Genomic DNA, 55479 nt, shown 5'->3' with positions numbered 1-55479 from the left:
CCGTTGAGCATCGCCGCGTAGGTCTCCACGACGACCGGGCGGACGCCGGTGCGTCCGGTCGCGAGGGTCTGCAGGCGCAGCAGGTGCAGCGCCCGGACCACCTCGCGCTCGACCTCGGGGCCGGTGCCCGCCGCGTGCGAACGGATGAGGCTCGCCTGCAGCTGGCGGCGCCGATCGGGCGCGATGAACGTCGTCGCGAGCGCGCCGAATCCGGTCGAGATGCCGTAGTGCGGCTGGGGGTCGTCGGCCAGCCGTTCGATGAGCGCCCTGGTCTCGGCGGTGCGTGTGAGCGCCGCGTCCGAGACCACGACGTGCGCGTCGTGGCGGGCGACGGCGACGACCTGGGCGGGGGTGAGCGGGGTGTCGCCGAGGGTGACGGTCGAGAGAGCGGGCATAGGTCGATTCCAGCGCCCGGCGAGGGAGCACGGGAGGCGGTCGTGGCATCCTGTGTCTGTGATTCCAGACAAGCCGCAGGCGCCGATTCCAGACGAGCCGCAGGCGCCGATTCCAGACGAGCCGCAGGCGCCGATTCCAGACAAGCCGCGGGCGCCGATCCCAGACAGGCCAGGCAAGCCGAAAGTGCCCGCGGCCGATCAGACCCTCCGCATCCTCAGCTTTCTGGCGCACCAGCGCGGGCCCGTCGCCGCGCAGACGATCGCGACGCACCTCGAGCTGCCTCGCTCGACGGTCTATCACCTGCTGGCGGCGATGGCGGCTCACGGATTCGTCGTGCACCTCGACGGCGACCGCCGCTGGGGGCTAGGCACCGCAGCCTTCGAGCTCGCCGGCGGCTATGCGCGGCAGGAACCCCTCGCCCGCCTCGGCCGTCCCATCGTCGCGCAGCTCGCCGATCGCACGGGCGAGAGTGCGCACCTCGCGGTCATGACCGGTCGCGACGTGCTCTACATCGTCGAGGAACGTGCGCCGAGGCGTCCCGCGCTCATCACGGACGTCGGCGTGCGCCTGCCCGCGCACCTGACGGCGACCGGGCGCGCGATGCTCGCCGCCCTCCCCCGCGAACAGATCCGGGCATTGTTCCCCGACGCGGCATCCCTCTCGACCCAGCGCACCGGCCGCGGCCCCGGGCGCCCGACGGAGCTCCGAGAACTCCTCCGTCAGGTGCGCGCCGACGGTCACGCCACCGAGGACGGCGAGGTCACGCTCGGTTTCCGCTCCGTCGGGGTCGCCGTCCGAGACCACGCCGACTGGCCGGCCGCCGCGATCGCCGTCACCTGGCCCGAGGACGCGTCCGCCGACCCGGAACACCTTGCCTCGCTTGCGGCAGACGCTGCCGCCGACCTGTCCCGCCGCATCGGACGGCGCTGACCGCGACGGGTGCGGGGCCGTCGCGCCGAGATCCGAGGGACTGCGACGGGCCGTGTCGGCCCCAACCGCGGAGATCCGATCGGTCGCGGCGCGACCCGGCTGGTTTCGCGCTCCGCGCAGCCGATTCTCCGCGGGTGTTGCCGCAGCAGCCGTGAGCAGCCGCCAGCCGAGCAGGAACCGACCGCTTCGCCCCTCTCAGCGCACGACGAGGCGCGGCTGCACCAGCACGTGTCCCTCGCCGTCGCCGGCGGCGCGGCGCTCGATCCGGGTCCCGCCCGCCATGAGCAGGTCCAGGGCGCCGGCGGCGACGAGCTCGGGCAGCTGCTCGACGCTGGCGAGCCCGAGGGCCTCGGCCGCCGGCGTGTTGTCAAAGCCGATGATCGCGAGGTCCGCGCGCTGGGCCGCCACCGCCGCGACGTGGGCGCCGACGGCGAGGGTGTCGCTCGCGCAGACGACCGCGTCGACTTCGGTCGCCGCCAGCAATTCCGCAACACGCTCGCGCGCATCGGCGACCCGCTCCTCCGCCGACAGTCGCAGGTCTGGACGGGCACCGGCATCCGTCATGGCCTCGCGCCACCCGCGTTCGCGGTCGTCTCCCGTGGGGGATCCCGCAGGCCAGCCGAGGAACGCGACGCGCGGACCGACGGTGAGCGCGTGCGCGGTCGCGGCGCGCGTGCCCGATGCACCGTCGACGTCGACCCACAGGTGTGCGGATTCGTCGGGCGAGGCGGCATCCCACGGGCGCCCGAACGAGACGAAGGGCACACCGCGCTCGGTGAGCCAGGCGATCCGCCGGTCGTCGTAGCGGGTGCCCGTCACGACGACGGCTTCGACGTCGCCGGCGTGGACGAGGTCCGACATCCGCCGGATCTCCTCGTCCTGATCGGATGCCGCGTACACGAGCACGCGCAGGCCCCGGTCGCCGGCACTCTCGGTCAGCGCATGCACGAACCGGTCGAGGACGACGCCCGAGATCCCGCCCGCGTAAGGATCGAGGTGGATGCCGAGGGTCGCGCTCCGCTGCGTGCGAAGGCGCCGGGCGGAGGCGTGCGGCGAGTACCCGAGGCGGGCGATGGCCTCTTGAACCCTCTCACGCGTCGCGGTCTTGACGATCGACGGCGCGTTCAGCACGTTGCTGACGGTCTGACGCGAGACGCCGGCCGCCGTCGCCACGTCCTCGATCGTTATCGACTTCTCACTCATCGACGCATCCCGCCCCCTTGACAGTGATGGGACCACCATCTTACCTTGGTCAGCATTCCACAATTTGATCGTTCAAAGTCGACCGAGATCAGCACGGTCGGAACGATCGCAGCACCGGGATCGAAGGAGATACGGACATGCGACACAGCAGACGACTCATGGCGCTGGGCGGCGTCGGCCTCGCGACGACCCTCGCGCTCGCAGGATGCGGCGGCTCGGGCTTCGACGACGGCCCCGCCGCCTCGGGGTCCGCGGACGGCGGCGGCCTGACGTCGTCCGACGACGCCCTCACGATCATGATCGGATCTTCGGGCGACGCCGAGACGGCGGCCGTCAAAGAGGCCGTCGCGGCCTGGTCGAAGGACTCGGGTGTCGACGCCGAGGTCATCGCCGCCACCGACCTCACGCAGCAACTCTCGCAGGGCTTCGCCGGCGGCAACCCGCCCGACCTCTTCTACCTCGCCACCGAGCTGCTGGCCGGTTACGCCGACAACGGCTCGGTGATCGCCTACGGCGACCAGCTCGAGAACAAAGGCGACTTCTACCCGTCGCTCGTCACGAACTTCACCTACGACGACAAGTTCTACTGCGCGCCGAAGGACTTCTCGACGCTGCAGCTGATCATCAACAAGAACCTGTGGGACAAGGCGGGCCTCACGGATGCCGACATCCCGACCGACTGGGAGTCGCTGGCCGCAGCGGCGAAGAAGCTGACCTCGGGCAACACGACCGGTCTCGTCTTCAGCGGCGAGTACCAGCGGGTAGGCGCGTTCATGGCCGAAGCCGGCGGCCGACTCGTGTCGGAGGACGGCACCACAGCCGTCGCCGACAGTCAGGAGAACACCGAGGCCCTCGCCTACGTCAAGGAGCACCTCGCCGACGGCACGTTCGCCTACGCCGCCGACGTCGGCGCGGGATGGGGCGGAGAGGCCCTCGGCAAGCAGCTGGGCGCCATGACGATCGAGGGCAACTGGATCACCGGCGCGCTCGGCGACTACCCCGACGTCGACCCCCTCGTGGTAGAACTCCCCGCCGGTCCGGCCGGGAAGGGCACGCTGCAGTTCACCAACTGCTGGGGCATGGCCGCGGACAGCCCCAACCAGGAGGCCGCTCTCAGCCTCGTCGAGTACCTGACGACGGCCGAGCAGCAGCTCGCATTCTCGAAGGCGTTCGGCCCGATGCCGTCGGTGCAGTCGGCCGCCGAGCAGTGGACGACCGACAACCCCGACCTCGAGGCGTTCCTGTCGGGTGCGGATTACGCGCAGGGTGTGCCGACGAACGACGGCGTGTCGGACGTCTTCACCGACTTCAACGCGCAACTGGCGACGCTCAAGGACGGCGACCCCGCCACGATCCTGAAGAGCGTCCAATCCAACCTCGAGGCGATCGTCGGCTGACATGGCCTCGCCCGTCACCACGGAGCGGGCACCCGAGAAGACCCCCCGCCGCGACCACCGCTCACGCGGTCTGCGTCGCGGCGAGGGTGTCGCCGGGTGGCTGTTCGTCTCCCCCGTCGTCGTGATCCTCGGGGTGTTCCTCTTCCTCCCCGTCCTCATGGCGCTGTGGGTGAGCGTCTCGGACTGGGGCGGCCGCGGCAGTCCGCTCTCACCGAACGTCAACTTCGTGGGGCTCGACAACTACGGCGAGCTGACCTCGGGGCAGGGACTCCGCAGTCGTGACTTCGGGACCGCCCTGCGCAACAACGCCTGGTACGTCTTCCTCGTCGTGCCGCTGCAGACCGCGCTCTCGCTCTTCCTCGCAATCCTCGTCAGCCGCCGGATGATGAAGGCGCGCGGCTTCTTCCGCACCGCCTTCTACTTCCCGTCGGTGACGAGTTCGGTCGCGATCACGGTGCTGTGGATCTTCCTGTTCAGCGCCGCCGGCCCCGTCAACGCTCTCATCGCAGCCGTGACCGGGGGCGAAGGACCGAACTGGTTCAACGACCCCCGCGGCATCGTCCACCTGCTCTTCGGTGCGTTCGGGGTGGATGCCGCGCCCGCCGCGATCTCCGGGCCCGGCTTTCTGGGCCTCTCGGGATGGGACTGGATCGCGGGGCCGTCCGTCGCGATGAGCGCCTTCATCCTCATGGCCGTCTTCACGACGAGCGGCACGTTCATGCTCCTGTTCATCGCGGCTCTTCAGAACGTCGGCTACGAGCTGACCGAGGCGGGCATGATGGACGGCGCGAACGCGTGGCAGCGCTTCTGGCGTATCACGCTCCCCCAGCTGCGGCCGACGCTGTTCACCGTCATCACGCTCGGCCTCATCGGGTGCTGGCAGGTCTTCGATCAGATCTACACCGGGACCAAGGGTCAGCCGGGCAAGACCACCATCACCCCCGCGTACCTGTCGTACACGTCGGCGTTCAGCAATCAAGACTGGGGAATCGGAGCGGCGATCGCCTTCATCCTGTTCCTCATCATCATCGCGTTCACGCTCTTCCAGCGGTGGCTCCTGCGCGAGCGTCCCGTCTCGAAGCGGCGCATCCGCGCATACACGCCGAAGGGGGCACGGTCGTGACCGACAGCAGAACCCTCGCTCGCACGAAGACGCTCACCGACGGGCCGATCGACCGCGCACCTCGGCGGCGGGGCCGGCTCACCCCGGCATCCCGACTCGGACAGGTCGCGCTCTACGGGATCCTCGCCCTGCTCGCCCTCATCTACATCTACCCGTTCCTCGTGCAGGTGGCGACCTCGTTCAAGAGCGAGCAGGAGGCGGCATCCAGCCCCATCTCGCTCATCCCGCAGACGTTCACGACGGCGGCTTACGAGCGCTTGTTCCTGAACAGCGACTTCCCGCTGTGGTTCGCGAACTCGGCGGTCGTGACGGTCCTCGTGACCCTGGGACGCGTGTTCTTCGTCTCGCTCGCCGGCTACGCGCTCGCTCGCCTGACCTTCCGCGGCAGAGGCGTCATCTTCGCGCTGGTGGTGGCGGTCATGGCGGTTCCCGCGGTCGTGCTCCTCATCCCGCGCTTCCTCGTCCTCAACCAGCTCGGGATGTACGACTCGTATGCGGGGATGATCCTGCCGCTGCTCGTCGACGCGGCGGGCGTGTTCATCATGAAGAACTTCTTCGAGTCGATCCCACCTTCGGTGGAGGAGCAGGCGCGCATCGACGGCGCGGGAACCTTCCGCGTCTACTGGTCGGTCGTCCTCCCGATGGCGCGGCCGGCGCTCATCACGATCGTGATCCTCTCGTTCCAGGGATCGTGGAACGAGCTGACCCACTTCATCGTGTCGGTCCAGGATCCGAACCTGTTCACCCTCACGCGCGGCGTGGCGAGCCTGTCGTCGGGTCAACTGAGTCAGGGCACGCAGTACCCGCTGAAGCTCGCCGCCGCGGCGCTCATGACGATTCCCGTCGCCGTCGTCTTCTTCATCTTCCAGAAACGCATCATGAACACCTCCGAAGGAGCAGTCAAGGGATGACCGCAGGCCTCCAGCCCTTCCTGTCCGACGCCGTCGCCGTCCTCCGCGCGCCCACCCAGGTGTGGTCCCGTCCAGACGGCGAGATCGGTGCCGGCGCGATCGACGGCGTCTTCCACGGCGACACGCGCTTCGTCCGCGCGACCCGCGTCCGCTACGGGACGGATGCCGCGACACACCACGCACCGGAATGGATCTCGCGCTCGATGGACTCGGCATCCGACGCGCGGTTCGAGGCCCTCCTGCGACGACTCGACGACCGCACGCCGGATCCGAAGATCCGACTCACCCGTCGCCGCCTCGTCGCGGACGGACGGATGACGGAGGAGTTCACCCTCGTCTCGCACCTGGAGGAACGGGTCGACCTGACGCTCGAGGTCACCGTCACCCCGGACGCCACGCCGATGCAGCTGGTCAAATCCGGCGCCGACGGCGACGCCTCGATCGAGCGGACGCTCTCGGGCGACGCCGTGGAGCTGACGGCGGGAGAGGCGTCGATGCGACTGCTCGCATCCGGCGCCGAGGTGACCGAGGCCGGCGACGACCTCATCCTGACCTGGCGTGTGACCTGTCCGCCGCGGTCGTCAGTCACGGTGTCGTGGCGCGTCGACCTCGACGACCCGTCGCTCGTCGTCCGGGGGACGACGCGTCAGGTCGACTGGGCACTCGAGCCGGTCGAGGGGATCGACCCGCGGTTGTTCCGCTGGCTCCGCCAGGCGCTCGACGACCTCGACGCCCTGCGGCTGACGTTGCCGGGCAATCCCGACGAGTTCTTCGCCGCCGGAGCTCCGTGGTTCTTCACGCTCTTCGGGCGCGACTCGCTGTGGGCGGCGAGACTGTTCCTCTCCGTCGATCCGGGCATGGCGGCATCCACCCTGCGCGTCCTCGGCAGGCTGCAGGGCTCCAACGCCGACCCCGCGACCGCTGAGCAGCCCGGCAAGATCGCCCACGAGCTGCGCGCGGGCACCCTCACGATGCCCGGTGAGGGCATCTCGCTGCCGCCGCTGTACTACGGCACGGTCGACGCGACCCCGCTGTGGATCACATTGCTCGCCGAAGCACACGGGGCCGGGATGCCGGAGGCCGAGGTGCGAGACCTGCTTCCGACGATGCACGACGCCCTCGACTGGGTGATCGCGTCGGCGAACGCGGACGGCTTCCTCGACTACGTCGACGAGACGGGGCACGGACTGTCCAACCAGGGCTGGAAGGACTCGGGCGACTCGATCCAGTGGCGCGACGGGACGCTTGCGAACGGCCCGATCGCGCTCTCGGAAGTGCAGGGCTACGCCTACGAGGCCGCGGTCCGCGCCGCCGATCTGCTGGATGCGCTCGGAGAGGACGGCGCCGAGCGTCTGCGCTCCTGGGCGGCCGATCTCCGCGACCGCTTCCGCGAGCGTTTCTGGGTCGAGACACCGGAAGGCCGCTACCCGGCGATCGCCCTCGACCGCGACGGCCGGCCGGTCGACACCCTGACCTCGAACGCGGGGCACCTGCTGGGCACCGGCATCCTCGATCGCGACGAGGAGCGCGCCGTCGCCGACCTGCTCGTCGGCCCCTCGATGTCATCGGGCTTCGGCCTGCGCACGATGTCGACCGACGCCGGCGGGTACTGGCCGCTCAGCTACCACGGCGGCAGCGTCTGGGCGCACGACACGGCCATCGTCGCGCGCGGGATGGCGCGCGCCGGCCTCGCACACCAGTCGCGCGTCCTCGTCGGCGGAATGCTCGCCGCCGCCGGGGCGTTCGCGTATCGCATGCCGGAGCTCCATGCCGGTGACGCCGCGAGCGACGTCTCCGTGCCGGCCCCCTACCCCGCGGCCTGCAGGCCGCAGGCATGGTCGGCCGCGGCCGCCGTCGTCTGTCACGAGATCCTCACCGCTCCCCGCTGACAGAACCCCGGCCGGGGGTGGAGACTGGCATCCGACTCGACCCTCCCGGAGGATGCATGCCGCGCAAACTCGCTTCGATCGCGGATCACGTGGGCAGAATGGGCCGCACCCGGACGGGTGCACTGCTCCTGCTGATCGCCACCGCCGCCGCCATCGTGTGGGCGAACATCTCCTCGCAGACCTACAACGGGTTCTGGGACACCCATCTGATGATCGGGCTGGGCGACATCCACCTCGACTTCACGCTGCACGCGCTCGTCAACGACGCGCTGATGGCGATCTTCTTCTTCACCGTCGGTCTCGAGGTGAGGCGGGAGTTCGCGATCGGCGAGCTGACCAGCTGGTCCCGCGCGGTCGTGCCGGTCGTCGCGGCCGTCGCGGGGCTCGCCCTGCCCGCCCTCCTCTTCGTCCTCATCGCTGGCCCGACGGGGAACGCGGATGCCTGGGGCGTGGTCATCTCCACCGACACGGCCTTCCTCGTGGGAGCCCTCGCGCTCATCGGTCCGCGCGGCTCAGGACGCCTGCGCGTGTTCCTCCTCGCCCTCGCCGTCGTCGACGACATCGGAGCCCTCAGCATCATCGCGCTCGTCTACACCGAGACCTTCACACCGATGCCGCTCGTCATCGCCGCGGTCGGACTCGTCGGCATCTACCTCGTCCGCTATCTCCGCGCGGGGCGCGGCCCGATCTACGCGACGCTCGCCATCGTCGTCTGGCTCGCCTTCCTCGCGTCGGGCGTGCACCCCACGCTGGCCGGTGTCGCCATCGCCCTGCTCGTCCCGGTGTACCGGCCCGACCGTCGCGACGTCGAGCATGCGCTCGAGCTCGCCCGCACGTTCCGCCAGTCGCCGAGCACCGAGTACGCGCGGGCCGCGGCGAACAGCCTCCGCGAATCGATCTCCATCAACGAGCGCCTGCAGACCGCCTACGCCCCGTATGTGGCCTACGTGATCCTGCCGCTGTTCGCCCTCGCGAACGCGGGCGTCTCCCTCAGCCCCGAGATCCTCGCCGCCGCCGTGACCTCGCCCCTGACGTGGGGCGTCGTCGTGGGTCTGGTCGTCGGCAAGCTCGCGGGCATCTGGGGGTCGACCGCCGTCCTCAAAGCCCTGAAGATCGGCGACTTCGGCCCCGGGCTCTCGCTCGACCGGATCGGCGGCGGCGCGGCCCTGGCCGGCATCGGCTTCACGATCTCGCTCTTCATCATCGACCTCGCGATCGAAGACCCGGACGCGCAGAACCAGGCGCGGGTGGGGGTGCTCGCGGCATCCGTCATCGCCCTCGCGCTCGGGACCGTCCTGTTCCGCATCGCGGACGCGCGCAGTCCCGAGGAGGAGGTCGGCCAGACGCTCGTCCGCCCCGTCGACCCACGCCGCGACCACATCTTCGGGTCCGCCGACGCGCCCTACGAGATCGTCGAGTACGGCGACTTCCAGTGCGGGTTCTGCCTGAAGGCCTCGGGATCGATCCAGGAGGTCATGTCCGAGCTCGGGCCCGACCTCCGCTACGTCTGGCGGCACGCACCCCTCACCGAGCAGCATCCCAACGCTCTCGCGGGTGCGGAGGCCTCGGAGGCGGCGGCGAAGCAGGGCAAGTTCTTCGAGTTCGAACGCGGCCTGTTCGCCGACCAGGACAATCAGCTGCCCTCCGACATCGTGCGCCTCGCGGCCCGCCTCGGGCTCGACGTGCCGACCTTCGAGCGGGATCTCACGGCACCCGATGTGGCGAGCAGAGTGCGTGACGACATGTTCGACGCCGAAGCGATGAACATCCACTCGGTCCCGACGTTCTTCGTCAACGGCCGCCGACACACCGGGCCGTACGACGCGCAGTCCCTCATCCGGGCGGTGCAGTCCGGATCCGACGCCCCCGTCTCCCCCGCGGGTCGGTAGGTTGGGCGCCATGGCGCACGAGAACGCTCCCATGTCGATGGACGCGATGATGTCGCCCGACCTCTCCGACGTGCACTGGCGGCGACTCATCGCCGCCGCGGTCCCGCAGGACGTCGAGGTCGGCGACTACGTCTTCCGCACGGGCGATGCCGGATACGACCTGATCTTCATCGAGACGGGCGAGGTCGAGATCGTCCGTGACGCGTTGCGCTGGATCGGCGAGGCGGTCATCACGACGGTGGGACCCGGCCGGTTCGCCGGCGAGCTCGGCATCCTCAACGGCCAGAGCGCGTTCCTGTCGGCCCGGGTGACGAAGGCGGGCCGGGTGCACCGCCTCTCCCGGGCGGCGCTCCGCGAGATCATGAGCGAGGACGACGAGCTCTGCGACCTCATCCTGCACGCGCTGTGGGCGCGCCGCGAGTCGCTTCGCACGGGTCCGGCCGCGATGACGCTCAAGTTCGTCGGGACGACGACCTCGAGCGACTTCCTGTCGCTGCGGCGGTTCGCGGAGCGGCTCGACCTCGTCCACAAGGCCGTCGCGCTCGCTCCCGACGATCTCGACACGCTCGAGGTGCACGAGGTCGCGGCCGAGGACCTGCCCGTCGCCTACGTGCAGGGCGAGCCGATCCCCCGTGCCACGCCGGGACTCGTCGCCGACCGCCTGGGACTCAGCTACCAGGCCGAGTCCGACGAGGTCGTCGATCTCGTGGTCGTCGGCGGCGGTCCCGCGGGACTCGCGGCGGCGATCTACGGCGCGTCCGAAGGGCTGAGCACCGTCCTGCTCGACGCCGTCGCCCCGGGCGGGCAGGCGGCATCCACCTCGCGCATCGAGAACTTCCTCGGGTTCCCCTTCGGCGTGAGCGGCGGCGACCTCATCGGTCAGGCGGTCCTGCAGGCGCTGAAGTTCGGCGTCCGCGTCTACGCGCCGTGCGAGGCGGTCGCGCTCGCCCAGGTGGGCGCCGACCTGCTGGATGTCACCCTCTCCGACGGCCGCGTCATCCGCGCCCGCAGCGCGATCGTCACCTCCGGTGCCGCGTATCGCCGCCTCGCCCTGGACCGCTGGGAGGATTTCGAGCGTTCCGGCGTCTACTACGCCGCGACCCCGCTGGAGCTCCGCCAGGTGCAGAACAAGCCGGTCGTCGTCGTCGGCGGGGCGAACTCCGCCGGCCAGGCGGCCCTGTACCTCGCCGCGCACGGCTCGCCCGTGCACCTGGTGATCCGCGGCACGGACCTGCGCGCCCGGATGTCGAGCTACCTCGCCGACCGGCTCGCCGACGATCCGCGCGTGCGGGTGCACACGGCATCCCATGTCACCGCGCTCGACGGGGACGGGACTCTCGAGTCCGTCACGATCGACTCCGCCGGCGCCGTCGACGCGCGGGGGCTCTTCTGCTTCATCGGGGCGGACCCGGCGACATCATGGGTGCCCGCCATCGACCGGGACAGGGACGGCTTCATCCGCACCGGCGCCGACGTGGCCGTGCAGTCCATCGCGCAGTGGCGGGACCTCGGGCGGGAGCCGTTCCCGTTCGAGACCTCCGCTCCGCGAGTGTTCGCCGCCGGTGACGTGCGGCGCGGATCGATGAAGCGCGTCGCCGCCGCCGTCGGCGAAGGATCGAGCGCTGTCGCCTCGGTGCACCGCGCCCTCGCCTACTGACCCCGAAGGGACCCCATGGACTCCGACATCGACACCAACGTCGCCCCCTCGGGCGCGGGCTGCGCCGAGTGCGATCGGCAGGCAGGATTCTGGGTCCACCTGCGCCGCTGCGCGGCGTGCGGTCACGTCGGGTGCTGCGACACGTCGCCGGGGCAGCACGCGACGGCGCACTTCCGCGAGACCGGACATCGCCTCGTGCAGAGTTTCGAGCCCGGCGAGGACTGGTTCTGGGACTACGTCGACGAGACCATGTTCACCGGTCCGGAACTCGCCGACCCCACCAGCCACCCGGCCGATCAGCCCTCCCCGGGCCCGCGGGGCCGCGTTCCCCTCAACTGGCGGGAACTCATCCACACCTGAGCGGGCGTCACACCACCGAGACGACGCTCCCGCCGGTGAGCCGGACGAGTTCGTCGAAGGTCATCGGGAAGACGGTGTGCGGCGTGCCGCCGGCCGCCCAGATCCGCGGGTGGTGGGCGAGATCCTCGTCGACGAGCGTCTCGAGGGGCGACGGGTGGCCGACGGGCGCGACGCCGCCGATGGCCTGACCCGTGGCCTCGCGCACCTGCTCCGGGGTCGCGCGGATGATCCTCCCTCTCCCGATCCGCGCAGAGAGGGCTGCCGTGTCGACCCGGTGGGCGCCGCTGGTCATGACCAGCAGCGGCCGCCCGTCGCACTGGAACACGAGGCTGTTCGCGATCGCGCCCACCTCGACGCCCAGGGCCTCGGCGGCGAGCACGGCGGTCGACGCCGCGTCGGGCAGGACGACGATCTCGCCCGGAATGCCGGCTGCGTGCAGGGCGTCGCGGACGAGACGGCTGCGGGCGCTGAGGTTCTCGTGCATGGGCCACAGCCTAGGCGGCGGGCGATAAGGGAGGCAGAATGATGATGGATGCCGCAGATCGGCGGCATCCGCACCGCAGCGCCCACAAGGCCCGTCGACAAGGATCGCGATGACGCATTCTCTGCCCCTGCCCGATTTCACCCACGAGCGCGTGGAGGTGATCACGGGCCGGCGGAGCGGCCTGGTCGTCACCGTCGCCCTTCACTCGTCGACGCTCGGCCCCGCCCTCGGCGGCGCGCGCCTGTGGCGTTACCCGCACTGGTCCGACGCGATGGGCGACGCGCTGCGCCTGTCGGCGGCGATGACGCTGAAGAACGCCACCGCGGGATTGGATGCCGGGGGCGGCAAGTCCGTCATCGCGCTGAGCGAGGCGGACACCCTCGACGCCGATCGTCGCCGGGCGGCGTTCCTGGACCTCGGCGACGCAGTCGAGTCCTTCGAGGGCCAGTACCGGACGGCCGAGGACGTGGGCTCGACGACCGACGACATGCTCGTCGTCAGCGAGCGGACGGCGCACGTCGTGGGCCTTCCCGACTCCGTGGGCGGCTCGGGCGAGCCCGCCGGCCCCACGAGCCGCGGCGTCTATGCGGCGCTCCGCGCGACCCTCGAGCGCGTCGCGGGCTCGCCCGAGGTCGCCGGCCGCCGCGTCACGATCTCGGGGCTCGGCCAGGTGGGCAGCCGTCTCGCCGTCCGGCTGTCGGGTGAGGGCGCGATCCTCACCGTCACCGACGTGAACCCCGCGAAGATGTCGCTCGCCGCCGAGCTCGGAGCGACGTGGGTCGAGCCCGGCACCGAGCACCTCGTGCCCGCCGACGTGTTCGTCCCGGCCGGCATCGGCGGGGTGCTCACCGACGAGGTCATCGACGTCCTCGCCGCGAAGGCCGTCTGCGGCCCCGCGAACAATCCGCTCGCAGAGCGCTCCGGCGCGGTGCGCCTGGCGGAGCGCGGCATCCTCTACGCCCCCGACTTCGTCGCGAACGCGGGCGGCGTGATCTACCTCGACGTCGAAGCGCGCACGCCCGGCCACCGCGAGGAGATCGCGACGCGCATCGACGGCATCGGCGACACGCTGCGACGCCTCTTCGATGATGCGGCCGGCCGCGGAGTCACCCCGCTCGACGCCGCCGAAGCCTACGCGGCCGAGCGCCTGTCGACCGGCGTGCGCATTCCCGCGAGCGTCTGACGCTCGGACCCGGGGCCCGTCGCGACGGGTCCCGGGTCCGCTCAGGCCGGGACGGCGGGAACCGGCATCCGTCGCCGCATCTCCGCGGCGCAGCCGATGAGGGCGACGGCGGCGACGGCCGTCAGGAGATGCACGACGGCGGCGATGACGCCGACGAAGGGCGCGATGACGGCCCCGCCGATGACGCCGAGGATCGCCGATGCCCAAGCCGGCAGACCGGCACGGTGAAGCAGACGACACCCCGGCGCGACGAGGAAGACGGCGAGCGCCACGATGCCGACGGCAGCGAGGGCGGGCACATCGCCGCGTGCAGCGGGCGATCCGTTCTCGCTGCCCTGGAAGGACTCCCGCAGCGCAATGGCCGCGAGACCTCCGAACGCTCCTGCCACGACGGCGGCGACGACGAGGACCCCGGCTCCACGAGCCCCCATCAGCCGGCTGACGCGGGCGATCGCTGCCAGCGCGACGCCCACGGCCGCGGGGGCGATCCCCCCGGCGACGAACAGCGATGCGTCCGGCGCCTCGGGAAGGATCGCACCGACGCCCCCGACGATCGCCGCCACCACGGCGAGGGATGCCGCGACGATCGCCGCCGTCGCCCACGCTCGTCCCGGCTGGTCCATCTACGCGACCTGGCCCGCAGCGGGAGCGGAGGTGCCGCCGGACGCCCGCCGCCACGGCAGGACGAGCACGACGAGTGCGACCACCGGGGTCGTGAACGCGAGCATCGGCGTGAGAGCGAGGCCGAGTACGAGGGCGTAGGCGAGCACGATGCCGAGACCGACGCCGATCCGCATGCCGATTCCGTTGCCGCCGGCGCCGCTCAGGGGCATCCGCGCGACGATCCACCACGCGAGCGCCACACCGATGGCCACGGCCCCACCGACCCACCCGACGGTGAGGTCACCGCGGCCGTCCGAGATCGCGTAGTCCGCAGCGATCGCGGCGAAACCGGTCGACGCGGCGATCACCGGGATCCAGACGTCACGAGCCGCCGTCCGGCGGGAGCGGCTCAACACGATCCCCAGAGCGGTCAGTGCCGGGATCATGCTGAGGGCGAGGACGACGATCCCTTCGCGCATCGCCTGGGTCTCATCCCCTCTCGCTGCCGTCGACCACGCCGCCCCGGCGAAGGCCCAGGCCATCCCCGTCGCGCCTCCGATCAAAGCGATCCCGGCGAGGACGCGACGGAGCAGTGCCCCGCTCGCGGCCTCCTCCGACGCGGGTGCGAGAGGCACCGTTCGGAGTGGCGTCGACGGAGCGCGGGAGCCCTCGCTCCGTCGCGCGTCCCGCACCCGAGGGAGCGCGGCCACGACGAGGATCGCGATGGCCGCGACCGCGGTGGTTCCGGGCGAGAAGAAGACGAGTCCTCCCGCGACCGGCGCGGCGATGGCAGAGACGACGACCGCCAGGAGCGACCCTGCCGACCCGACCCCTGTGCGCCGCAGCGGAGGAGTGAGCAGCAGGATGAACGCGATCAGCGTGAGCAGGGTGCCGGCGCCGGCCAGCGGCACGGTGAGTGCGGCCAGACCTGTCTGGGGCAGGCCTGCATCTGCCGCATCGAATCCCTGGCTCCACCCGATCCCCGCCGAGCCGCTGCACACACCCGCGAGCGCGAGGAAGGCCGCGGCGCTCAGCGCCGCGCCGTCCCCGAGCAGCCCGGCTGCACGCATCAGCGCGACGAGGGCGATCCCCGTCGCCGCGGGCGCGACGCCCGTCATCGCGAACAGCAACGGCTCGTGCAGGGCCTGGCCGCCACCGGTGAGGAACAGGATGCCGACCTGCCCCGCAGCGATCGCGAGGATCGCGAAGGATGCCGCGACGATCGCCGTCATCGCCCCCAGCCGAGCCCCCAGGCCGTGGACGACCGCGGCGCGATTCTCGGCGCTGGTGGGTCGCGCCCGTCCCGTGCGCTCCGCCTCGTCGAGCATCATGGCGACCAGCACCTCGCCGTGATCACGGCGCCACGAGCGGGGGTACCAGGCCAGCAGGCGACGGAACCGTCGCTCGTCGACCCCGTTCACGCGAGGGCCGCCCGGCCGAAGCCCGGTTGCATCGCGGGACGCCCCGCCGCGCGCAGCCTCTCGCGAGCCACACGAGCCTGATGCTCGAGCGCCGCGATCTCGGCTTCGAGCGCCGCGCCCCCGGCGTCCTCGATCGCGAAGTACCGCCGGGCACGGCCGCCGACGACCTCCTCGCCGTCGGCGCGGATGAGGCCCTCGCGCTCGAGGCGTTCGAGGGCGGCGTAGAGGGTCGTAACCTTCATCGCCGCGCGCCCCGACGAGGCGGCATCCACCTCGCGCAGGATGTTGTAGCCGTGACGTCGCCCACCGGCGAGAGCCGTGAGGATCCAGAAGCCCGTCGGGCCGAGAGTCGATGCCATGCGTCATTCATACTCCATCGACGGGCATATTCCCATGATTGATTCTTTACGACCCCGCAGGACGTGGTCATACTGAGTCACCAATCGGACTTGTTCAGCCGTACAACTTCTCAGGAGGGCTCATGACAGGTGCCGTCGTCATCACGGGAGCGAGCTCGGGTATCGGCGCCGGCTTCGCCCGCCGCTTCGCCGCCCGCGGTCATGACGTGGTCCTGATCGCCCGCCGCGCCGAGCGCCTCGAATCGCTCGCCGAGGAGGTGCGCGGACTGCACCGCGTCGAGGCCAGCGTGCTCGCGGCCGACCTCGCCGACCCCGCCGCGCCCGGGGCGATCGCGCGGGAGCTGGCACTGCGCGGCATCCGCCTCGCCGGTCTCGTCAACAGCGCCGGCTTCGGGACCGCGTCCGCGTTCGCCGACGAGGATGCCGCCCGCGTCGCCGCGGAGGTGCAGGTCAACGTCGCGGCACTCACTCTGCTCACGCGGGAGCTCCTCCCCGAGCTCATCGCCGCGCGCGGTGTGCTCGTCAACGTGTCGAGCAACGCCGGCCATCAGCCGCTGCCGGGTCTCGCGGTCTACGCCGCGACGAAGGCGTACGTGACGTCCCTCACCGAGGCGATCTGGCAGGAGACCCGCGGCACAGGCCTCCGGGTCCTCGCCCTGTGCCCCGGCCCCACCGAGACGGAGTTCTTCGCCGCAGCCGGCTCCGAGACCTTCAAGGTCGGCACCACCAAGACGGTCGACGACGTGCTCGACGAGGCCTTCGACGCACTCGACTCGTCGCGTCCCTCTCCCGTCCGCACGGTCGGCGCCGCCAACCGCATCCAGGGCTGGGTCGCTCGGGTCTCCCCGCGGCGCCTGCGCCTGCAGGTCGCCGCGCGCGCGGTCGGAGGCTCCTGATGCGCCGGATGGCGCCCGAAGAACGCCGGGACGAGCTCATCGCCGCCGCCATCCGCGTCATCGCCCGGCGCGGCGTGGCGGCCGCGACCACCCGCGCGATCACCGCCGAGGCCGGCATGCCCCTCGGGGCCTTCACCTACATCTTCGGGACGCAGGACGAGCTCATGACCGCCGTCATCGACAGGGTGATCGCTCAGGAGCGCTTCGCCGCGGAGTCGCGGGCGATCGATCCGACCTCGCTGACAGCGGCGATCCGCTCGGGACTCGAGGGGTACATCGACATGCTCGAGCACCATCCCGCCGACGAGATCGCGCTGCTGGAGCTCGCTCTCGTGGCACGTCGGCGCGACCCGCAGGGCCAGATGCGGACGCAGTGGCTGACCTACTACGAGGCGGCCGCGCAGGTCCTGTCGTACGCCGCCGAGATCACCGGGAACCGCTGGACCGAGCCCCTCGACGACCTCGCCCGCCACCTGGTCGTCGTCGTCGACGGCATCACGACGACCTGGCTCGCGGACGGGGATTCGGATGCCGCGCGTCGCACGGCGTCGTTCGCCGCCGTCGCCCTCGCCGCGGCATCCGCCCCGCTGGAGGCACCGACCGAAGGGAGTCCCCGTGCTGACGGAGATCGATGAGCGCGTCCTCGCGGCCGTGAACCTGCACGCCGTGCTCGGCGCCCTGCCGAAGCTGTCCGAGGTCGCACCCGACGCCTCGCGACTGCTCGGAGAGCTCGCGCAGCCCGTGCGACTGACCGCCCGGGTGATGGGCGGCGAGTCTACGAGCCTCGTGTTCGCACGGGACGGCATCCGTCTCGCGGACGGCGACTCCGGCGCGACGACGCGGGCGACGCTGGCGTTCCGCTCCCCCGCGCACCTGAACGCCGTCCTCGACGGCACGGGGTCGCCGCTGCCCATCGCAGGTCCCGCCGGCATCCGTTTTCTCACGCAGGTCTTCACACCGATCAGCGACCTGCTCGGCCGATACCTGCGCCCGAGCGACGCGGAGCTCGCAGACCCCGCGTTCACCGATGCGCACCGCATCCTGCTGCTCGAGGTCGCCGTCGGGGCGATCGCGATCGTCGCCAACCGCGACCGCTCCGGCCGATTCAGTGCGGACCAGATGAGCGACGGCGACCTCGACATCGCTGTCGGCGACGCGCTCCGCCACCGCCTGCGGGTGCGGGAGCACCGCCTGTCCCGCGTGCCGGTGACGGATGCCGCGCCCCGCGCGGTCTTCCGGTTCGCCGACCTGCAGACCGTCGGCGACGTCCTCGCGGGCCGCGAGAGCGCGCTCGCGTGCGTCGGCGACGGACGCATCGCCATCCGCGGCTACATCCCCCTCGTCGACAACACGAGCCGCATCCTCGACCGCGTCGGCCACTACCTCGGAAAGTGAGCTCCTCCGTGTACAGCTTCGAGAAGAGCCTCGCCGCCTTCCGCCGTGCCCAGCAGGTGATCCCCGGCGGCATCCCCGGTCACCTCGGTCCCACCGAGGGACTTCACCTGCCGAACGAGGGGTTCCCGAAGTTCGCCACCCGAGCCGAGGGCACGCGGTTCTGGGACCTCGACGGCAACGAGTTCATCGATTGGATGTGCGCGTACGGGCCGAACGTCCTCGGCTACAACGACCCCGACGTGGTCGCCGCCGCGCAGGCGCAGGCGAAGAAGGAGGACGTCGTCTCGCTGCCCTCCACGGTCATGATCGACTTCGCCGAGCTGCTGGTCGACCAGGTCGCCAGCGCCGACTGGGCGATGTTCGCCAAGAACGGCGGTGACACGACGACGCTCGCCATCATGACCGCCCGCGCGGCGACGCTTCGCAAGAAGGTGATCTTCGTGAAGGGCTTCTATCACGGGGTCGCACCGTGGACGCAGAAGCTCGATTACCCCGGTGTCCTCGAGGAGGACGTCGCCAACAACCTCTACGTGCCGTGGAACGATCTCGACGCGCTCCGGACCCTCCTGTCCGAGCACCGCGGCCAGGTCGCCGCCCTCATCTCGACGCCCTACATGCACGGCAACTTCGTCGACAACCAGCTCCCCGCCGACGGGTACTGGCAGGCGGTGCGGAAGCTGTGCGACGAGCACGGCGTCGTCCTCATCATCGACGACGTCCGGGCGGGCTTCCGCCTCGACCTCGCCGGCAGCGATCACCACTTCGGGTTCGAAGCGGACCTCATCTGCTTCTGCAAGGCGCTCGCGAACGGGTACAACGTGTCGGCGCTCCTCGGCCGCGAGTCGCTGAAAGAGGCCGTCAGCTCGATCACCTACACCGGCAGCTACTGGATGAGCGCCGTGCCGTTCGCCGCCGGCATCGCGACGCAGCAGAAGCTCCGCGAACTCGACGCTCCCACCCTCTTCGACCGGCTGGGGCGGCGATTGACCGACGGTCTCGTCGAGGTGGCAGCCGACGCGGGCTACGAGCTCGTCGCCTCGGGAGCTCCCGCCCTCTTCTACCTGCGGGTCGCCGATCCGGCGGACTCGCTCATGCTGCACCAGGACTGGATCGCAGAGTGCGTGCGCCGGGGTGCCTACCTCACCTCGCACCACAACCACTTCCTCAACGCGGCGGTCACCGAGGCCGATGTCGACCGGACGGTCGAGATCGCCGCGGACGCCTTCGCCGCCCTTCGGACGCGCCACCCCGCGGCGGTCTGAGGTGACCGGCACGACGGCACCGGCCACGACGACCTCCCGCACCGTCGTCGCGACGGCGGCCGTCTACGGCCTGCAGGGGCTCGGCTACGCCGTCATCGTGACGGCGCTCCCCGCATTCCAGGAGCGCACGGGACTCGACTCGACCGGGATCGCCGCGATCCTCCTGGGCGTCTGCGTCACTGCGGCGCTCGGGTCACTCGCCGCCGACGCGATCGCGCGACGCGCGAGCAGCCGCCACGGCGTCATCGCGGGCCTGTCGCTGCAGGCGGCGGGACTGCTCGCGACGGCGTTCTCGCCGGGAACGGCCGTGCTCGCGGCATCGGTCCTGCTCTACGGGCTGGGGCTCGGGCTGATCGACGCATCGTCGAACATGCAGGGCGTCCTCGCGCAGCGCGGGCGCCCGACGCCGCTGCTCGGCCGGTTCTTCGCGACGTTGACGGCGGGCTCCATCGTCGGCGCCCTGGGCATGGCGGGCGTCTTGGCCGCCGGTGCCCCCGCATTCACTGCACTCGTCGCCGCCGCAGTCCTTCAGATCGTCTTCGTCCTGAGCGGCGCGCGTCTGCTGAGCCGCGAGAGGGCGGCGCGGAACGCCGAGTGGAGCGGGCCGCGGGGTCCGCGGCTCGACGGGCGCGCGATCACGGTCGTCGGGTTGGTGATCCTCGCCGCCTACACCGTGGACTCGGCGGTCAGCTCGTGGGGCTCGATCCACCTCGAGTCGATCGGCGCGGCCGTCGCGCTCGCCCCCGTCGGGCTGGCCGCCTACCAGGGCGGCGTGCTCGTCGCGAGGATGGTGACGGATGCCGTCGTCCGCCGCATCGGCAGGGCGCGACTGCTCGCGATCGGCCTCGTCCTCGGCGTCGCAGGTGCGCTCGTCGTGGCGGCGGTGCCGTCCCCGGTCGTCACGATCGGCGCTTTCGCGGTGAGCGGCCTCGCCGTCGGCGCGCTGGTGCCCATCGCGTTCGGGCTCGCCGGCTCGATCGACCCGACGCGCAGCGACGAGGTCATCGCGCGGGTCAACCTCTTCAACTACGCCGGCGCGGTCCTCGGAGCGGTCGGCGTCGGTGTGCTCACCGACGTGACAGGATCGGGGCTCGCGTTCCTCCTGCCCGCGCTGCTCCTCGTCGCGGCCGTGCCCGCGTGGCGACGGACGGCGGACTGACCCCTCACGCTCCCAGCGAGGCGCGCAGCGCGCGCTCGAGTTCGGCCAGGAGGTGGGCGCGCTCCGGCTCGGGCGACGCGAACGCATCGTGCAGGACGGCGTCCGCCGATGCGAACGCGACGCGGGCCACGGCGGTGCCGCGCTCATCGTCCATGCCGTCGAGGACGCCCGCCTCGCGCATCAGGGTGTGGACCCGCTCCGCCATCGCGCGCTTGTGACGGCGACGCGCGGCATCCGCTTCGGCAGAGATCGCCACGGTGCCGAGCGACCGTGCCGACTGCTCGTCCTGGTAGACGGCGGCGACGGCGCGAAGGACGCTCCCCACGGGATCCTCGCCTCGCGGGTGCGTGCGCAGGCGCTCGATCGCGTCGTCGAGCAGTCGTTCGAGTCGCGCGTGGTAACGCGCCACGATGGCTGCGAGGATCGCCTCGCGGTCGGGCAGGTACTGGTAGAGCGCCCCGACGCTGACGCCCGCCTCCGACGCGACGCGCGGCAGCGTGATGACGTCGACGCCCTCGCGCACGACGAGGTCCTCGGCTGCGGCGATCGCCTGCGCGAGCTTCTGCCGCGACCGCTGCTGCGTCGGGGTGCGGCGCAGGCCGAGTGCGGTCCAGTCCTGGAGGGCGTCGTCGGTGTCCATGAAATCAAACTTGACTTTGGTTGGGGGTGGCGGCAACGTTAGCAGCATGACGACGACGTCGCACCATCACGAGCTCCGGGCGTCTGTGGCCGCGGCATCCCGCACTCTCGCCGGTCACGGTCTGCTCATCGGCACCGCCGGAAATGTCAGCGCCCGTGCAGGCGATGTCGTGGCGGTGACGGCGACGGGCGTCGTGCTGGGCGAGGCGACCGCCGACGACGTGACCGTGGTCGGCCTCGACGGCGCCGTGATCGAGGGCGATCTCGCTCCGACGTCCGAACTGGCGTTGCACCTCGGGGTGCTGCGCTCCGCGCCGCCTGAGAAGGTCTCGGCGGTGGTCCACACGCATGCACCGAACGCGACCGCGCTCTCCCTGGTCCTCGACGAGCTCCCGGTCGTCCACTACCAGCAGCTCGTGCTGGGCGGATCGCTCCGTGTGGCGACGTTCCACGCCTTCGGGACGCCCGAGCTCGCCGCCGCCGTCGGCGACGCCCTCGAGGGCCGACTCGCCGCACTCATGGCCAACCACGGCACGGTCGCGCTCGGGCCCGATCTGCAGACGGCCGTCGAGCATGCGCTGCTGGTCGAATGGCTCGCCGAGCTCTATCTGCGGGCCGCGAGCGTCAGGACCCCGCGGGCGCTCGACCCGGCCCAGCAGCAGGACGTGGTCGCGCACGCCATGCGCCTCGGGTACGGGGCGACGAAGCCGGTGTCGGCGTGACCGCGATCGGCGAGCTCGTCGCACACGGTCGCTCTGCTGACGTCCACTCGCTGACGACGGCGACGGTCGTCAAGGTCTTCCACGACGACTGGCCGGACGAGGCGATCGACCGCGAGGTCGAGGACGCGACCGCCGCCTTCGATCTCGGTCTCACCCCGATTCGCTGCCACGGGCGGACGGATGCCGACGGCCACCGCGCCGTGATCTTCGACCGGATCGACGGGGTCGCACTGACGACGGTGGCCGAGAAGAATCCGCTGCGCATGGGGCGCGTGGCCCGGGCGCTGGCGCAGGAGCATGCACGCGTGCATCGCGTCCCGAGCGACCGCTTCCCCGACGTGCGCGACGTCGCCGCCGACCTCGTCGGGACCGCGCCGTTCGCCGCGCTCACCTCCCGTGAGCGCGGAGCGCTGCTCGATCACCTGGCGTCGCTCCCCGGCGGCGACAGCGTGCTGCACCTCGACTTCCACCCGATGAACGTGTTCCGCCATGGCGGCGGCATCGCGACGATCGACTGGCAGTCGACGGCATGCGGTGACCCGGCCGCCGACGTGGCGATGACACGGCTGCTGTTCACCGAGGCCGAGCTGTTCCCGGGCGCGACGAAGGCGCAGCTGCTCGTCTACGGGGCGGCGCGCGGCGCGATGGGCCGCAGGTATCTGACGGAGTATCTGCGGGTGACCGGCGTGACGCCGGCGCGGCTCGACCAATGGGCGACAGCGGCGCGGGTGCTGCGGCTCGGGATGCTCGACATCCCCAGCGAGCGCGAGCGGCTGATCCGCGGCATCCGATCGGGGCTCGTCCGATGACCACGACCGTCCGGCGATCCCTGCCCGCCGACGGCGAGACCGTCGACGTCCTCGTCGTCGGCGGCGGCATCACGGGCGCCGCGATCGCGTACGAGGCGGCGAGCCGGGGGTTGTCGGTCGCGCTCATCGAGAAGGGCGACTTCGGCGCGGCGACCTCGGCCGCGACCGGCAAGCTGATCCACGGCGGTCTGAGGTACCTCAAGAACCTCGAGGTCGGTCTCGTCCGAGAGTCTCTCGCCGAGCGGCGGACCCTGTCGCGCATCGCACCGGGACTCGTCTCCCCCATCGCAATGGTGCTGCCCGACCCCGGACTCATCGAGCATGTGGGGCTCACGGCGTACGACGTGCTGTCGTTCGACCGCAACCGCGTACCGGCGAGCCACCGTATCCCCCGGCATCGGAATCTCAGCCGCGAGGAGCTGCGGCTGCGCGGGCTCGGGCACCTTCAGCGGGGCATCCTCTTCCACGACGCGATGATGCTCTCGCCCGAACGGTTGACGTTCGCCTTCGTCCGATCCGCCGTCGCGCACGGCGCCCGGGTGGCGAACCACGTCCGGGCCGACGGGCTGATGTCCGCCGCGGGCAGGGTTCGCGGCGCGCGCCTGACCGACCTCGTCGCAGGCACCGAACACGAGATCCGAGCACGCGTCACCGTCAACGCGAGCGGGCCGTGGGCGTACGACGTGCTCGCGGCCGGAGGGTCGTTCCACCGCGCCGCCGGTCCTCGCCCAGCGGTCAGGTCCGAGGGCATCTACCTGATCACGAAGCCGATCACCGAGACGATGGTGCTCACGGTGTCGTCCGGTGGTCACTTCAGCTTCGCCCCGTGGCGCGGTCGGACGCTGATCGGTCCCACCGAGACGCCCTACACGGGCGAGGTCTCGGACTGGCGGCTGACTCGGGAGTCGATCGAACGCTTCCTCGACGAGATCAACGCCGCGGGGCGCCTGCCGATGGACCTGGCCATGTCGGACGTCGTCGCGGCGTACGGAGGCCTGCGTCCCCTGACCGAGACGAGCGGCACCGACACCTACCGGGCGTCGCGCGCATCGGAGCTCGTCGACCACGCGAAGGACGGAGTCCCCGGCATCGTCACCGCGACCGGAGGCAAGTACACGACCGCACGGGCGTTCGCCGAGAGGATCGTCCCCGCGCTCGCCCGTTCCATCGGCCGTAGCGCCGCGCCGAGCCGCACCGCCGACGTGCCCCTCGACGGCGCCGACCTCGCCGACACGGCGACGACCGATCTGATCGAGCGCCTGTACGGATCGGATGCCGCTGCCCTCCGCGCCGTGGCGTCAGAGTCCGAGGTCCTGTCGACGCCTGCGACCGACGACGGCGAGCTGCTCGCAGGTGTCGCCTTCGCGGCGCGTCACGAGGCCGCCGTCCACCTCACCGACATGCTCTTGAACCGCACCGGCATCGGACGCCGGGGCGACCCCGGCGAGGACGTGCTGTCGGCGGCGGCCGACGTCGCGGGCACGGAACTCGACTGGTCGCCCGAGCGGCGAGCCGCGGAACTCGACGCCGCCCGCCACGCCGTCGCACTTCCCCGGTGACAGCGAAAGACCCCCGCGAGCGGGGGTCTTTCCGGTGGTGGACCTGAGGGGATTCGAACCCCTGACCTCTTCATTGCGAACGAAGCGCGCTACCAACTGCGCCACAGGCCCGGAAGCCTCAACATTACCACGACCGACAGGGCCGCTCGAACGCGAGGCGGGCGTCTACTGCCCCGATGCGCGACGTGCGAGAAGGTCCCGCACGTGCGCCTCGATGCGCTCGTCATCGGCCGGCCCGGCGAAGGCGACCTCGGCGGCACGCGTGCGCCGCGCGGTGTCGATCGACGGCGGTGCGGCCTGCGCGACCCGCTCCCGGAGCGCCTCTTCGACGGCGGCCTGGCGCAGCGCATCGCGTGCGTCCGACGCGTCGAGCACGGCTGCGGCGCGCGACCCCGCCGACGCGGTCAGAGGGCGCGGGAGCGTGCGGGGAGTCCATTCGACGCGGTCCGATTCCAGCGCCACGTCCTGCAGCGCGGCGGCCTCGCGGACGATCTCGACCTCGACGAAACGGGATGCCGCGCGTCGCGCGACCGTGTTCATGCGGCCGAGCACGAGCATGCTCGAGACCACTCCCGCGCCCCCGACGGCGAGCAGGGTCCAGTCGGCGTCGACAGCACCGAGGTAGGCACCGAAGACGGCGGCGCCGAAGGCCATCGCGCCGACGATGGAAGCGGTCAGACGCACCCGGCGACGCGCTCGCGCGCGCCGGACGGCGGGAGTGGCCCGGGCCGCAACGGCCTCGGCGATCGCACGTTCCCGGGCCGAAGCGGCATCCGCTCGGGCCTTCTCTCGCTGGGCGGCGGCGTCCGCGGCAGCGCGACGTCGCTCCGCCTTCGCGAGTTCGCGGTCGACGGCGGCCTGCGCCTTCGCGGCGGCGAGTTCGGCGCGTGCGGCCTCGAGGCCGACGCTCTCCTTCTCCGCCTGCACACGGCGGGCGAGCTTCTGCTGGGCGAGGGCCGTGCGGGCGTTCAGCTCGAGGCGGACCTCCCCAGGGGTCTCGCTGGTCTCGGCGAGCACGCGGAGCGCCTGATTCAGGCGCACGGCGTTGCGCTCGGCAGCCTGATACTGATGCCGGCTGTGCCACGACGGCAGGAGGTACACCAGCCACAAGAGGACGGCGACGAGCACGATCACCCCGCCACCCATCACCTGCTCACCCATGTCGCTCACCGTATGTTCCCGGAGCGGTGAGAACCGGCATCCGGCGGGCGTGTCTGAACTTCTGGTTGAGGGTTAACGGTCCGCGGGTGGGATGGATGCCGCGTCCGCCGGCGCGCGCCCCGCCAACCAGCGGTTCAACACGCCCTCTCGGACCTCGTCGCGGACGAGTGCGAATGCGTAGTGGTCGCGCCATTCACCGTCGATGTGGATGTACCGACGGCGCAGCCCCTCGTACCTGAAGCCGAGCTTCTCGACGACCCGCAGGCTCTTCGCGTTCTCGGGTCGGATGCAGATCTCCATGCGGTGCAGGCGCAGCTCCTCGAAGCAGACATCCGTCGCGAGCGCAACCGAGGTCGGCGTGATGCCGCGGCCCGCGAACCGTTCGCTGACCCAGTAGCCGATGGTTGCGGACGACAGCGAGCCGCGGGCGATCCCCCAGACGTTGAGCTGGCCCGTCACTTCGCCCTCGTACTCCATGACGAAGGGCACGCCGGACCCGTCGCGGTACTGCTGCAGCAGCCGGCGCACGCCGCTGCGCATGTCGAGCGAGACCGGACCGTCGGGGCTCGTGGCCTCCCACTGCCGCAGCCACGACCGGTTCTGTTCGAGCTCGGTCTGCAGCGTCTTCGCGTCACGGGGACGCACGAGCCGGATCGAGATCGGACCGTGCGCGCGCACGACCGGCCCGTCCATGCTCATCAGCGACCCGCCGGGCTCACAGGCCCGAGGCGAAGTCCTTCAGCCACGGGCGAAGCTCCGCCCCCAGGTCGTCGCGGTCGACGGCGAGCTGCACGATGGCCTTGATGTAGTCCGCGCGGTCGCCCGTGTCGTAACGTCGACCGCGGAAGACGACGCCGAGGACGCCCTCGGTCGATGCGAGCTCCTCGAGGGCGTCGGTCAGCTGGATCTCGCCGCCCTTGCCCGGCTCGGTGCGCTCGAGGATGTCGAAGACTCCCGGAGTCAGGACGTAGCGGCCGATGATGGCGTAGTTGGAGGGTGCGTCCTCCTTCTTCGGCTTCTCGACGAGGCCCGTCACCTTGACGACGTCCGGCTCGTCGGTCTCCTCGACGGCTGCCGCGCCGTACATGTGGATCTGGTCCGGCGAGACCTCCATGAGTGCGATGACCGTGAGGCCCGTCTTCTTGTTCTGCTCGAGCATCTTCTCGAGCAGGACGTCGCGTGCGTCGATCAGGTCGTCGCCGAGGAGCACCGCGAAGGTGCTGTCACCGACGTGCGAGCGCGCGCGGAGGACGGCGTGCCCGAGGCCCTTCGGCTCACCCTGGCGGACGAAGTGGATGTCGGCCATGTCCGACGAGTCCTGCACCCGCTTGAGCTTCTCGTGGTCGCCCTTCTTGGAGAGGTTGGACTCGAGCTCGGGCACGGAATCGAAGTGGTTGGAGATGTTGTTCTTATTGCGCCCCAGGATGATGAGGACGTCATCGATGCCTGCCGAGACCGCCTCCTCGACCACGTACTGGATGGCCGGCTTGTCGACGACCGGCAGCATCTCCTTCGGCATGGCCTTGGTGGCGGGAAGAAAGCGAGTCCCGAGCCCTGCGGCGGGGATGACGGCCTTGATGCGCTCAGCAGACATGCCCCTCACCCTACAGATCCGGGGAGCGCGCGGAGGACACATCTGGGCGGCGGGCGTGTCCCTTTAGAATCGGACCATGACGGGCCCGTTGGACACCGAGAAGCGCGCCCTGCGCGCCGAGCTCCGCGAGCGCCGCCAGCAGCGCTCCGCCGCCGCCCTCGACGAGGCGGCCGCCGGTGTCCGCGCTCAGCTCGATGCCCTCGTCGCCGACCACCACGTCCGATCGATGTCCTGCTTCCTCTCCACCCCGACCGAGCCCGGCACGCGCGACTTCATCGCCGCGGCCGTGGCCCGCGGCATCCGTGTCCTCCTCCCTGTGACGCGCGCGGACGGACTGCTCGATTGGGCGGTCGCCGAAGAAGAGGGCGCCACCGCCGAGGGCATGTTCGGACTCCCCGAACCCGTCGGGGAACTGCTGAGCCCCGACGCCGTCAATGACGTCGACCTGCTCGTCATCCCCGCGGCCGCCGTCGATCGCCACGGCATGCGCCTCGGCTGGGGACGCGGCTACTTCGACAAGACCATCGGGTCGATGGAGAAGTGCCCGCCCGTCTACGCGGTCATCTTCGACTCCGAGCTCGTCGACGACGTCCCCCGCGATGTCCACGACCAGCCCGTCTCGGGTGTCGTCACCCCCACCCGCACCGTTCTGCTTCCCACCCGCTGATCCACCGAGGTCCCATGCCCACCTATGCCTATGCCTGCACCGCGTGCGGCCATCGCTTCGACGCCGTCCAGTCCTTCTCCGACGCCGCCCTCACCGAGTGCCCCGAATGCGGCGGCCCGCTCCGCAAGCAGTACGGCTCGATCGGGGTGACCTTCAACGGCTCGGGCTTCTACCGCACCGACTCACGTTCGTCGAGCGGTGCGAAGACCTCTGGCGAGAGCTCCGCTTCTTCGGCATCATCGACCTCATCCGGAGCGTCCGCTTCACCCGCCCCCGCGGGTTCGTAACACCCGGCCCCAGCGCCGGCGGAGGAAGGAGCAGCCATGATCAAAGGCTTCAAAGACTTCATCATGCGCGGCAATGTGATCGAGCTGGCCGTCGCGGTCGTCATCGGGTCGGCGTTCACCGCGCTCGTCACCGCAATCGTCGAAAGCGTCATCAACCCGATCATCGCCCTGTTCTACAAGCCGGACGGGCTCGGCAACTTTGGGCCGACGCTGACCGGCATCTACGGGCAGAAGGTTCCGTTCCCATTGGGCGCGCTGCTGACCGCGATCATCAGCTTCTTCGCGGTCGCCCTCGTCGTCTACCTCGTGTTCGTCCTTCCGATGAACAAGTGGAAGGAACGGCAGGCGGCGCGCGCCGGAGTCACGGAGGAGCCCGAGGCGAAGCTCCCCACCGAGGCCGAGCTCCTCGTTCAGATCCGGGACCTGCTCGAGCAGCAGCGCAGCGCGCCCGCACCTGCCACGCGACGGTCGGCCGAGCCGCCGTCGCCGTCGATCTGACGCGTCAGTAGTGCGGCGGGACGTCGTTCCGCAAGCGGTCGTCGTTCGGGCCGGATGCCGAGGGTTTCCCCGCATCCGGCCCGTTCGACGTGTCAGGGGTCGTGTCCGTCCCGGGTGCGGGCGTCAGCTTCGCCCGCCGGGAGCCCGGGACCCGCTCGACGCGCTGACGCTCAGTCGACATCGATCGGCTGGGTGGAACCTGGGGCCGACGGCGTCTCGGGCTGCACGCCGATGACACCCGCGACCCGCAGGGCGACGGCGGCCGGGTCGTTGTAGACGTCGAACGCGTGGACGCGGACGTAGTGCCAGCCCAGGCGGCGGAGGAGCTGCGGGCGGCGACGGAGCGTCTCTCGGAGGCTGTCGTGGCCGCCATCACCGTCGAGATCCGCGACCACGGCCTTGCCCTTGTACTGAGCGACGAGCGGCAGCTGACCCCCGCGGTAGTGGACGTCGACCGAGACGCCGAGGCTGCGGAGGTGCTGAGCGAGCGTGAGCGTGAGTGGGTCGGCGAGGTCTTCGAGGCGCGCGTCGCGGCCGCGAGCGGCGATGCGGCCGAGGATCGACATGAGGGTCGCGGCACCGTGCGTGAGCCGCCCCTCGTCGAAGGCCGACGGGCGGATCGACGACACGATGACCATGGAGCGGCGGGCGCGGGTCATACCGACGGTGAGCAGACGCTCGCCGTCCGGAGTCGACAAATCCCCGAAGTCGCTGAGGACGCGGCCGTGCTTGGTCAGCCCGAAGCCGAGGGAGAAGATGACGCGGTCGCGGCTTTCAGCCACCGACTCCTCGAGGCCGAGCACGGCGAACGGCTCCGCGGTCTCGCGTCCCACGAAGTCGGCGACGTCGGAGCGGCCCGCGAACGCGCTCGCAACCGCGGCGCGGATGCGGTCGGCGTGGCGCGACGAGGCGGTGACGACCATGAGGGACTCGGCCGGACGATTGATCGCGTGCTCGACGACGAGGGTCACGACGCGGGCGACCTCGGCGTCGGGGCTCTCGACCGCTCCCGTGTCGGGATCGGGTGCCCCCGTGCCGCCTTCGACGTAGTCGACGCTGAGGCTGCCGCGGCCGAGGTACGAACCCGCCCACGGCAGCGAGCTGATCGCTCCCCCGTAGAAGGCGTCGTTGACGAGCTCGGCGAGGTCCTCGCCGCCCGCGCGGTAGCTGCGGGTCAGGGTCTCGACAGGGATCAGCTCGCTGAGCCGGTCGAACACGCTCGTGTCGTCGAAGGGGACCTCGGGCGCCTCGGGCTCTTCCCCGCGTCCCGACCAGAGCCGGAACGGCGTCGGTTTCTGCGTGACGGGGTCGCCGAAGACGACGACCTGGCGGGCGCGGCGGAGCGCAGGCGTCGCCTCGGCCAGGCACAGGGCCGCGGCATCCGCGATGATGACGACGTCGAAATCAGGGTGATCCGGAACGCTCGGCACCTCGTACGGCGATGCGAGCCAGACGGGGGCCAGCACGCGCATGAGTGTGGGAGCCGAGGCGACGAGCTCGGCGGCCGAGGCGGTCCCACCGCGCAGGACCGACTTGAGGGACGCCGCTTCGCGGGGCTCGTCGACGATCGCGATCCGCCAGCGCTTCGCGAGCTCCGACGAGAGCAGGGGTCCGGCCGACGAGGCGTGCGCTTCGTCGACGAGACGGAAGTCGCGCTCGAGGCGGTCGAGCACCGTCGTGTTCGCCCCGAGCAGGGCCCGATCGGACCGCAGCATCGCCTCGAGCGCCGAACGCCACCACGCGTACTCGAACTCGCTCGCGACCTCGGACTCGGGAACATGGCGCGTCGAGAGCTCCATGAGGAGCGGCTCGAGCCCCAACTGGGCGAGTTCGCTGCGAAGGGCGGCACGTTCGACGAGGTTGTCGAAGACGTCGGATGCCGCGGCCAGCCCGGCGAGCGTGCGGAGCAGCTGCGGAACCGGGAGCGACGCCAGGCCGTCGGTCCGGCCGAGTGCCGTGTCGAGCTCGCCCAGATCCGCATTCGCCCGCTGCCACGCGGCGGCGACGTCGTCGAGCCCGATGGGGATCTCGGGCGTGACGCCCGCGTCGACGAGTTGCTGCCACGATGCGCGCTGCTGCTGCACCCGGAGCAGGGCCTCGTGCATGTCGGTGACGTGCATCCCGGGGCGCACGTACTCCTTCGACAGCCGCCGCAGCCGCCGCCGGTTCGCGGGGGTCATCTGCGCCGAATCCCGACGCGACGAATGAGCCGCGATCAGATCGGTCAGCGGCCGCTCGAAGATCGTGGGACTGAAGCGGTCGAGCGAGGCGCGGATCCCCTGCAGCAGCTGGATGTAGGAGCCCATCTCGGCGATCGAGGTGAACGGGCGCATCCTGGTCTGACCGATGAGCTCGTACCCGCGCTCGAGGAGCCCCGGCACCTCGGTGCGGTGCAGACGCCCCGCCAGGGAGTGCGCGGCGCGAGCCTCGTCCGTCGTCGTGAACGCCACGCCGTACCAGGGCGAGTCGTCCGGGCCGATGCGGAATTCGCCGAGACGAGCGGATGCCGCGAGGGCCTCTGCGGCTTCGACGCGGCGGGTCGCGAGTCGCTGAACCGTGGTCAGGTCGAACCGCGTCGTCGCGGTCGGCTGCGGCTCGTTCTCGGCGATACGGGTGAGCTCGCGGAGCGCTTCGAGGGGCGAGACCCCGACCGAGGCGTGCCGCTGGGTGAGGGCGGCGCGGTAGTCGCGGAGCACGGTGCGCAGCCGCACGAGCGCATCGTCGACCTCGGCGACCTTGGGCTGCTCGGCCTTCTCGTTCCGGCCGATCGCCCGGATGAGATCACGGTGCAGGCGGGTCGGCGAGACGGCGAGGCCCGGGAGCCCGATGCCCGCCAGACGGTGCCGCACGCCGTCGAGCGTCGAACGGCGGGCACTGACGACGAGGACGCGCTTACCCGAGCGCACGAGTTCACCGACCGCGTTGATCACCGTCTGCGTGCCGCCCGTACCGGGCAGCGTGTGGACGGCGAGCGACTGACCCTCGGTGATCCGGGCGAGCACAGCCTCCTGCTCCGCATCCGCGTCGAGCAGAAGCCGATCCGCAGCCGGAGTGCGGTCGTCGGGGCCGACGGCGGCGGGCTGCGGTCGCACGAAGGAGAGGCGCTCGCGGTCGGCCGGGTGCCCGGCGAGCGCGTTGAGGACGGGGTGGTCGAGGTCGACGGCATCCCGTTCCATGTCGGACGCCACGTCGGCGAAGGTGGAGACCACCAGGCGCGGCAGCACGGTGAAGGTCTGCACGTGCGCCGTCAGGGCACGCAGCCGATCGATGACCGGCTGCGGCTGGAAGACGCCGCCGTCGTAGGCGAGAGCCGCCAGGCCGTCGCCGTCGATGTCGACGCCGAAATGGATGCGAGCGGCCGTCACGAGCTCGGGATTGATGCGGAACGTCCCGTGGAGCCGGAGGTCGAAGTCCGTGTGGTGCCGCCGGATCGAGAGGGGACGCAGCAGGACCGGGGCGGTGCAGCTGACACCGCCGATACGCCAGGACGCCATGCCGATGGCGAGGTGGACGGTGTCGAGCCCGCGCGCCGTGCGGAGCTCGACGTCCTTGGCCGTGATGCGTTCGGCGGCCAGTCGCGCGGTGCGCAGGGCGACCTCGTCGCGGAACATGTTCGACAGCAGGGTCGGGCGTCCGGTGATGAACTGCGGCAGGCTTCCCGGGTGCGCCTTGGTGATGTCGATGCCGGCGTCGCCGTCGTCGCGGTAGTGCAGCAGTGTCGAGGCGCCGCCGAGCTGCGCCGCTTCTTCTCGGAGCCGCTTCCGCTCGGGGACCGCGGCGTGCATGACGAGGACCTCGGGGTCGGACAGGGTCACGTCCGCCGGGGTCACCGCGTGTGCCTGCTCGGTCGTCTCGCCGCGCACAGCACCGCTCTCTGCTCGCCACACACGAGAAACATTAGGCGCGTCGGGCTGGGAAATCGGGATCGACGGCCGAGTTTCGCGGATCGGTCATCGTGTGCGTCGCGTTTCCTCCACACCCGGCTCCGGATGACGACCGTCCCCCGCTCCTCCTCCCCCCCCCGGTGGCGGTGACCCGCGTCGCGCCAAGATGAGGACATGACGAACGCAACCTACGCCGTGCACCCGACACCGATCGGTGAGGCCCTCCTGGTGACGACCGGGGACGGACTCGCCGCGCTGTCGGTCCTGGACGGCCCTGCGTACGCCGAGGTGGCGCGGCTCAGCATGCTGCTGCGCGCCGTTCCCGTCGAGGACGACGGTCCGTCCGCCTCCGCGGCTGCGGAGCTGGACGAGTACTTCGCGGGCGAGCGTCGGGAGTTCACCGTTCCGCTGGACTGGGGACTGACAGCGGGCTTCACCCGACGTGCTCTCGAAGCGATCCTCGACGTGCCGTACGGCCAGACGGCGTCCTACGCCGAGGTGGCCATCGCGGCGGGCGTGCCGCGGGCGCATCGCGCGGTGGGGACCGCGTGCGCTCGCACTCCGTGGTCGATCGTGCTCCCGGCTCACCGGGTCATCCGCAGCGACGGTTCGATCGGCGAATACGGGGGCCGACCCGAGCACAAGCGGTTCCTCCTCGATCTCGAGGAGAGGGTCGCCACGGCGGGCCGCGCATGACGGAGGCGGGCAGGGGCGTGTAGGCCGTCCCTGCCCGCCTCGTCGCGGCATCCGCTCTGTTCTTAGTGATCGACCGCCTTCTCGGCGCCGTAGCCCGTCAGGGATCGGACCTCCATCTCGGCGGCCTTGGTCGCGTCCTCCGCCTTGCGCGAGGTCACGGACCCCAGCCAGCCGAGCAGGAAGCCGACCGGGATCGAGATGATGCCCGGGTTGTTGAGCGGCCAGATCGCGGTGCCGACGTTCTTGAACACGCTCGTCTCGGTGCCCCAGAACACGGGCGACAGGACGATGAGGACGATCGCGGTGGCGAGACCGCCGTACATGCTCCACACCGCACCGCGAGTGGTGAACTTCCGCCAGAACAGCGAGTACAGGATCGTCGGGAGATTCGCCGAGGCCGCGACCGCGAAGGCCAGCGCCACGAGGAACGCGACGTTCTGACCCTGCACGCCGATGCCCCCGAGGATCGCGAGCACGCCGATCACGATGACGGTGCGTCGGGCGACCTTGACCTCGCCGTCCGGCGGCACATTCCCCTTCTTCACGACGTTCGCATAGATGTCGTGGGCGAACGATGCCGCCGCCGTGATCGTCAGACCCGCGACGACGGCGAGGATCGTCGCGAAAGCGACCGCCGAGATGAAGCCGAGGAGAACCGGTCCCCCGAGCGCCGCAGCGAGCAGCGGTGCCGCGGAGTTGACGCCACCGGGGGCGGCCTTGATCGTCTCCGAGCCGACGATCGCACCCGCGCCGTAGCCCAGGACGAGGGTCAGCAGGTAGAAGAGGCCGATCAGCCAGATCGCCCACACGACCGAGCGACGAGCCTCCTTGGCCGTCGGGACCGTGTAGAAGCGCATGAGGACGTGCGGCAGACCCGCGGTTCCCAGGACCAGGGCGATCGCGAGGGAGATGAAGTCCCACGGGTTGGCGCCGTACTGCAGGCCCGGCCCGAGGATGGCCTCCTGCGGGTCGGTCGTCGACTTCTGGACGGCGGCCTCGAGCAGCGAGTCCAGGCTGAAGCCGTTGATCGCGAGGACCCAGATCGTCATGACGATGGCGCCGCCGATGAGCAGGAACGCCTTCACGATCTGCACCCAGGTCGTGCCTTTCATGCCGCCGATGAGCACGTAGACGATCATCAGCACGCCGACCACGGCGACGACGATCGACTGCCCGATCTGTTCGGTGATCCCCAGCAGCAGCGAGACCAGGCCACCGGCACCGGCCATCTGCGCCAGAAGGTAGAAGAAGCAGACGGCGAGCGTCGTGATCGCCGCCGCCAGGCGCACCGGGCGCTGCTTCAGGCGGAACGAGAGCACGTCCGCCATCGTGAACTTGCCCGTGTTGCGCATCAGTTCGGCGACCAGCAGCAGGGCGACGAGCCACGCGACCAGGAAGCCGATGGAGTAGAGGAACCCGTCGTACCCGTTGATGGCGATGGCACCGACGATGCCCAGGAAGGATGCCGCCGAGAGATAGTCGCCGGCGATGGCGAAGCCGTTCTGCGGGCCGGTGAACGAGCGACCGGCCGCGTAGTAGTCGGCGGCCGTCTTGTTGTTGCGGCTCGCGCGGATGACGATGAACAAGGTCACCGCGACGAAGGCGCCGAAGATCGAGATGTTGAGGACGGGATTGTTCTCGGCCGCAGCCGGCGCCGCAGCGAGGAGGATCGGACTCATCGGGCTTCCTGCCTCTCGAGGTCGGCGCGGATCTCGGACGAGATCGGGTCGAGGGTCCGGTTCGCGAAGGCGACGTAGCCCATCGTGATCGCGAAGGTCGTGACGAACTGGCCGAGGCCGAGGAGCAGGCCGATGGTGATGTGACCGAAGACCTCCTGCGCCATGACGTCGGGCGCGAATGACGAGAGCAGGACGTAGACGAAGTACCAGACGAGGAAGAGCAGAGCGAGCGGGAAGACGACGCTGCGATGCTTCTTCTTCAGTTCGACGAAACGCGGCGACTCTTCGACCGCGACATAGTCGATGGCACTCCCTTCGACGCCTCCGCGGGGTGACTGGGACGACATGTGGCCTCCTTGCCTCATGGGGGTGAGCGACGGTGCTCTCACCGGCCGTTCCTGGGAATCAGCCGCGTGGTATGTTCGACCGTACGAAGGCGGCAGAGGTGCCGTCACCCCCGGAAGTAGGTACGCGTGGGATCGTCGGCAGAGAGCGACGCGGACACGCGGCTCGTCTCCCGAGCCGTGTCGGATCTGGCTCGTCAGACCCGATTTCCCGTTGTCTTCGGCGGCCTCGAACGAGGTGGCGCCGTCCATGTGACCGCGATCGCCGGCACCCGGACCCGGAGCATCGAAGGACTCGTCGTCGAGGCCGGCCGTGGACTGGGCGGCGCGGCGATGCTCGAGAAGCGCCCCCGACTGGCTCTGGACTACCGGACGGCGCGCACGATCACCCACGACTACGATCGGGCGATCCTGGGCGAAGGCATCTCGACCCTCCTCGCCGTCCCGGTCGTCGTCACGGGCCGGCCCCGCGGCATCGTCTACTGCGGGTCCTGGACCCCCGGTCCGGTCGGCGACCTCGTCAGCCGCCCCGCGTTCAAAGCGGCCGACATGCTCGCGACCGAATTGCGCGTCCGGGAGGAGGTCGACCGTCGAGTCGCCGCGCTGCTTCCCGGCGAGCCCGCACTGCCCGCCGCCGCCCAGGAGGATCTGCGCGAGAGCTACGCGGAGCTGCGGAGCATCGCGGCGTCCGTCTCCGACCCCGCACTCCGCGACCGGATCGCCGCCGTCGAGAAGCGGCTGACGGGGATGACCCGGCCCGCTGAGACGGCAGCGTCGCTCGATGTCGCCCTTTCCCCTCGAGAGCTCGACGTCCTGGCGTGCTGCGCACTCGGCGCGACGAACGCCGAGATCGCCGCGTCGCTCTCGCTGCGCGAAGGCACGGTCAAGTCGTATCTGCAGGCGGCGATGGCGAAGCTGGATGCCTCGACCCGCCACGCGGCCGTCGCCAAGGCGCGCCGGGCCGGATTGCTGCCGTAGCGGCCATCCTCACCACTAGGCTCAGCGCATGGCCCGCAAAATCGTGCACCAGCTCGTCGATGACCTGGACGGCACCGTCCTCGAGGTCGGCGACGGCGAGACCGTCCTCTTCTCCGTCGACGGCACCGCCTACGAGATCGATCTCACCCACGACAACGCGAACGCGCTTCGCGAGGCTCTGGCGCCGTACATCGACGCCGCGCGTCGCGTCTCGAACCGGGCGAACTCGGGTCGACCCGCGGCATCCTCCAGCGGGAGCCGCACGCAGAAGCGCTCCGGCCAGCGGGACTACGCGCCGATCCGCGAGTGGGCGGCCAAGAACGGCTACCAGGTCTCGGAGCGGGGCCGCGTGCCCGCGCAGGTGCTCGACGCCTACGACGCCGCGCACTGACCCGGCGGCGCTCCTCCCCCGGCGTCAGCCGAGGACGAGCGTCACCGCGATGATCAGCATGATCGTGGCGATGCCGCCGTCGAGGATCCGCCACGCTCGTTCGGTTCGCAGCAGGGGCGCGAGGTACCGGGCGCCGTAACCGAAGATCACGAACCACAGGGTGCTGGCGGCGATCCCTCCGGCGAGGAAGAACCATCGCGCGTCGCCGTGCGTCGCGGCGACGGAACCGAGAACTACCGTCGTCTCCACGATCGCGTGCGGATTCAGCCAGGTGACGGCGAGGATGGTCACCAGCGTGGCGGTGCGTGTCGTCGTGCGCGAGCGCGTCATCACCGCGCCGCCGGGCGGGGAGTCAGACGTCTGCTGATCCGAGGACGCCTCGAGGCTCCCGCCGCCGAGCCACGCCCGACGCGCGCTCACGATCGCGAACCCGATGATGAAGATCGCGCCGGCCCACCGCGCAGCGGTCTCCAGCCACGGGTGCGCGGTCACGACGGTGGCGATGCCGGCGACGCCGACGGTCTGCAGGACGGCGTCGCTGACGACGCAGACCAGGACGACGAGGCCCACGTGCTCTCGTCGCAGGCCCTGCCGGAGGACCACGGCGTTCTGCGCACCGATCGAGATGATGAGCCCGAGGCAGAGTCCGAGGCCGGAGAGGAGGGCGACGAGTTCGGCGGGCACGTATCCGACGCTACGCACGTCGGCTCATGCAGTACAGCGAAGGATTCTGCAGGATCTTAAGCGCTTGTTCAGTACACTTCGTGCCATGGACATCCCGGTGGAGCACCTGCGCACGCTCGCCGCTGCCGTCGACGCCGGCACTCTCGATCGAGCGGCCGCGCGCCTGGGCGTCACGCCCAGTGCGGTCAGCCAACGTATCCGCGTCATCGAGCAGCGCGTCGGCCGTGTCGTCCTCCGCAGGACGAAACCCGTCACCGTGACAACGGCCGGTGAGCCGCTCGTGCGCCTGGCACGACAGATCGATGTGCTCGAACACGAGGCACGGGCAGCGCTCGGCGACGACGACGGCCCGGCGCACGTCCCTCTCGCCGTCAACGCGGACTCCCTCATCACCTGGTTCCTCCCCGCCCTGGCCGCCGTCACCGACCAACGAGGAGTCACGTTCGAACTGCACCGCGAGGATCAGGAGCGCACCGCTCAGCTGCTCGCCGCCGGCACGGTGATGGCAGCCGTGACGTCACAGCGGGATCCGGTGGCGGGGTGCATCGCCTCACCGCTCGGCCGGATGCGATACACCGCGGTGGCGACCCGGGCCTTCGCCGACCGCTGGTTTCGGGGCGGCGTGGAACGGGCCGGCCTCGAGGCCGCGCCGCGGGTGGACTTCGACCGGCACGACAGTCTGCAGAGCGCCTTCGCACGGCGACACGGTGCACGGCGGGAGCCACCGCGGCACATCATCAGCGCATCCGCCGAGTTCGCGCAGGCGATCACCCTCGGGCTCGGGTGGGGGATGCTGCTCCCCGGCCAGTTCGAAGCGGGCGTCGCCGACGGATCGCTGACGATCCTCGCCGGCGACACCGTCGACGTGCCGCTCTATTGGCAGAGATGGAACCTGTCCTCCGACCTGCTGGACACCGTGACGGACGCCGTCCGGCGCATCGCGGCCGAATCCCCCGTCTTGACGTAGCCGCCCGAGACGACCTCGTCAATCCCCTCCGTCAACCTCATGACCAGGGCGATGGTGGTCACCTGGGATCGGTGTCGGCTGGGTGCGAGGGACGAGGTGCGGAACATGTACGTGGATTCTGAGACGCTGCGTGCGCTGCCCACCCGGCGACCGGCCGACGCCTCGCCTCGCGCCTCCCGCATCCAGTGGGACCTGGTCGCAGACGACCGGTACGAGGTGCGGATCGGCGGTGAGGTCGTCGGCTTCATCGACGTCGTCGGAGCCGTGTACGTCGTCCTCACGGGGCCGCGGTACGACCGGGCCGAAGAAGTCGCGCAGACGCTCGTCTGGTCGACCGCGACGACCGCGCTCGACCAGCTCCGCTCGCGCGGCTGATCACGTCGCCGCCCGATCGGCGGCCTTCCTGGCCCGTCGCGCGGTGTCGCGGGCCGCGACACATGCCTCGGCGAGCTCATCCGCCTCGGCCCGCGCGGCGTCGAGGTCGTTCGCGGTCCGTGCTCGCTGCCGCTCCAGCTCGGCGAGACGCTCCTCGAGCTCAGCGGAACGCGCGCTCGCCGCGCGAGCGCGCTCCTCTAGCCGGGTGAGCTCCTTCTCTGCACTCTCCGCGTGGCGGCGAGCCTCCGCAGCGGCCCTTTCCGCGGCGCGAGCGGCGCGCCGCTCGGCGAGATCGTCTCCGCCCTCGGGCGCGTCCGAGACGGCCTCGAACGGCCCCGACACGGCGTCGGTCAGGTCGGGCGCGTCCATGCCGGTGGCTTTGATCGGCCGCAGCAATCGCGCGCTCGCAACGGCAGCAGCGGCATCCGGATCCCGGAGCGCGGCGTCCAGTGTCTGCTCGACGGACGCACGCACCGCCGCGCCGACGTCCGCGCCGTTCGCGGCGGCGAGAGCCACGGCGCGTTCGGCGAGATCGCGAAGGATGCCGCGGCGCCTCGTCGTGAGCTCCGCGAGCGCGCGCCCGTCCCCGGCATCCGCCGCCTCGCGGAAGGCGTCAGCGAGCTCGACAGCCGGCGCCAAGGCCCTCGGGTCGTGCGCCGCGAGGAGATTGACCACCCAGGCGGCGAGCACGGGCTTGCGCAGCCGACCGATGGCGGCTGCCAGGTCCCGGTCCTCGACCTGCTTCGCCGCGGATCTGCGGAGCGCTACGAAATCACCGGCGGGAGCCACGCTGAGCCGCGCGGCGACCTCGATCAGCCGCGTGTCGTGGTCGGTACCGGTCATTCCATCATCCTCCGACACGTCGTCAGGAGGTCCAGACCGCGAGGCCGAAAGCGACCGTGCATACGACCAGCGGGATGACGGCTCCAGCGCGTCGGCGAATCAGCCCCACGACCGCGAGAGCGGCCGAGACCGCCGTCACGCTCACGAATGCGACCGTCCTCGACCATCCCGTCTGCGTGACGACGGCGCCGTCGCCCGAGGCCGCCGCCCAGGTGCACTGGCGCCCCGCGGGCCATACGGTTGCCTCGGCGGACAGAAGTGCCGTCTCCGACACCGCGACACCCACCGGGTGGTCGTCCTTCCAGCACCGGCCCTCGGCGCTCTCACGGTTGTCGAGGAAGAGGCCTCCGAGGAGAACCAGACCGGCGAGCACGGAGACGACGATCATCACCCCCGTCGCCGCACGCACGCGTACCTACAGTCCTTGGGCCACCGCGGCCGCGGCGCGCATCCAGGCGTCCTTCGTCCGCGGCTGCAGCGCGTCGTACCGGATGCGTCCGGCCTTCAGCGAGTCGTCGAAGGGGATGATCTCCACTGCACGGACGTGTCCCTCGAAGCCGGCCGCGATGCGCTGCGCGGCGCCGATCCCCGCGCGCTCGGACTGACCCACGACCACGACAGCACCATCGGCGAGACGGCGCGAGTGCTCGTCGCGCTTGCGGAGTGCATCGAGCAGGAGAGCGGCGGATTCGGCGGATTCCGGAGCGGCGAGGGTCGGGACGACGAGCTGATGCGCGGAGTCGATCATCCTCAGCCAGCGGTCGGCCGACTCGTCGTTGCCGGAATCGAAGATCACCATGCGGTAGTAGCGGGCAGCGACCTGCGCGAGCAGGTCGAAGTCCGCCGTCGTGATGCGCTGATCCGCCGCGAGCAGCTCCGGGTTCGAGCGGAGCACGTCGTAGCGGTCCACGGACTGATGGTGGACGAAACGCGCGATGTCCGAGACGGATGCCGTCGCTTCGAGCAGCCGCGGTGCTTCGGGCAGCAGGTCGCGGATGGTCGTGTCGTAGTCGCCCTGTTCGGTGCGCCAACCGAGCGTGCCGCGCGTGTCGTTGTTGTCCCATGCGAGGACATTGCCGCCGCCGTGCCGCGCGAACACCGCGGAGAGGACGGCGGTGGTCATCGTCTTGCCGACGCCGCCCTTGCCGTTCGCGACCGCGATGGCGCGGCATCCAGCCCACTGGCGGGACACCGCCTTCTCGCGCTCGGCGCGCTCGATCTCGGCCTTCGACGGCTTCATGGGCACGCCGATCCGCACGAAGAACGCCCGCCAGCCGGTCACGGTGGCGGGGTGATCGGAGGGGGGCTCGATGAAGGAGGGACGGGGCCCCTGGGATGCGGATGCCTCGAACGCCGTGTCCGGCGCGGGAGCGCCCTCGGGAACCGTCGGTTCGGGAGCGGGGACGTGGGCCGCGTCTGGGTCTTCCGCAGGCCGCTCGTCGGCGGCGAAGGAGGCGCGAGTGACATCGACGGGATCGGTGCCGGTCGTCGGCTGACTGTCGGCTTCCGCCTCGGGCTCAGGCGCAGAGACCGGCGCCGCAGCGGGGATCTCGCTCACGCGGGCAGGCTCCCAGCCGGCGGGAGCGGGGTCGTCGACGTCGTCGTCGTCGCCGGCGTCGACGGCGGAAGACGGGAAGAAGGCGGGCACCTCCGCGACGAGGTGGGGTTCCGCTTCCGTCTCCGCCTCTTCGGGGTCCGCCGGCTCCGGGTCGGTCGTCCACCACGCCTGCTGTCGCAGCTCGGAGCGGGTCACGGTGCGGTCGTCGAGTTCGACGTCGATCGCACCGGACGGATCGATGAGAAGCCGGTGCTCGCCACGATCGCCGCTGGTGTTCAGTTCGACGGGAGCACCGGAGGCAGCGGCATCCGCTCGGACACGATCGATGACGAGACGGCGCACCGCGTCCACGTCACCGGCCTCGAGCGTCTCCTCAGCGCCGTCCGCCGCGGTGAACCGTGCGGTCCCACCGGTGACGTGCGCGAACGCGCGTGCCGGGTCGCTTCCAGTGCTCATGGGTTCCTTTCAATGGCCGACCGCCAGGACGGACCGCTCCCACGCTATCGCGACCGGCGTCAAAATCCCCGGTGGACGGGGAGGAACACGGCATCACCGCACCTGATCAGGCCCCGACCGTTCCAGCGACGCGACGAGGACGGCATTGCGTGAGCGGATGAGCCGCTGAAGATACGGGCGAAGAAGCAGGGGCTCTACGATCCAACCGAACAGCGGCGAGCGCAGCGTGATCGTGTCCGTCATGACCGTCAGGTCGCCGTCGCGCTCGAACCGGTGCTCGTGACGGAACGATCGGAACGGGCCGCGTACCTGCTGGTCGACGAAGCGGTGCGGTCGTTGGAGGGCCATGATGCGCGACGTCATGGTCCACACGATCCCGAAGTGACGGGCCCGCCACGTGACGCTCTCGCCCAGACCGATCGTTCCGCTCGTGACTCCCGCGACCGCGCGCTCTCCCGACCGCGCCATCGACTCCACGTGCGTGTCGATCGACAGCGACAGGTCGAACATCTCCTCGGGCGTGCACGCCGCTCGAGTGACCTCGGTGAAGGTGGCGGTCATGGCGCCCAGGCTAGTCGTGACGCGAGAACGCGTGGCGCCCTGCGATTACCCCGCGCCTCCCGTTCGTGTCAGAGTACGGGGGTGGCGATATCGGTGCTCGTGGTTGACGACGACGACGACATCGCCATGCTGCTGGTCTCCAGCCTCGAGCGCGCCGGTATCTCCGTCGCTCGCGCCGGCAACGGGCGCGAGGGCGTGGACCGGGTGCGCGCGCATCGTCCGCGCGTCGTTCTGATGGACTGGATGATGCCGGGGACGGACGGCATCCAGGCGTCGCAGGAGATCCGTCGGAGCCTCGACATCCCGCAGCCGCACATCATCATGCTGACCGCTCGCGTGCACAGCAGCGACCAGGAGGTGGCGCTCCGCGCCGGCGTGGACGAGGTCGTCGCGAAGCCGTTCCGTCCGCGCGAGATCGTCGGGCACGTGAAGGAGTTGCTCGAGCTCGCGAGCTGAGGCCCGCTACGCCGTCAGCGGACATCCACCCGCGGGGGGACGCGGATGTCGCCGGGCGGTGGCACTCTGAGATCTATGCTCGGAACCCTTCTGGTCCGGTACCTCCGGACCTATCGCTGGCTGCTCGTCGGCGTGCTGATCTTCCAGTTCGCCTCTGCCATGGCCGCGCTGTACCTCCCGCGCCTGAACGCCGACATCATCGACAAGGGCGTCACGCAGGGCGACGTCGGCTACATCTGGTCGCACGGCATCCTCATGCTCGCCATCGCCCTCGGCCAGATCGTCGCGTCGATCGTCGCCACCTTCTTCGCCGCTCGCGCCGCGATGGCCGTCGGCCGCGACATCCGACGCGACGTGTTCGAGCGTGTCAGCGGGTTCTCGGAGCGCGAAGTCACGCAGTTCGGGGCGGGGTCGCTCATCACCCGCAACACGAACGACGTGCAGCAGGTGCAGATGCTGGCGATGATGGGCGCGACGATGCTCGTCACCGCTCCTCTGCTCGCCATCGGCGGCATCATCATGGCGCTGCAGCAGGACGTCGGCCTCAGCTGGCTGATCGGCGTCTCGGTCCCCGCGCTGCTGGTCATCGGTGTCCTCATCATCAGCCGCATGGTGCCGCTGTTCCGGAGCTACCAGACCAAGCTCGACGCCGTGAACCGTATCCTGCGCGAGCAGCTCACCGGAGTCCGGGTCGTCCGCGCCTTCGTCCGTGAACCGATCGAGGAGGAGCGGTTCCGCGGCGCGAACACCGACATCCTCGTCGTCGGCCGCAAGGTCGGATCGCTCTTCGTCCTGATGTTCCCGCTCGCGATGCTCGTCCTCAACGTCACCGTCGTCGGTGTGATCTGGTTCGGTGGCATCGAGGTCAACGAGGGCAGCGTGCAGATCGGCACCCTGTTCGCCTTCATGCAGTACATCGGGCAGATCCTCATGGGCGTCCTGATGGCCACCTTCATGACGATCATGATCCCGCGCGCGGCGGTCTCGGCCGATCGGATCGGCGAGGTCCTCGCCGTCGACGGCGGCCTGGTCCGTCCGGAGCAGCCGGTGCGAGAGTTCCCCCGGCCGGGAGCCGTCGAGTTCGAGGACGTGTCCTTCACCTACCCCGGCGCCGACTCCCCCGTGCTCGCCGGGCTCACCTTCGCCGCTGCGCCCGGTGAGACGGTGGCCGTGGTCGGTTCGACCGGGGCGGGAAAGACGACGCTCGTCTCCCTCATTCCCCGCCTTTTCGATGTCACCGGAGGCTCGGTGAAGGTCGCCGGGGTCGACGTGCGCGAGGCCGACCTGGACGAGCTCTGGAGGGGGATCGGCCTGGTCCCCCAGCGCGCGTTCCTGTTCACCGGGACCGTTGCGTCCAACCTGCGTTTCGGGCGGGAGGATGCCACCGACGAGGAGATCTGGCACGCGTTGGAGATCGCGCAGGGCCGGGACTTCGTGGAGCAGATGGAGGGCGGACTGGATGCCCGCATCGCGCAGGGAGGCACGAACGTCTCGGGCGGTCAGCGGCAGCGGCTGTCGATCGCTCGCGCGATCGTGCATCGCCCCGACATCCTCGTCTTCGACGACTCGTTCTCGGCCCTCGACCTCTCGACCGACGCACGCCTGAGACAAGCGCTCTGGCGCGAGCTGCCCGAGGTGACGAAGATCGTCGTCGCTCAGCGCGTGTCGACCATCATCGACGCTGATCGGATCGTCGTCCTCGACGCGGGCCGCATGGTCGGTGTGGGGACCCACGCCGAACTCCTGGTGACCAACGAGACCTACCGCGAGATCGTCGAATCGCAGCTGGGAGTGGACGCATGAGCGCGCCGGAGACGCAGATGACCGAAGACGAGAAGCTCGAGGCGGAACTCGCCGAGCAGGCGCGTCTGAACAGCGGATCGTGGGATTCGGTCGCCCCGGGCAAGGCATCTCAGTTCGGCCCGAGCTTTCTCCGGATGATCGGGCTGCTCGCCCCCTTCAAGTGGCTCTTCGGCCTCGTCACGATCGCCGGAGCGATCGGGGTCGTCCTCGCGGTCATCGCGCCGAAGGTGCTCGGCGAGGCGACGAACATCGTGTTCGAGGGTTTCCTGTCGAAGACCCTCGGCGACAGCCCCGCCTTCGCCGGCCTCACCCAGAGCCAGACGGTCGAGGCGCTCCGCAGCCAGGGCCAGGACGACTTCGCCAACATCGTCGCCGCGATGCAGAACTACACGCCCGGCTCGGGCGTCGACTTCGACGCGCTGAAGGTGATCATCACGTGGGTGCTGGTCATCTACGTCGTGTCGGCGATCCTGACGTGGGCGCAGGGCTACGTCATCAACGTGATCATGGTCCGCACCATGTGGCGACTGCGCGAAGACGTCGAGGCCAAGCTCAACCGTCTGCCGCTCTCGCACTTCGACCGTGTCCAGCGCGGTGAGCTCATCTCGCGCGTCACGAACGACATCGACAACATCACCCAGACGATGCAGCAGTCGCTGTCGGGTGCGCTGACCGCCGTGCTCACCGTCGTGGGCGTGCTCATCATGATGTTCTCGATCTCGTGGCAGCTCGCGATCGTGGCCCTCATCGCCCTGCCGCTCATGGCGATCATCTTCGGCGTCATCGGCCCGAAGTCGCAGAAGGCGTTCGGCGTGCAGTGGCGCAAGGTCGGCCGCCTCAACGCCCGCGTCGAGGAGTCGTTCTCGGGTCACTCGCTCGTGCGCGTGTTCGGTCGCGAGGCCGACGCCCGCGCGAAGTTCCAGGAGGAGAACGAGGAGCTCTACCAGGCGGCGTTCAAGGCGCAGTTCCTTTCCGGCATGATCATGCCGTCGATGACCTTCGTCGGCAGCCTCACTTACGTGGGCATCGCCGTGCTCGGCGGGCTGATGGTCGCCAGCGGGCAACTGCGCCTGGGCGACGTGCAGGCGTTCATCCAGTACTCGCAGCAGTTCACGCAGCCGCTGTCGGAGCTCGGCGGCATGGCCGCCGTGGTCCAGTCGGGCACGGCGTCCGCCGAGCGTGTCTTCGAGCTCCTCGACGCCGACGAGCAGGAGCCGGATGCCGCCGACGCCCCCGCCCGAGGCGACGGACGTGGCGTGATCGAGTTCGAGCACGTGAAGTTCGCGTATGCGCCCGAACACCCCTTGATCACCGACCTGTCCTTCCGCGTCGAACCCGGTCAGACCGTGGCGATCGTGGGCCCGACCGGCGCCGGCAAGACCACGCTCGTCAACCTCCTCATGCGCTTCTACGAGCTCGATGGCGGTCGCATCCTGCTCGACGGACAGGACATCGCGCAGCTCTCGCGCGACGATGTGCGCTCGCGCACCGGGATGGTGCTGCAGGATCCGTGGCTGTTCGCCGGGACGATCCGCGAGAACATCCGGTACGGTCGCGCCTCGGCCACGGACGACGAGATCGTGGATGCCGCGGTCGCGACGCGCGTGGACCGCTTCGTCCGCTCGCTTCCCGACGGCTACGACACGATGCTCGACGAGGATGCCTCGAACGTGTCGGCCGGCGAGAAGCAGCTGATCACGATCGCACGCGCGTTCGTCGCGCAGCCGGCGGTCCTGATCCTCGACGAAGCAACCTCGTCGGTCGACACCCGCACCGAGCTGCTGCTGCAGCACGCGATGGCGGCGCTTCGCGAAGGGCGCACCTCGTTCGTCATCGCCCACCGCCTGTCGACGATCCGCGACGCCGACCTCATCCTCGTGATGGAGCACGGCGACATCGTCGAGAAGGGCACTCACGAGGAGCTCATCTCGCAGCAGGGCGCGTACTACCGGCTGTACCGGTCACAGTTCGAGCAGGCGCACGACGACCTCGTCGACGCTCCGGCCGAGGAGGGCGCTGGGTCGACGGAGTGAGCGAAGGTGGAATACGCCGGTCCTTATTCGTCGTTGCGTCTCACCATGAGCCTGTACGAATCCGCCGTCTTCGGCGCCCTTGATCTGTCGAACCGTGTCGTCATGGCCCCGCTCACCCGAACGCGGGCTGCCGAGGACGGTGTCCCGAACGACGTGATGGTGGAGTACTACCGCCAGCGTGCGGGGCTCGGTCTCATCGTGACGGAGGGCACGTGGCCGGTCGTTGCGGGCAAGTCGTACCCGGGGCAGCCCGGCATCGAGACCGACGAGCAGATCGCGGGCTGGCGACGTGTCGCCGATGCCGTGCACGCCGAGGGCGGCACGATCGTCATGCAGCTGATGCACGGCGGCAGGGTCTCGCACCCGGCGATCTCGGGAGTCGATCTCGTCGTCGGACCGAGCGCGATCGCCTCGCCCGGGCAGGGACGCACCGTCACGGGAGAGAAGGTCGACCTGCCCGTGCCGCACGCGCTCACGACCGCCGAGGTCGGCGAGGTCGTCGAGCAGTTCGTGCAGGCGGCGCGCAATGCGATCGCGGCCGGTATGGACGGTGTCGAGGTGCACGGCGCGAACAGCTACCTCGTCCACCAGTTCCTCTCCCCCGAGTCCAACGTGCGCGACGACATCTACGGCGGATCGCCGGAGAACCGTGCGCGCTTCGGCGTCGAGGTGACCCGTGCGGTCGCCGAGGCGGTCGGGGCGGAGCGCACCGGCATCCGCCTCTCGCCGCAGCACCAGATCCCCGGTGTCCTCGAGAGCGACGACGCCGACGCGCGTGCCACCTACACCGCGCTCGCTGAGGGTCTCGCCGCGCTCGGTCTGGCGTTCGTCGACATCCTGCACGCCGAGCCGAAGAGCGACCTCGTGCAGCACATCCGTCACACGGCCGCCGCTCCGACGATCCTCAACTCCGGCTTCGGCGTCGTGACGACCCGTGAAGAGGCCGAAGAGCTCGTGCTCGAAGGATGGGCGGATGCCGTCGCGGTCGGCCGTCCCGCCATCGCCAACCCGGACCTCGCGACCCGTTGGGAGGAGCGTGAAGAGCTGAACGAGCCCCGGCCTGAGCTCTTCTACACGGGCGGAGCAGAGGGGTACACGGACTACCCTTCGCTCGCCGAGGCGCGCGCCGAGCGCTGAGACGCCCGCCCGCCCCGATCAGTCGCCGGCGACGAAGTCGAACTCCTGGAAGTCACGGACCTCGTGGCTCCACCGGCTCTCGACGAAGGCGACGTGGTCGGGGTGGGTGTTGTACGCGTCGTAGGCGGTCTGGTCGTCGAACAGCATCGTGAACTGCCAGCGCAGATCGCTCTTCGGGCTGATCTGACGGTTGATGCGGAACTGCTGGACGCCGGGGATGGCCGTGAGGGACCGTTGCGCGTCCGTCAGGAACGTCTTCTCTTCGGAGGAATCCTCCGCGTGGTGCAGTGCGAAGACGACGGTGTGCTGGATGGTCATGGTGACCAAGGCTAACCCGGGGCAGCAGCCCGGGGCTCAGCCGGCGGTACGTTCCGTCAACAGGCCCGCACCGTCCAGCGCCTGTCGCATCGCAGGCGCGATGTGCTCGGCGAACTCGACGGTCAGGTGCGTCTGGTCGTACTTCGTCGGGATCGATCCGGCGAAGGGCGGGCACACGTCGCCCGCGCACGTGAACGCCAGCGAGGACATGGCGTGGTCGCCGGCGGCCGTGGCCGCGTGCTCTGACGCCGCCTCCATCTGACGCCATGTGCTGTCGACCGCGCTGTCGCACGCCTTCGGCGACGAGGACGGCGTGTAGCAGGCGGCGAGGCTGACGCCCTGCGGCGGCGGGGCGAGATAGAGCATCCGATCGCCCACCTTGTACGAGGCGGCCTCCCGTCGCTGCGCGGCGATGAGGTTCTCGGCCGAGAGGTCGGTACCGTCGACGGACTGGCCGAGGGTGAACGCGTTCGACATCACGACGAGGTCCGGCTCGTCGGCGAGGATCGCCGCCCGCACCGCGGCCTTGCGCTCCTGACATCCCGCCATCACCTGCGGGTCGTCGTTCTGGACGAGGACGTCGGTGAAGCGGCATCCGTACATGCCCATCGCGGACACCCGGATGCCGCCGGCACTGTCATCCGCGATGCGCCGGAAGGCGGGCGCGTAGGCCATCGCGGTCGAGTCGCCGACGAGCCAGATGTGCACGGGCGCGTCGCCGCTCCCCCACCCGCACGCGGTAGCCGCACCCGGTGAGAAGCAGTCATGCGCGGGGTTCGCGGCCGACGACGCGATCATGACCCGGTCGAGCGACGGGTTCAGGTCGGGCCAGACGTCGGCGTTCGCTGCGGCCGTCAGCTCAGCCTGCAGATCGGCGGTCGGATCGCCCGAGACCGGTGGAGCCGACGCCGCGGGGGCGATGTCGGGCAGGCCGAACCGCGGACCGTGACCGGACGCCGTCGCCCAGAGCGCGCCCGCGAGGGCCACGACGACGAGACCGGCCGTCGCGAGAAAGACCTGCGCGGCGAACCGCTCACGCCATGCGGCGAGGTTGCTTCCCCGCGGCTCGGCGATCGGTTCGATGACGGGGGCGAGGGCCGGCGCGGCGATGACCGGGGCAAGGACCTCGACGGCCGGCTCGACCCGCGCGGGCGCGGGGCGCGACGAGCCCGGGTAGTACCGCGTCCCCGGCGTCCACCCCGCGGGTCGGGTCGTCGAGGCCGCCACGACCGGAACGGGAACCGGCTTCGGCACATCGGGCTCGAATTCGGGCGCCTCGGCCCGCGGCATCTCGCCGAGGAACGGCGCGTGGCGCAGCGGCTGCTCGACGATCAGGTACGACGCGAGCCCGAGCACGACGCTCGCGCCGAGCACGATCCAGAGGTGCCATTCGGATGCCGGCAGCACAGCGGCGGCGAATACCACGACCGGGAAGTGCCAGAGGTAGAGCGAGTACGACGCGTCGCCGAGGAAGACCGAGACCGGATTGGTCAGCGGGAACAGGTGACGGTGCCGCGGGTCTCCGCCGACTCCGCCGGCGATCGCGAGCGCGGTCGTGACGACGGGCGCGGCCGCCCACGGCGCGGGGAAGCCGCTCGCCGCCGGGTCGATGAGCAGCAGCGAGGCGACGATCGCCCCGGCACCGATCCACTGCATCACGCCGCCGAGTGCGCGAGGGATCCGGCGCAGCAGGGGGACGAGCACGGCGACGAGCGCCCCGACACCGAGCTCCCAGGCGCGGGTCAGCGTGGAGAAGTACGCGACGGTCGCCTGCGAATCCGACTGCATGAGAGCCCAACCGGAGGATGCCGCGACGATCGCCGCCGCGAGGACACCCACCACCCCCACGACGCGTCGTCGGCCGACGACGGCGGCAGCGATCAGGAGCAGCAGCGGCCACACGAGGTAGAACTGCTCCTCGACCGACAGCGACCAGAAGTGCTGCAGCGGCGAAACGGCTCCAGTGTCGGCGAAGTAGTCGGTGCCCTGCGCGGCGAAGTTCCAGTTCGAGGCGAACACGGCGGCCCAGGCGGCATCCCACAGCGTCTGCTCGCCGCGGGCGCGGTTGAACAGGAACCAGCCGGCGACCGCGACGGCGATCAGCACCGTGACCGCAGTGGGCAACAGCCGGCGCGCACGCCGGGCGTAGAACGGGCCGAGTGAGACGCGACCGGTGTCGCGCGCCTCGCGGAGCAGCATCCCGGTGATGAGGAATCCGGAGATGACGAAGAAGACGTCGACGCCCAGGACGCCGCCCGCGGGCCATCCGGCGGCGTGTGCGCCGATCACCGCGAGGACGGCGAGGGCGCGGAGGCCTTGGATGTCGCGGCGCGGTGGAGCGGGTGTATGTGTCGGGGAGTCCATGGAGAAAGCCGACGGAGAGTCTATGGGATCGGTCCCACGCGTTCAGGACGTGACCACGACCTCATCCCCGACGCGTACCGTGCCGCCGTCGCCGACCGGCAGCAGGAGGATGCCGAGGGTCGCCTCGCTCTGACCGAACTCAGTCGTCAGCACCCGCAGCAGGCGCGCGTCGCGCTCGCCCGTATCGGGATTCGCGGTGATCGCGGCGCAACGCCCGATCGGTCGCTGGACCTCGAACTCGACGTCGCCGATGCGAACGCGGCCCGACCAGTCGAGCTCCTCCCACGGCGCGGTGCCCGAGACGACGATGTTGGAGCGGAAGCGGCGGTCGTCGACGGGTGCGGGCACGGCGGCATCCACCTGCGACACCGTCGCCTCGCCGTGCAGCGACGCGTAGCCGCGCGCACGGTCCTGGAACCGTGACGTGACGCCGTCGCCGATGAGCCGGAGCGGCAGGACGCCCTCGCGTTGCAGGAGCCTCGCGTCCGACGAGCGCTCGACGAACGCGGTGACGGCGTCCTCGAGCTCGCGGCGGCCCGCGACGTCGAGACCCGCCTCGACCAGCAGGCTGCCGCCCTCGCTCACGCGGACGATGCCGTCCTCGACCTCGACACGCAGTCGGGCGATGGAGGGGAAGTCCATGAGTGCGAGACCGCGGCTCTTCGGCCAGTAGTCGAGGCCGCCGTCGTCCTCGGGCGCCGTCGCGTCGGCGAAGCGGAACGCGAGGACGCGGTCGCCGGCGATGCGGCCGTCGGCCTGCACGACGAGATCGGTGCGCGGCTCGGGCGTGAAACCCTTGACCGGGTACCGGTACAGCGATGAGACGACGGCCACGTCACGCCTGCCGATAGTGGCGGACGCGCTCGTCGCGCTCGACGAGGAACTCGTCGTCCTCGGGGTAGAACACCGCACGTTCGATGTCGTCGCCGGCGAAGGCAGCGATCACGGCGAGGTTCTCCCACCGCGACAGGGTCGTGATCTCCGTGCGGCCGTCGCCGAGATCGCGCGTCAGCAGCCACGCTCCGAGGTTGCCGGGGGTGGCGCGATACGCATCCATGCCGGTGCGCTCCACGTACCGGATGTAGCGGTCCGCGTCTTCAGCGCGCACCACACCGGTCCACATCCGGACGACGGGTTGACCACTGAAATGCGTCACGCGCCCACCCTTGCAGAGGTGGACGCGTGACGCCAGGGATGCCGGGGCTCAGCTGCCGAGCTCTGACAGCTCGGCGAACTCCTCGTCCGTCAGCTCGATGACGGCGCCCTGGAGGTTGTCCTCGAGGTGGGCGACGCTCGACGTGCCCGGGATCGGGAGCATGACCGGCGAGCGCTTGAGCAGCCACGCGAGCGCGACCTGCGCGGGCGTCGCGTGCTTGCGCTCGGCGATGTCGGTGAGCGGCGAGTCGGGTCCGGTCAGGCCGCCGGTGGCGAGCGGGAACCACGGGATGAAGCCGATGCCCTGCTCCTCGGACCAGTCGAGGAGGGCCTCGGCGTCGCGGTGCTGCAGGTTGTAGAGGTTCTGCACCGTGACGATCTCGGCGATCTCCTGCGCGGCCTTGACCTCATCGACTGAGACCTCGGACAGGCCGATGTGACGGATCTTGCCCTCGTCCTGCAGCTTCTTGAGCTCGCCGACCTGGTCTTCGAGCGGAACCTTCGGGTCGATGCGGTGCAGCTGGAACAGGTCGATGCGCTCGAGGCCGAGGCGGCGGAGGCTCATCTCCGCGCCCTGGCGCAGGAACTCGGGGCGTCCGAGCGGGGGCCACACGTTCGGGCCGGTGCGGGTGAGGCCGGACTTGGTCGCGATGACGACGTCGTCGCCGTACGGGTGCAGGGCCTCCTTGAGGAGCTCCTCGGCGACGTAGGGGCCGTAGGACTCGGCGGTGTCGAAGAAGTTCACACCGAGCTCGACGCTGCGGCGGAGCACGCGGATGGCCTCGTCGTGATCCTTCGGGGGACCCCAGACGCCGGGGCCGGTGAGCTGCATGGTGCCGTAACCGAGGCGGTTGACCTCGAGGTCTCCGCCGATGCGGAACGTGCCGGACGACTGTGCAGGCTTCGTGTTGTTCGTCATGGGGAGTTCCAGCGCATCAGGGCGCCGGAACATTCCCGTTGGTCAGCTTTTCGCGCCGGTGAGGGCGAGTGCGCCGCCGAGCCCGATCATGAGGACGCCGCCCGCGCCCGACAGGGTGGACAGCCGACGCGGCGACCGACCGAACCAGGTGCGTGCGGTGCCGGCGGCGAGGGCCCAGGTGCTGTCGCAGATGACCGCGAGCACCTGGAAGATGAGGCCGAGCAGCAGCAGCTGCGCCCAGATCGGACCCGCGTCGCGCGAGACGAACTGCGGGAGGACGGCGACGAAGAACGCGATGGTCTTCGGGTTGGTGAGCCCGACGATGAACCCCTGGCGCAGGAGGGTGATGACGGATGCCGATCCGCGCCCATCCCGCTCGGCGCGAAGCTTCCGGTGCCGGATCGCCTGGACCCCGAGATAAACGAGGTAGATCGCGCCGACGACCTTGATGGCCGTGAAGGCGATCACCGACGAGGCGACGATCGCCCCGACGCCGAACGCGACGAGGAGGATCGCAGGGATGTTCCCGAGGGAGTTCCCGAGCACGCTGAGCACGCCCGCGCGACGCCCGAGCGCAATGGAGCGACCCACCACGAACAGGACGCCGGGGCCCGGGACCACGATGATCACGATCGACGCCAGGGCGAAGGCGAGGAGGTTCTCGATCGGGATCATGAGGGAACGTTATCGCGCCCGCATCCGACTTAAATAGTACAGTCGTGCTAATTTGATCGGACTCGTTCGGACGAAAGGACCTCCCGTGATCCTGGTGGCGATCATCGCCTGCGAAATCGGCTTCTGGCTCGCGATCGTCGCGGGTCTCGTCGCCCGCTACGTCTTCCGTCGACCGCGTCTCGGAGCAGCTCTCCTGCTCGCGGCCCCGATCATCGATGTGATCCTGCTGATGCTCGTCGGTGTCGATCTGCTGGGCGGCGGCACCGCCTCGTGGCACCACGGTCTGGCCGCGCTGTACATCGGTATCTCGGTCGCCTACGGACACCGGATGGTCGCGTGGGCCGATGCGAAGTTCGCCGAGTGGTTCCGCGGCGCGGAGCCGCGCCCCGCGCGCTACGGGTGGGACTACGCACGCTCCTGCTGGAAGGACGTCCCCCGCACGCTGCTCGCCGTCGCCATCGCGGCGGCCGTGCTGGGTGGTCTGATACTGCTGGTCGGGGACCCGGAACGCACGTCGGAGCTGCTGCGGTTCTTCCCGATCCTCGGCGTGATCGTCGCCGTCGACACCCTCTGGGCGCTCAGCTACACCGTGTGGCCGAAGAAGGCACCCGCGGTCGCGGCATGATGAGTGCATGCCGCGACTGATCGATCATGACGAGCGCGACCGCGCGATCGGGGATGCCGCGATGCGCGTCCTGGCCCGCGACGGACTCGCCGCGCTCTCGGTGCGGAAGGTCGCGGAAGAGGCAGGGCTGGCGACGGCATCCCTCCGTCGCGCGTTCCCGACGCAGCTCGCACTCCGTCGATACTGCGTCGAGCGGATCCACGACGCCGTCGCGGCGCGCGTGACCGGGTTGACCGGCGAAGGGATGCCGCTGGCGATCGCCCTCCTCTTCGAGCTGCTGCCGCTCGACGCCACCCGACGCATCGAGTTGATCGCTCAGCTGCAGCTGGGGAGCCTCGCGTTGACGGACACGACCCTGACCGAGAGCGTGCGCGACCTGCACGAGGGCGTCGGGCTGATCTGCGGTGTCGCGCTGGGTCAACTCGACCTGCGCGACGACATCGACGTACCCCTCGAGACGCTCCGTCTGCAGGCGCTTCTCGACGGGCTCGCGTTGCACCTGCTGTGGGCGGATCCAGCCGATCCCGAGACTCACGCCCGTCGCCTGCTGGAACATCATCTGACGAGCCTGACCGCCCGGCATCCGCTCTGATCTGCGACCATCGAGGTATGCACTCCATCACGACCGCGCAGCTGGCCGAGGCCTCCCCCGCGAACATCATCGACGTCCGCGAACCCGACGAGTTCGCTGCGGGTCATGTGCCCGGCGCCCGCAACATCCCCCTCGCCACGGTGCCCGACCACGTGGACGAGCTGCGCGAGCTCGACGACCTGCACCTCATCTGCCAGGCCGGTGGACGCAGCGCCCGTGCGGCCGCGTTCCTCGAGCACCACGGCCTCGAGACGACGAACGTCGAGGGCGGCACGGGTTCCTGGATCGCGGAGGGCCGCGCGGTCGAGAAGTGACCGCGGATGTCAGCCGCCGCGCTGCATGACCCTCTCGGGATTCGGATACAGCTCGAAGCCGAACTGTTCGTAGAGCCCGTGCGCGTCGGCGGTCACCAGGAGCGTGCGCTTCAGTCCCATCGGATCGAGCGTGTCGACGACGGCTCCGACGAGCGCCTTGCCGACGGCCGTGCCTCGCGCTCCCGGCTCGACGTAGACGTCGCACAGCCATGCGAAGGTCGCCGAGTCGGTGACGACGCGGGCGTATCCGCGGGGCGTGCCGTCGTCGTCGAGGGCGCAGAAGTTGATCGAGTTCTGCGCGGCACGCTCGACGGTCTCGCGACGGCGACCGAGCGCCCAATAGGCCCCTTCGGACAGCCATCGGTGGACGACGTCGAGGTCGATCTCAGCCAGGTCGGTCGTGACCCTCATGCGCGCGCTCCGTTCGTCGGCCAGGCGACGGATGCCGCGGGCCAGGGTGACGTGCGCAGCCCGGCGAGCGCGTCACGCTGACTCTGCACGGCCTGCAGCGAGTCGGTGCGGAATGCGGTCGCGATGAGGACCTCGCGCCAGTACTCGTCCCAGCTGCGGTAGGTGGTGAACGCCTTCTCGGCGAGCGGCTCGAGCAGCGTCCAGGTCTCGTCGGCGGTGAGGTAGCCCGCGACGTAGGCGTAGCGGATGCCGCCGATGCCGCGCTCGAGATCGGCGGCGAGCAGCAGCCGCGCCGGCGTCTCCTCGCTGCCGCGGGCGAGGTCCTGGATGTCGAAGACGGGCAGTTCGGTGAGTGCGGCGACGCGCGACATCATGTGCTCGGCGCTGTCGCTGTGCGCGATCTCGGCGAATCGCTGCGAGTTGAGGCCCATGGCGAGGGTGTCGGCGACGAGGAGTTCGGCGTCGGCCTTCGTGACGATCTTGAACTGCTCGTCGAGCGCGCCGCGCAGCTGCTTGAGCGGCGTGACGGGCAGCGAGAACCACGGCGAACCCTTCTCGCCGTCCTGATGCGTGGCGCGCAGCTCCCTTGGGAGTTCGGCGAAGGTGGGAGTGAAGGCGAGCGAGCTGTTCCAGCCGCGCACGGCGAAGTCGCTCGCCGCGTCGAGCGCGAGGATCTGCTGCTGCCGCGCGGTGACGGGCTGCCGACCGGATGCCGCGATGTAGGCGAGCTGCGCGCGGCGGGGAGCACCGGCATCCCGTTTCGCGAGGATGATCGATGCGATCATCAGGCCGACCGCCATGCCGAGGG

The 55479-nt window shown here is 70.5% G+C and carries 58 protein-coding genes and 1 tRNA gene (2 of these 59 cut by a window edge); 32 read left to right on the top strand and 27 right to left on the bottom strand.

Going from position 1 to position 55479, the window contains the following annotated elements:
- Positions 1–395, bottom strand: the start of a protein-coding gene (gene hutH / locus ACIQLK_RS13825; RefSeq protein WP_400365472.1) for a histidine ammonia-lyase. It extends 1246 nt beyond the left edge of the window; the window shows 395 of its 1641 coding nt (coding positions 1–395); its start codon is at positions 393–395; the stop codon falls past the left edge of the window.
- A 184-nt stretch (positions 396–579) separates the two neighbouring features.
- Here hutH and ACIQLK_RS13820 point away from each other — a divergent pair, with 184 nt between their 5' ends.
- Positions 580–1326 carry an IclR family transcriptional regulator gene (locus ACIQLK_RS13820; protein ID WP_400365596.1) on the top strand — a complete coding sequence of 249 codons (747 nt, stop codon included), beginning with the start codon at positions 580–582 and terminating at the stop codon, positions 1324–1326.
- A gap of 195 nt (positions 1327–1521) precedes the next feature.
- Here the strand turns inward: ACIQLK_RS13820 and ACIQLK_RS13815 are convergent, their stop codons facing one another.
- A complete protein-coding gene (locus ACIQLK_RS13815; RefSeq protein WP_400365470.1) occupies positions 1522–2529 on the bottom strand; it encodes a LacI family DNA-binding transcriptional regulator in 1008 nt (335 codons plus the stop codon).
- A 137-nt stretch (positions 2530–2666) separates the two neighbouring features.
- Here ACIQLK_RS13815 and ACIQLK_RS13810 point away from each other — a divergent pair, with 137 nt between their 5' ends.
- From ACIQLK_RS13810 to ACIQLK_RS13780, 7 genes are read left to right on the top strand one after another with little or no spacing between them, the layout of a single operon-like run.
- Positions 2667–3926, top strand: coding sequence for an extracellular solute-binding protein (locus tag ACIQLK_RS13810; protein ID WP_400365469.1), 1260 nt, complete (start codon positions 2667–2669; stop codon positions 3924–3926).
- A gap of 1 nt (position 3927) precedes the next feature.
- Positions 3928–5049: a carbohydrate ABC transporter permease gene (locus tag ACIQLK_RS13805; protein ID WP_400365467.1), complete on the top strand. Its 1122-nt coding sequence runs from the start codon at positions 3928–3930 to the stop codon at positions 5047–5049.
- Entirely contained in the window at positions 5046–5960 is a 915-nt protein-coding gene (locus tag ACIQLK_RS13800) for a carbohydrate ABC transporter permease (protein WP_400365465.1), read from the top strand. Before ACIQLK_RS13805 ends, ACIQLK_RS13800 begins: the two co-directional genes overlap by 4 nt.
- Positions 5957–7849: a glycogen debranching N-terminal domain-containing protein gene (locus ACIQLK_RS13795; RefSeq protein ID WP_400365463.1), complete on the top strand. Its 1893-nt coding sequence runs from the start codon at positions 5957–5959 to the stop codon at positions 7847–7849. Before ACIQLK_RS13800 ends, ACIQLK_RS13795 begins: the two co-directional genes overlap by 4 nt.
- A gap of 56 nt (positions 7850–7905) precedes the next feature.
- Positions 7906–9738 (top strand): Na+/H+ antiporter NhaA, encoded by a 1833-nt coding sequence (gene nhaA, locus ACIQLK_RS13790; RefSeq protein WP_400365461.1) that lies wholly within the window; start codon positions 7906–7908, stop codon positions 9736–9738.
- Between the two features lie 10 nt (positions 9739–9748).
- On the top strand, positions 9749–11395 hold the full coding sequence (locus tag ACIQLK_RS13785) for an FAD-dependent oxidoreductase (RefSeq protein WP_400365459.1): 1647 nt from the start codon (positions 9749–9751) through the stop codon (positions 11393–11395).
- Between the two features lie 15 nt (positions 11396–11410).
- Positions 11411–11755 carry a UBP-type zinc finger domain-containing protein gene (locus ACIQLK_RS13780; RefSeq protein ID WP_400365457.1) on the top strand — a complete coding sequence of 115 codons (345 nt, stop codon included), beginning with the start codon at positions 11411–11413 and terminating at the stop codon, positions 11753–11755.
- Positions 11756–11762: 7 nt separating this feature from the next.
- On the opposite strand, the gene ACIQLK_RS13775 is transcribed toward ACIQLK_RS13780, so the two are convergent.
- Positions 11763–12239 (bottom strand): YbaK/EbsC family protein, encoded by a 477-nt coding sequence (locus ACIQLK_RS13775; RefSeq protein WP_400365455.1) that lies wholly within the window; start codon positions 12237–12239, stop codon positions 11763–11765.
- Positions 12240–12348: 109 nt separating this feature from the next.
- On the opposite strand from ACIQLK_RS13775, the gene ACIQLK_RS13770 reads away from it, so the two are divergent.
- Entirely contained in the window at positions 12349–13422 is a 1074-nt protein-coding gene (locus ACIQLK_RS13770; protein WP_400365454.1) for a Glu/Leu/Phe/Val dehydrogenase dimerization domain-containing protein, read from the top strand.
- 41 nt (positions 13423–13463) lie between these two features.
- Here the strand turns inward: ACIQLK_RS13770 and ACIQLK_RS13765 are convergent, their stop codons facing one another.
- From ACIQLK_RS13765 to ACIQLK_RS13755, 3 genes are read right to left on the bottom strand one after another with little or no spacing between them, the layout of a single operon-like run.
- On the bottom strand, positions 13464–14045 hold the full coding sequence (locus ACIQLK_RS13765; protein ID WP_400365453.1) for a hypothetical protein: 582 nt from the start codon (positions 14043–14045) through the stop codon (positions 13464–13466).
- Positions 14046–15446, bottom strand: coding sequence for a hypothetical protein (locus ACIQLK_RS13760; protein WP_400365451.1), 1401 nt, complete (start codon positions 15444–15446; stop codon positions 14046–14048).
- Positions 15443–15805, bottom strand: a complete 363-nt coding sequence (locus ACIQLK_RS13755) for a PadR family transcriptional regulator (RefSeq protein ID WP_400365449.1) — start codon at positions 15803–15805, stop codon at positions 15443–15445. Before ACIQLK_RS13755 ends, ACIQLK_RS13760 begins: the two co-directional genes overlap by 4 nt.
- A gap of 122 nt (positions 15806–15927) precedes the next feature.
- Here ACIQLK_RS13755 and ACIQLK_RS13750 point away from each other — a divergent pair, with 122 nt between their 5' ends.
- Genes ACIQLK_RS13750 through ACIQLK_RS13730 form a run of 5 tightly spaced genes read left to right on the top strand, consistent with a single transcriptional unit; the run spans position 15928 to position 20517 of the window.
- On the top strand, positions 15928–16701 hold the full coding sequence (locus tag ACIQLK_RS13750) for an SDR family NAD(P)-dependent oxidoreductase (protein ID WP_400365447.1): 774 nt from the start codon (positions 15928–15930) through the stop codon (positions 16699–16701).
- 8 nt (positions 16702–16709) lie between these two features.
- Entirely contained in the window at positions 16710–17336 is a 627-nt protein-coding gene (locus ACIQLK_RS13745; protein WP_400365445.1) for a TetR/AcrR family transcriptional regulator, read from the top strand.
- Positions 17317–18096, top strand: a complete 780-nt coding sequence (locus tag ACIQLK_RS13740) for a hypothetical protein (RefSeq protein WP_400365444.1) — start codon at positions 17317–17319, stop codon at positions 18094–18096. Before ACIQLK_RS13745 ends, ACIQLK_RS13740 begins: the two co-directional genes overlap by 20 nt.
- A complete protein-coding gene (locus ACIQLK_RS13735) occupies positions 18093–19358 on the top strand; it encodes an aminotransferase class III-fold pyridoxal phosphate-dependent enzyme (protein WP_400365442.1) in 1266 nt (421 codons plus the stop codon). The genes ACIQLK_RS13740 and ACIQLK_RS13735 overlap by 4 nt, the downstream gene beginning before the upstream one ends.
- Before the next feature lies 1 nt (position 19359).
- On the top strand, positions 19360–20517 hold the full coding sequence (locus ACIQLK_RS13730; RefSeq protein WP_400365440.1) for an MFS transporter: 1158 nt from the start codon (positions 19360–19362) through the stop codon (positions 20515–20517).
- A 4-nt stretch (positions 20518–20521) separates the two neighbouring features.
- On the opposite strand, the gene ACIQLK_RS13725 is transcribed toward ACIQLK_RS13730, so the two are convergent.
- Positions 20522–21157, bottom strand: coding sequence for a TetR/AcrR family transcriptional regulator (locus ACIQLK_RS13725; RefSeq protein WP_400365438.1), 636 nt, complete (start codon positions 21155–21157; stop codon positions 20522–20524).
- A gap of 46 nt (positions 21158–21203) precedes the next feature.
- Between ACIQLK_RS13725 and ACIQLK_RS13720 the strand changes: the two genes are divergently transcribed.
- Genes ACIQLK_RS13720 through ACIQLK_RS13710 form a run of 3 tightly spaced genes read left to right on the top strand, consistent with a single transcriptional unit; the run spans position 21204 to position 24246 of the window.
- Positions 21204–21878 carry a class II aldolase/adducin family protein gene (locus ACIQLK_RS13720; protein ID WP_400365436.1) on the top strand — a complete coding sequence of 225 codons (675 nt, stop codon included), beginning with the start codon at positions 21204–21206 and terminating at the stop codon, positions 21876–21878.
- Positions 21875–22687, top strand: coding sequence for an aminoglycoside phosphotransferase family protein (locus ACIQLK_RS13715; protein WP_400365434.1), 813 nt, complete (start codon positions 21875–21877; stop codon positions 22685–22687). Before ACIQLK_RS13720 ends, ACIQLK_RS13715 begins: the two co-directional genes overlap by 4 nt.
- Positions 22684–24246 (top strand): FAD-dependent oxidoreductase, encoded by a 1563-nt coding sequence (locus ACIQLK_RS13710; RefSeq protein ID WP_400365432.1) that lies wholly within the window; start codon positions 22684–22686, stop codon positions 24244–24246. The genes ACIQLK_RS13715 and ACIQLK_RS13710 overlap by 4 nt, the downstream gene beginning before the upstream one ends.
- Positions 24247–24281: 35 nt before the next feature.
- Here the strand turns inward: ACIQLK_RS13710 and ACIQLK_RS13705 are convergent.
- The 4 genes from ACIQLK_RS13705 to galU all read right to left on the bottom strand — a co-directional run bounded on the left by ACIQLK_RS13705 (position 24282) and on the right by galU (position 27001).
- Positions 24282–24357 (bottom strand) — tRNA-Ala (locus ACIQLK_RS13705).
- 54 nt (positions 24358–24411) lie between these two features.
- The gene (locus ACIQLK_RS13700; RefSeq protein WP_400365430.1) at positions 24412–25407 is read right to left on the bottom strand and encodes a large exoprotein; all 996 of its coding nucleotides are present in this window, start codon (positions 25405–25407) and stop codon (positions 24412–24414) included.
- 72 nt (positions 25408–25479) lie between these two features.
- Positions 25480–26100, bottom strand: coding sequence for a GNAT family N-acetyltransferase (locus ACIQLK_RS13695; RefSeq protein ID WP_400365594.1), 621 nt, complete (start codon positions 26098–26100; stop codon positions 25480–25482).
- Between the two features lie 22 nt (positions 26101–26122).
- Complete coding sequence (gene galU, locus ACIQLK_RS13690; RefSeq protein ID WP_400365428.1) at positions 26123–27001, bottom strand: UTP--glucose-1-phosphate uridylyltransferase GalU; 879 nt, start codon at positions 26999–27001, stop codon at positions 26123–26125.
- Between the two features lie 76 nt (positions 27002–27077).
- On the opposite strand from galU, the gene ACIQLK_RS13685 reads away from it, so the two are divergent.
- From ACIQLK_RS13685 to mscL, 3 genes are read left to right on the top strand one after another with little or no spacing between them, the layout of a single operon-like run.
- Positions 27078–27668: a 5-formyltetrahydrofolate cyclo-ligase gene (locus ACIQLK_RS13685; RefSeq protein ID WP_400365426.1), complete on the top strand. Its 591-nt coding sequence runs from the start codon at positions 27078–27080 to the stop codon at positions 27666–27668.
- Between the two features lie 14 nt (positions 27669–27682).
- Positions 27683–27955, top strand: coding sequence for an FmdB family zinc ribbon protein (locus ACIQLK_RS13680; protein WP_400365425.1), 273 nt, complete (start codon positions 27683–27685; stop codon positions 27953–27955).
- A gap of 36 nt (positions 27956–27991) precedes the next feature.
- Positions 27992–28453 carry a large conductance mechanosensitive channel protein MscL gene (mscL, locus tag ACIQLK_RS13675; RefSeq protein ID WP_400365423.1) on the top strand — a complete coding sequence of 154 codons (462 nt, stop codon included), beginning with the start codon at positions 27992–27994 and terminating at the stop codon, positions 28451–28453.
- Between the two features lie 170 nt (positions 28454–28623).
- Here the strand turns inward: mscL and ACIQLK_RS13670 are convergent, their stop codons facing one another.
- Positions 28624–32316: an AAA family ATPase gene (locus ACIQLK_RS13670; RefSeq protein ID WP_400365593.1), complete on the bottom strand. Its 3693-nt coding sequence runs from the start codon at positions 32314–32316 to the stop codon at positions 28624–28626.
- Between the two features lie 195 nt (positions 32317–32511).
- On the opposite strand from ACIQLK_RS13670, the gene ACIQLK_RS13665 reads away from it, so the two are divergent.
- The gene (locus ACIQLK_RS13665; RefSeq protein ID WP_400365421.1) at positions 32512–33033 is read left to right on the top strand and encodes a methylated-DNA--[protein]-cysteine S-methyltransferase; all 522 of its coding nucleotides are present in this window, start codon (positions 32512–32514) and stop codon (positions 33031–33033) included.
- 62 nt (positions 33034–33095) lie between these two features.
- Here ACIQLK_RS13665 and ACIQLK_RS13660 read toward each other — a convergent pair whose 3' ends face one another.
- Positions 33096–34712: a cation acetate symporter gene (locus ACIQLK_RS13660; protein ID WP_400365419.1), complete on the bottom strand. Its 1617-nt coding sequence runs from the start codon at positions 34710–34712 to the stop codon at positions 33096–33098.
- A complete protein-coding gene (locus ACIQLK_RS13655) occupies positions 34709–35059 on the bottom strand; it encodes a DUF485 domain-containing protein (protein ID WP_400365417.1) in 351 nt (116 codons plus the stop codon). Before ACIQLK_RS13655 ends, ACIQLK_RS13660 begins: the two co-directional genes overlap by 4 nt.
- Positions 35060–35185: 126 nt before the next feature.
- On the opposite strand from ACIQLK_RS13655, the gene ACIQLK_RS13650 reads away from it, so the two are divergent.
- Positions 35186–36034: a response regulator transcription factor gene (locus ACIQLK_RS13650; RefSeq protein WP_400365416.1), complete on the top strand. Its 849-nt coding sequence runs from the start codon at positions 35186–35188 to the stop codon at positions 36032–36034.
- Positions 36035–36062: 28 nt separating this feature from the next.
- Complete coding sequence (locus ACIQLK_RS13645) at positions 36063–36425, top strand: Lsr2 family protein (RefSeq protein WP_400365414.1); 363 nt, start codon at positions 36063–36065, stop codon at positions 36423–36425.
- 24 nt (positions 36426–36449) lie between these two features.
- Here the strand turns inward: ACIQLK_RS13645 and ACIQLK_RS13640 are convergent, their stop codons facing one another.
- Complete coding sequence (locus ACIQLK_RS13640) at positions 36450–37109, bottom strand: LysE/ArgO family amino acid transporter (protein WP_400365412.1); 660 nt, start codon at positions 37107–37109, stop codon at positions 36450–36452.
- An 85-nt stretch (positions 37110–37194) separates the two neighbouring features.
- On the opposite strand from ACIQLK_RS13640, the gene ACIQLK_RS13635 reads away from it, so the two are divergent.
- Complete coding sequence (locus ACIQLK_RS13635) at positions 37195–38076, top strand: LysR family transcriptional regulator ArgP (RefSeq protein WP_400365411.1); 882 nt, start codon at positions 37195–37197, stop codon at positions 38074–38076.
- A 105-nt stretch (positions 38077–38181) separates the two neighbouring features.
- The gene (locus ACIQLK_RS13630; RefSeq protein WP_400365410.1) at positions 38182–38451 is read left to right on the top strand and encodes a hypothetical protein; all 270 of its coding nucleotides are present in this window, start codon (positions 38182–38184) and stop codon (positions 38449–38451) included.
- On the opposite strand, the gene ACIQLK_RS13625 is transcribed toward ACIQLK_RS13630, so the two are convergent.
- The 4 genes from ACIQLK_RS13625 to ACIQLK_RS13610 all read right to left on the bottom strand — a co-directional run bounded on the left by ACIQLK_RS13625 (position 38452) and on the right by ACIQLK_RS13610 (position 41869).
- A complete protein-coding gene (locus tag ACIQLK_RS13625; RefSeq protein ID WP_400365408.1) occupies positions 38452–39294 on the bottom strand; it encodes a hypothetical protein in 843 nt (280 codons plus the stop codon).
- Positions 39295–39316: 22 nt separating this feature from the next.
- Complete coding sequence (locus ACIQLK_RS13620; protein WP_400365407.1) at positions 39317–39682, bottom strand: hypothetical protein; 366 nt, start codon at positions 39680–39682, stop codon at positions 39317–39319.
- A 27-nt stretch (positions 39683–39709) separates the two neighbouring features.
- Entirely contained in the window at positions 39710–41308 is a 1599-nt protein-coding gene (locus tag ACIQLK_RS13615) for an AAA family ATPase (RefSeq protein WP_400365406.1), read from the bottom strand.
- A 93-nt stretch (positions 41309–41401) separates the two neighbouring features.
- Positions 41402–41869 (bottom strand): SRPBCC family protein, encoded by a 468-nt coding sequence (locus ACIQLK_RS13610; protein WP_400365404.1) that lies wholly within the window; start codon positions 41867–41869, stop codon positions 41402–41404.
- Between the two features lie 81 nt (positions 41870–41950).
- On the opposite strand from ACIQLK_RS13610, the gene ACIQLK_RS13605 reads away from it, so the two are divergent.
- The 4 genes from ACIQLK_RS13605 (at position 41951) to ACIQLK_RS13590 (ending at position 47298) form a co-directional block, all read left to right on the top strand.
- The gene (locus ACIQLK_RS13605; RefSeq protein ID WP_400365402.1) at positions 41951–42325 is read left to right on the top strand and encodes a response regulator; all 375 of its coding nucleotides are present in this window, start codon (positions 41951–41953) and stop codon (positions 42323–42325) included.
- A gap of 75 nt (positions 42326–42400) precedes the next feature.
- Positions 42401–44128, top strand: coding sequence for an ABC transporter ATP-binding protein (locus ACIQLK_RS13600; RefSeq protein WP_400365401.1), 1728 nt, complete (start codon positions 42401–42403; stop codon positions 44126–44128).
- Complete coding sequence (locus ACIQLK_RS13595) at positions 44125–46161, top strand: ABC transporter ATP-binding protein (protein ID WP_400365400.1); 2037 nt, start codon at positions 44125–44127, stop codon at positions 46159–46161. The genes ACIQLK_RS13600 and ACIQLK_RS13595 overlap by 4 nt, the downstream gene beginning before the upstream one ends.
- 45 nt (positions 46162–46206) lie before the next feature.
- Positions 46207–47298 carry an alkene reductase gene (locus ACIQLK_RS13590; protein WP_400365399.1) on the top strand — a complete coding sequence of 364 codons (1092 nt, stop codon included), beginning with the start codon at positions 46207–46209 and terminating at the stop codon, positions 47296–47298.
- 18 nt (positions 47299–47316) lie between these two features.
- Here ACIQLK_RS13590 and ACIQLK_RS13585 read toward each other — a convergent pair whose 3' ends face one another.
- From ACIQLK_RS13585 to ACIQLK_RS13560, 6 genes are read right to left on the bottom strand one after another with little or no spacing between them, the layout of a single operon-like run.
- On the bottom strand, positions 47317–47616 hold the full coding sequence (locus ACIQLK_RS13585; RefSeq protein WP_400365398.1) for a Dabb family protein: 300 nt from the start codon (positions 47614–47616) through the stop codon (positions 47317–47319).
- Between the two features lie 36 nt (positions 47617–47652).
- Positions 47653–49980: an acyltransferase family protein gene (locus ACIQLK_RS13580; RefSeq protein WP_400365397.1), complete on the bottom strand. Its 2328-nt coding sequence runs from the start codon at positions 49978–49980 to the stop codon at positions 47653–47655.
- Positions 49981–50022: 42 nt separating this feature from the next.
- Positions 50023–50814, bottom strand: coding sequence for an MOSC domain-containing protein (locus tag ACIQLK_RS13575; RefSeq protein ID WP_400365396.1), 792 nt, complete (start codon positions 50812–50814; stop codon positions 50023–50025).
- 1 nt (position 50815) lies between these two features.
- A complete protein-coding gene (locus ACIQLK_RS13570) occupies positions 50816–51136 on the bottom strand; it encodes a hypothetical protein (RefSeq protein ID WP_400365394.1) in 321 nt (106 codons plus the stop codon).
- A 48-nt stretch (positions 51137–51184) separates the two neighbouring features.
- Positions 51185–52054, bottom strand: coding sequence for an aldo/keto reductase (locus ACIQLK_RS13565; RefSeq protein WP_400365393.1), 870 nt, complete (start codon positions 52052–52054; stop codon positions 51185–51187).
- Positions 52055–52096: 42 nt separating this feature from the next.
- Positions 52097–52729, bottom strand: a complete 633-nt coding sequence (locus ACIQLK_RS13560) for a LysE family translocator (RefSeq protein ID WP_400365392.1) — start codon at positions 52727–52729, stop codon at positions 52097–52099.
- 85 nt (positions 52730–52814) lie between these two features.
- Between ACIQLK_RS13560 and ACIQLK_RS13555 the strand changes: the two genes are divergently transcribed.
- Genes ACIQLK_RS13555 through ACIQLK_RS13545 form a run of 3 tightly spaced genes read left to right on the top strand, consistent with a single transcriptional unit; the run spans position 52815 to position 54260 of the window.
- Positions 52815–53354 (top strand): hypothetical protein, encoded by a 540-nt coding sequence (locus ACIQLK_RS13555; RefSeq protein ID WP_400365390.1) that lies wholly within the window; start codon positions 52815–52817, stop codon positions 53352–53354.
- A gap of 7 nt (positions 53355–53361) precedes the next feature.
- Positions 53362–53946, top strand: coding sequence for a TetR/AcrR family transcriptional regulator (locus ACIQLK_RS13550; protein WP_400365388.1), 585 nt, complete (start codon positions 53362–53364; stop codon positions 53944–53946).
- A gap of 17 nt (positions 53947–53963) precedes the next feature.
- Positions 53964–54260, top strand: coding sequence for a rhodanese-like domain-containing protein (locus tag ACIQLK_RS13545; RefSeq protein WP_400365386.1), 297 nt, complete (start codon positions 53964–53966; stop codon positions 54258–54260).
- A 9-nt stretch (positions 54261–54269) separates the two neighbouring features.
- On the opposite strand, the gene ACIQLK_RS13540 is transcribed toward ACIQLK_RS13545, so the two are convergent.
- On the bottom strand, positions 54270–54671 hold the full coding sequence (locus tag ACIQLK_RS13540) for a GNAT family N-acetyltransferase (protein WP_400365385.1): 402 nt from the start codon (positions 54669–54671) through the stop codon (positions 54270–54272).
- Positions 54668–55479, bottom strand: partial view of a DUF1266 domain-containing protein gene (locus ACIQLK_RS13535; protein WP_400365383.1) — the 3' portion only. It continues 232 nt past the right edge of the window; only the last 812 of its 1044 coding nucleotides appear in the window; its start codon lies beyond the right edge, outside the window — the gene reads right to left on this strand; it ends in the stop codon at positions 54668–54670. The genes ACIQLK_RS13540 and ACIQLK_RS13535 overlap by 4 nt, the downstream gene beginning before the upstream one ends.

The organism is Microbacterium sp. NPDC091382 (assembly GCF_044757025.1).
Classification (GTDB): Bacteria; Actinomycetota; Actinomycetes; order Actinomycetales; family Microbacteriaceae; genus Microbacterium.
This window is presented reverse-complemented; position numbering and strand designations above follow the sequence as displayed.

Coding starts and splice junctions, on each gene's coding strand:
- ACIQLK_RS13625 (WP_400365408.1), bottom strand. CDS start 39,294: ATGACCGGTACCGACCACGACACGCGGCTGATCGAGGTCGCCGCGCGG.
- ACIQLK_RS13780 (WP_400365457.1), top strand. CDS start 11,411: ATGGACTCCGACATCGACACCAACGTCGCCCCCTCGGGCGCGGGCTGC.
- nhaA (WP_400365461.1), top strand. CDS start 7,906: ATGCCGCGCAAACTCGCTTCGATCGCGGATCACGTGGGCAGAATGGGC.
- ACIQLK_RS13630 (WP_400365410.1), top strand. CDS start 38,182: ATGTACGTGGATTCTGAGACGCTGCGTGCGCTGCCCACCCGGCGACCG.
- ACIQLK_RS13620 (WP_400365407.1), bottom strand. CDS start 39,682: ATGATCGTCGTCTCCGTGCTCGCCGGTCTGGTTCTCCTCGGAGGCCTC.
- ACIQLK_RS13645 (WP_400365414.1), top strand. CDS start 36,063: ATGGCCCGCAAAATCGTGCACCAGCTCGTCGATGACCTGGACGGCACC.
- ACIQLK_RS13665 (WP_400365421.1), top strand. CDS start 32,512: ATGACGAACGCAACCTACGCCGTGCACCCGACACCGATCGGTGAGGCC.
- ACIQLK_RS13795 (WP_400365463.1), top strand. CDS start 5,957: ATGACCGCAGGCCTCCAGCCCTTCCTGTCCGACGCCGTCGCCGTCCTC.
- ACIQLK_RS13810 (WP_400365469.1), top strand. CDS start 2,667: ATGCGACACAGCAGACGACTCATGGCGCTGGGCGGCGTCGGCCTCGCG.
- ACIQLK_RS13610 (WP_400365404.1), bottom strand. CDS start 41,869: ATGACCGCCACCTTCACCGAGGTCACTCGAGCGGCGTGCACGCCCGAG.
- ACIQLK_RS13700 (WP_400365430.1), bottom strand. CDS start 25,407: ATGGGTGAGCAGGTGATGGGTGGCGGGGTGATCGTGCTCGTCGCCGTC.
- ACIQLK_RS13815 (WP_400365470.1), bottom strand. CDS start 2,529: ATGAGTGAGAAGTCGATAACGATCGAGGACGTGGCGACGGCGGCCGGC.
- galU (WP_400365428.1), bottom strand. CDS start 27,001: ATGTCTGCTGAGCGCATCAAGGCCGTCATCCCCGCCGCAGGGCTCGGG.
- ACIQLK_RS13545 (WP_400365386.1), top strand. CDS start 53,964: ATGCACTCCATCACGACCGCGCAGCTGGCCGAGGCCTCCCCCGCGAAC.
- ACIQLK_RS13615 (WP_400365406.1), bottom strand. CDS start 41,308: ATGAGCACTGGAAGCGACCCGGCACGCGCGTTCGCGCACGTCACCGGT.
- ACIQLK_RS13595 (WP_400365400.1), top strand. CDS start 44,125: ATGAGCGCGCCGGAGACGCAGATGACCGAAGACGAGAAGCTCGAGGCG.
- ACIQLK_RS13635 (WP_400365411.1), top strand. CDS start 37,195: ATGGACATCCCGGTGGAGCACCTGCGCACGCTCGCCGCTGCCGTCGAC.
- ACIQLK_RS13680 (WP_400365425.1), top strand. CDS start 27,683: ATGCCCACCTATGCCTATGCCTGCACCGCGTGCGGCCATCGCTTCGAC.
- ACIQLK_RS13805 (WP_400365467.1), top strand. CDS start 3,928: ATGGCCTCGCCCGTCACCACGGAGCGGGCACCCGAGAAGACCCCCCGC.
- ACIQLK_RS13765 (WP_400365453.1), bottom strand. CDS start 14,045: ATGGACCAGCCGGGACGAGCGTGGGCGACGGCGGCGATCGTCGCGGCA.
- ACIQLK_RS13565 (WP_400365393.1), bottom strand. CDS start 52,054: ATGACGAACAACACGAAGCCTGCACAGTCGTCCGGCACGTTCCGCATC.
- ACIQLK_RS13710 (WP_400365432.1), top strand. CDS start 22,684: ATGACCACGACCGTCCGGCGATCCCTGCCCGCCGACGGCGAGACCGTC.
- ACIQLK_RS13590 (WP_400365399.1), top strand. CDS start 46,207: ATGAGCCTGTACGAATCCGCCGTCTTCGGCGCCCTTGATCTGTCGAAC.
- ACIQLK_RS13695 (WP_400365594.1), bottom strand. CDS start 26,100: ATGGACGGGCCGGTCGTGCGCGCGCACGGTCCGATCTCGATCCGGCTC.
- ACIQLK_RS13745 (WP_400365445.1), top strand. CDS start 16,710: ATGGCGCCCGAAGAACGCCGGGACGAGCTCATCGCCGCCGCCATCCGC.
- ACIQLK_RS13775 (WP_400365455.1), bottom strand. CDS start 12,239: ATGCACGAGAACCTCAGCGCCCGCAGCCGTCTCGTCCGCGACGCCCTG.
- ACIQLK_RS13685 (WP_400365426.1), top strand. CDS start 27,078: ATGACGGGCCCGTTGGACACCGAGAAGCGCGCCCTGCGCGCCGAGCTC.
- ACIQLK_RS13770 (WP_400365454.1), top strand. CDS start 12,349: ATGACGCATTCTCTGCCCCTGCCCGATTTCACCCACGAGCGCGTGGAG.
- ACIQLK_RS13750 (WP_400365447.1), top strand. CDS start 15,928: ATGACAGGTGCCGTCGTCATCACGGGAGCGAGCTCGGGTATCGGCGCC.
- ACIQLK_RS13725 (WP_400365438.1), bottom strand. CDS start 21,157: ATGGACACCGACGACGCCCTCCAGGACTGGACCGCACTCGGCCTGCGC.
- mscL (WP_400365423.1), top strand. CDS start 27,992: ATGATCAAAGGCTTCAAAGACTTCATCATGCGCGGCAATGTGATCGAG.
- ACIQLK_RS13785 (WP_400365459.1), top strand. CDS start 9,749: ATGGCGCACGAGAACGCTCCCATGTCGATGGACGCGATGATGTCGCCC.
- ACIQLK_RS13755 (WP_400365449.1), bottom strand. CDS start 15,805: ATGGCATCGACTCTCGGCCCGACGGGCTTCTGGATCCTCACGGCTCTC.
- ACIQLK_RS13560 (WP_400365392.1), bottom strand. CDS start 52,729: ATGATCCCGATCGAGAACCTCCTCGCCTTCGCCCTGGCGTCGATCGTG.
- ACIQLK_RS13660 (WP_400365419.1), bottom strand. CDS start 34,712: ATGAGTCCGATCCTCCTCGCTGCGGCGCCGGCTGCGGCCGAGAACAAT.
- ACIQLK_RS13550 (WP_400365388.1), top strand. CDS start 53,362: ATGCCGCGACTGATCGATCATGACGAGCGCGACCGCGCGATCGGGGAT.
- ACIQLK_RS13585 (WP_400365398.1), bottom strand. CDS start 47,616: ATGACCATCCAGCACACCGTCGTCTTCGCACTGCACCACGCGGAGGAT.
- ACIQLK_RS13655 (WP_400365417.1), bottom strand. CDS start 35,059: ATGTCGTCCCAGTCACCCCGCGGAGGCGTCGAAGGGAGTGCCATCGAC.
- ACIQLK_RS13580 (WP_400365397.1), bottom strand. CDS start 49,980: ATGGACTCCCCGACACATACACCCGCTCCACCGCGCCGCGACATCCAA.
- ACIQLK_RS13540 (WP_400365385.1), bottom strand. CDS start 54,671: ATGAGGGTCACGACCGACCTGGCTGAGATCGACCTCGACGTCGTCCAC.
- ACIQLK_RS13600 (WP_400365401.1), top strand. CDS start 42,401: ATGCTCGGAACCCTTCTGGTCCGGTACCTCCGGACCTATCGCTGGCTG.
- ACIQLK_RS13720 (WP_400365436.1), top strand. CDS start 21,204: ATGACGACGACGTCGCACCATCACGAGCTCCGGGCGTCTGTGGCCGCG.